This is a genomic window from Acidobacteriota bacterium (genome assembly GCA_016208495.1).
GTDB lineage: Bacteria > Acidobacteriota > Blastocatellia > Chloracidobacteriales > Chloracidobacteriaceae > JACQXX01.
The window spans coordinates 1-57,065 of the sequence record JACQXX010000057.1 but is presented as its reverse complement, the minus strand read 5'-3'; the positions used below and the strand labels follow the sequence as shown (position 1 = coordinate 57,065).

The following is a 57,065-nucleotide window of genomic DNA, read 5'->3' as shown; positions in this document are numbered from 1 at the left end:
TTTCGGCCCTCCTCACCCCTACTTTCCCGCTTGCTCTTTTTTCCCCTTCCTCCCTCTTTTCTCTTTTCTCTTCTCAGCGCGGAAACTCTTTTTCCTTTTTCCTTTCTTTTCTTCATTTACAGACTCACCGGGAATTGCTGACGAACTACTGACCACTGACTGCAACCTGGTATGCGCAAGCTAAAGCTTGAACTCTGAACTTTTTCAGAGAGATTTGTTTTTTCCACTGGGAACCCAAAAAGACAGAGAAAGCCCAGAACCTCAACGGTGGTCTGAGACTTTCTCTGTCTTTGTTTCAGAAATCCTCAGGTTTAGGTAAACCTTCTCTGGCTCAAGGTTTTACAGCATAGAGTTCCAGTTTTACCTCTGGAAATTCATTCGGCACATAAATACCAATTGATTTTGAACCACGAATCACATCCCAAAACCGACCAACTGTTTCCAATCCAAAATACACAAATCCCGGACGGGTAGGAATCGGGCCCGGTGGGGCCGCGGCGTAGTTGAGCGGGACACCAGGCATGGCCACTCCGATTACCCGGTCAATGTGATCAGAAGCCGCAACCTTAATCATGCGTGGAGCTTTGACAATTGCTTCGCGTTCCGGCATTTGTGACCGAATTGCCAGGAAGAAGCTGGCTTCCTGCAGCAATCGTTCGTCCTCAACCCGACCAACATAGACAGATTCCCGGACATTTGTCAGCGGGATGGCAACACATCGCGTCGAAATGACAATTTCAAGCAGATCTCGTAAATCGGCAAACAACCGGCTAAAGGTCTGTCGCAAATCAGTGTGGTCATAGGCCACAATGTCCTTGGGATGACGGAGTGGTGCAAAAGTCATAAGCTGGCCAATCACTCCTGCCAGTTCGGTGTAAAGCCGCTCTGGGTGGACAGCACGGGTGACATAGAGGTGTTTGAGCTTGGGAATGGCACCGTTGATTGTGTGCAGGAGCCAGAAAGCACTTGCTTCCAAAGCAGTAAAGTCAACCAGTGAGTTGGCGCCCTGCCGGCGTTGATCGCCCAGACTGGAACTTTTGGTAATCAGGATTTCAATGATTTTGCGAAACTCGGTTCTCAGCCAGTCAGAACTCTGACTGTCAATGAGCGGCGGAATAAACTGTTCGTCCAAAATAAATTGACCCGTTGCACTTCGGGTAATCACGCCAATTTTCAAGGCCGAAAACCCCTCCCGGATTTCAGGTCCGACCAGAATTTGATAATTCCCAAGCGCCTGCCCAAGCTGGATTTCGCCTTCGCCTCGGGTTTCATCCACCACGGTTCCCACCACTTGTCGGAACCGAACTGGCTGGCTTGAAAGCTGACCATTCAATTGAAAGTTTCTGGTTCCTGGCTGACGGTGTGGAATGGCCAGATACACATCCAGGTGGTCCTCAGTTGGAGGAAACACATCTTTAAAATTCCGAACCGGCGGACAAGGCTCGCTTTCAGGCAGTTGAATCCACATCCCATCAGGCAGCAGCCCCGTTAACCGTTCAATCACAATTTGTCCATTGGCAATTGCTTCCCGGTTGATCCTCAGGTCGCCAATTCCCCACCCATAGTGAGTCAGTGATTGAACCCGTGCCGTAATCTGGTCATCAACATAGTGATCCCACTGTTGGAAATGGTGGGGAGTAATCCGCATGCCTTCGGACCAAACAAGTTTTCGTGTATATCCCATCGGAATTGAACCTCTTCACAAGTAAATTTTTATTTAATTTCACTGTGATCAGTGCAAATCGAATGCCGGAAAGACAAAACGGGAGAAAAACCTTCTGGTTTTTCTCCCGTTCAAGGATCCTCAACGAATAAGAGCAATTAATTTTGAACCGGGCCGTTTGGAATAATGAGGACCTTTGATTGTGGTTTCGTGTTCTTTGGTTTTCCGATGGTAAGTGGGGCTGACCGTTTGCTAATAAAACTTGGGGCAAAGACTTCCGCTGTGCTCAATCCACCATCCAGAAATATTTCTTCTTCAGCGTCTGGAAGATTGGCATCCTGAGGTGGTGCGGGTTTGTTTTTGGTTTGAGGCGATTGAGCCTCAGGTTTGCGTCCTGATTGAGCAAGAGCAGGAACGCTTCCCATCAACCAGAACATAGCGACCAAACATACGATGCCTGTGAGAAGTTTTCCAAAGCTGACTTCCTTCAGGTTCCGCAGTGTGTTGTACATAGATTCTCCGTGAGTATGATGAAAGCTGTTAAGCCGCGTAAGCATACTTGGCCCAACTGAATTTGAAAAGCAGAATATGATTATCGTCTAACCTGTGCAAATTTTATGCCAGTTGTTGATGGACGATGGTGTGACCGGGCTCTCATTTCAAATAACAATCCACTCTTTGCACATAACCGCAGGAAACATCTTTTTTTTCAATAATTTGGACCATAAGGGCGATTCCGGTTGATTTGAATAAAAACTGGGCCACCCCTGTTTCCAGAGCCGGGGATCATCACACTCTATGGATAGTTGCTACACAGTGTTCACCAACTGAACACGGCCGTCAGTCGCTTTTTCACCGTTCCCAGAGTCCCCGATACCAGGCATTCAATGCGGATTGGGTGTAAGTCATGGCCGATACCCAGGCTTCGGCAAGCGCAGTCGGGGAGACTGTTCGGTGCCCACCTGATAAGGTGCGTTCGGTTGAGCATACAGTATTTGCCAGGTTCCTGAGCAAGATAGATGCCGTTGGGAGGAGCCGCCGCTCAAGCAAGGCAGTTTCGCGGTCAATGGTGGAAAGCATCTCGGGGGTCAGCGTCGCCTTGCCACCCAACACCATGCGTTCCAGGCGTCGCTGGAGTTGAAGCAGGGGATTTTCATCCTTGACTTGAAAAGCCTGATCGAAAAGATCAGTCAACAGGGATGAGGCACTCACTGGAGGTGGTAAGTAACTTCCCTGCAGCCGATCCAGGCCAAGGTTACAGTGGGCCATCCAGGCCGAAGGAAATCGGAGTCGTGGTTCAGTTTCAACATCAACACCAGCTCCAGCGGCTGCCGGTTGGGGTTCTTGTACTCCAACCGCAAGTAAAGCCACGGTTTTAGGTTGTTCCGGAATGAACCGACCAATAAAACAGGCAGTGACTCCGATACTTTGAGCCAGGAGTTTCAGATTGTCTCGAAAAACAAGGGCTGAGTGGTCAGAAGCCAGTACGCCACGAACCATCAGAGACGGCTGGTCAGCGGCTTCCAGGACAGAAATAAACAAGGCATCTTTATCAGCACCGACCAGGGTTCCTTTGAAAAAGAGCACGTCACTTCCGACAAAAGCCGTGTCCCTGGAAGTTGAAACGGTCTGGAATGCCCGTTCAAGCTGAAGGCGTAACGGGACATCCCACAGCGCCCGCACGGTTGGGTCACCCCAGGAAAGTGGGCCGGCTTTCACACCCCGAGTAGCAGAACCAGTTCCCAATCGTCCTTCAGGAGAAACAGTTGCTCCTTCAACAAAGACTCCCACCCGACTTAAATCCCGATGCGGGACCGCCAGGTCACCCAACCCAGCCGAAGCACCATAGGCTTGCGGGGATGATGTTTCGTCTCCCAGCAATATCGAGGCCAGGCTGTATATTTTTTGGCTCCGATCAACCAGGTATGTCACCACGCCTGCATACCCGGTTCGTGTCAGGATTGGTTCAGTCCAAATACCTGCCAGTTTGAGGTTCCCAGCTTCTTCATAGGCCCGACGAGCAGTTCCAATTTGCTCTGGCGTGGCGACTCTTGAATCTGAGGTTTCGGACCGTCCGCCGAGTTCCCACGTGACTTTTAATAGCTCGTAAATGTCTTTGCCCAAACCGGAAAGGTTAAATTCTGGCCGGTCTGATCGAAGATTTCGAATCCCTTGCACGACCCGAATCCCAGATGCCGCCATACGGTGCAGTCCCAGACTCCGGCAGGTATGCACGGCGCGAAGAAGTTCAGCCTGTAGAACCGCCCCAGCACCATTTCCGCCAACCATGAGCACCTGCGAGGCAGCTTTCCAGAGTGTCTGCGCGGCACATACCTGTTCAGATGATAAAAAGGAAAGTTCAGCTTTGGCTTCCATGGTCACGGAAGCTGGTTCAGGTTCGGTCTGGCTGTCGGGTTCCAACACACTGACGGCTGCCAAAATATGAAAACATTTCGGCGACAACAGACAACTGCACTGGATATGTTCAGCCATCCGTACCACACCATCAGCCGTTTGCAATGTAACGATTTCACCACTCTCAACGTTGACCACCCATTTATCACTCTTTTGGTCAAGTTCCGACCGTTTCCAGGCCCACTTTTCGGCAATGGTCGGTTGCGCGTCAAGTTTGGAAATCAATCGTTTTGGGACAGCGGATGTAATCGTAGCCACCAGTTCTGGATGGATTTTGGGGCGAGACATACCGAACTCCTTCCATGAGACTATTCACGAATTCCAAGGTACTGTTGAATGTGGAACAGGCTCAAACTACGTTCGATTCCCTGGCAATCTCAAAAAAAAGCCCCCCAGGGCGGGGGGCGTGTTGAGGATAAGCGTCTTACAGGGGGAGAGTTATTGCTTCATGACAACCGTCATGGTGGGGTTCACAATGCTTTCAACCTCACCACCGGGCAGCGTTCCCGAAACATAAATAATATAATCATTTGTTGACAGCAATTTGGCGGCGACTGGGAGCAGTAACACACTGCCTGACTTTGATTTAACCAGTTTCACGCTATTTTGGGTAACAACGTCAACACCTTCAACCGTTCGGATGACGGCAGAATAGGATTTATACTCGTCCAGGCCAGGTTCCAATTCAATCTTGAGTTGAATTTTTTCAACGCCAGGAGGCACCACGATCCGATTTTCATCCGAACCCGCATCCGTTGCCTCACCGGCGCCCCGGACATTTTCCGGTGTCAGGACAAATGACAGGGTGGTCGGCTGTTTTGGAGTACTGCCTTTTCCAGTCCCAGGCCGGGGCTGTTTTTTATTGGCGTCGGCTTGCAACCCAGTTTTTTTCGAATCTTTATTTTGATCGAGTTGTGGCGCAACCGCGTTGGCATCGCCTCCCAATGGAGGCAGGGAGGGCAGCATTCCCGGATCATTTCGGCCAGTTTGATCAGGGAGAACCGGCATTGGCTGTTCACGAATCAAAAATAACGTTGTGCCAACAGCCATCGCGAGCGCAAGTGTGGCAAACGATAACCGCCAGCCTAAGCCGGATGGTTGGAATAACGAACTTACCCAGTTCATAAAGGAACCTGAAACTCTGGCACTGTCGCCAACGGTCGCCGGATGGGCGCTCATTGATGAAATCGCCAGGGCGCGGGCAAATTCAAGGCGTTTTTGTCGTCGAGGAGAAACCAGAAAATGGGTTTCAAATTGTTTACGCTGGGTGGTGGAAAGCTCCCCACGAACATAGGCGTCCAGCAAATCGTCCTCCGCGGCCAGCAGTTCTTCAAACTCTGTATCATCAACCATATATTTCTGTTCGAGTTGCTGTTGCTCACGCTCAGGTAAGGCCCCCAACAAATATAAGTAAATTGTATTCTCCATAAATTTTCGATCTCCTTCATTGTTATATGCAGATTTCTGAAAAGTATTTCGCATATTTTTTAAGTTTTTTTCTGGAACTTTCCAGCAGGTCATTTTTGCTGGGTTCCAGGTCGCGGAGACGGGGTCATCTCGTTTGATTTTTGATGTTCTTGCCTGGTCATATCCTCACGTTTTTTGAGAACCTGCTCACGAATGCGGGCTTCGTACCCTTGATCAGAAGGCTGGTAATAAAATTGTCCCTGTAACTTATCCGGCAGGTATTGTTGTTTTACCCAATGGTCACGGTAGGCATGAGGATAGAGATATCCTTCCCCATGTCCAAATCCTTTCCGATCACGGTTTGGGTCTTTGAGATGGGTTGGCACTTCATCTTCCATTTCACGCTCAACTGCGGCCAGCGCATCAAAAAAACCCATTGAACTGTTTGATTTCGGGGCGGTTGCCAGATAGAGCGCGGCGTGGGCAAGATGATACCGGCCTTCAGGCAATCCAACCCGGTCAAAGGCATCGGCACAGGCTGTTATGACCCCCAGTGCCTGTGGATCTGCCATGCCGACGTCTTCACAGGCCAGAATCAGCATTCGCCGGAGTAAAAATCGGGGATCCTCACCGGCATACACCATTTTGGCCAGCCAGTAGAGAGCGGCATCAGGGTCAGAACCACGCAAACTCTTAATAAAAGCGCTGATGGTGTCAAAATGGGCGTCCCCTTCTTTGTCATAGAGCACTGCCCGCTGTTGAATGGATTCTTCGGCCACTGCCAGCGTGATGTGAATGATCCCCTCAACATCTGGTTGAGTCGTTTCAACCGCCAGTTCCAGTGCATTGTATAAGGCTCTGGCGTCCCCGTTAGCAACATTGACCAGGTGCTCAAGTGCCGCTTCAGCAAGCTGGACATTCACCTTTCCATACCCGTGATCAGAGTCCTGAAGTGCCCTCAGTGCGATTTTTCGCAGGTCATCTTCAGTTAAAGATCGCAATTGAAAAATTCGGGACCGACTCACAAGTGCTTTGTTTACTTCAAAATAAGGGTTCTCAGTGGTTGCCCCGATAAAAATCACGGTCCCGTTTTCGACCCAGGGAAGTAAGGCATCCTGCTGGGCTTTATTAAATCGGTGGACTTCATCCACAAACAAAATGGTGCGCTGGCCTTGATAGGCCCGGCGTTCCTGGGCAGCGGACACCGCATCCCGAATTTCTTTTACTCCGGCCAAAACGGCATTGATTGAGGTAAAAGCCGCCCGGGTGGAATTAGCGATAATCCGCGCCAGCGTGGTTTTTCCAGTTCCAGGCGGCCCAGAAAAAATTAACGAGGAAAGCTGGTCGGCCTGGATGGCCCGCCGGAGTAATTTTCCTTCTCCCAAAATATGTTCCTGGCCAATGAATTCTTCGAGGGTGCGGGGCCGCATGCGGGCAGCCAGTGGAGATTCAGCTTCAATATCTTTGGCGCGTTGAGCCTGAAAAAGGTCCATAAGTTTTGGTCCAAATAACTTTGGAGTGTGGCGACTTGACGCCGCTTTGAGCAGCAGTTGTCAGGAAATCAAGCATCCGAAAGCCGCCGTACTCCAAAGGTGAGGACTGCTATACCATTTTTAGCTGAGGGTACCGGGCTAAGGGTTAAGGAAGAGAGTAATTTATCAATAACTTAGCCTTTTGATCATACAAACACTTCATTGCAAAATGGTGTTATTTATTGACCGCCAGTTCTTTATCCGGATCACTCTCAGATTTTGCCACACGATCAGGAGTTTTTGACCATTCAGGTCGGCGGCGGTGGAATTTGGCTTCGAGTTCATCCCACTCAATACACATTTCCCCACCAGTTGACTCGTGCTGTTTTTCCCAATCCATCAACAGGTCGAGACAGGCATGGTCAATGTAATCAAGCGACTCGAAATGAACCTGCAGCTCAGCACCAGGGGGAACCTGGTCAAGCAAGGCGGCCAGTTTCGGAAGCATGATAAAAGTGGCGCTCCCCCGCATGGTCAACCGGGCGTGTTTGCCACCATCAGTCACCTCAAGTCGTGAATCGAGATGGGTAAAGACATAGATGAGCTTGGCAATTGACATCCCCAACCCAATCAGGACGCCTTCCAACAAATTGGTTGCCACAATCGCGATCACAGTCACCAGATAGATGGCAAACTCGCTTCGCCCATAGGTCAATATCTCTTTCATTTTCGTGGGGTTGACCAGTTTATACCCGGTAAACACCAGAATCGCGGCTAAACTGGCGGTTGGGATTTTCTCAAGCAACCACGGAAAACACAGGACAAACACCAGCAACCAGATGCCGTGTAAAATCGTGGACAATCGAGTTTTGGCACCGGCTTCCACATTCGCGGCACTTCGAACAATCACCCCGGTCATGGGTAACGCCCCCAACATCCCACAGATTGCATTTCCAATTCCCTGGGCAAAAAGCTCCCGATCATAGTTGGTTCTCACGCCTGAGTGCATTTTATCAACCGCCGAGGCACTCAACAGGGTTTCCGCACTGGCAATAAACGCCACTGAAACGCTGGCCAGAAAAATAGGAAAGTGGGTAATGCTTTTGACCGATTCCAATGAGGGCACGTTGAGGATGTCGAGAAAACTCCCTGGAATTTGAACATATTTCACATCCAGCTTCATCACCGCGGCGACAATCACGGCTGTAATCACCGCCACCAGCGGGGCTGGAACCATTTTGATTTTTTTCGCGAAGGTGTTCCAAAACAAAATGACGATGATGGTCAGCACGCCGATGGCGGCAGCCAGGTGATGTGTCGAGCCATCCAGGGGGGAAATCCCCTTCCATACCGATTCAGGAATGGAGATCAGGTTTGCAATTCCGCTGGATCGGGGCTTGTCATCAACCATCACGTGAAATTGACTGGAAAAAATCAAAATCCCAATTCCCGCCAGCATCCCGTTGATCACCGCCGGGGACACGGCCCGAAACCACTGGCCAAACCGCAGCAAACCCGCGCCCGCCTGGATGATACCAGCCAGCAATATAATAATGCCAAAGGTATCAAGCCCGTGTTCCTGAACAATTTCATAGACAATGACGGCTAAACCAGCCGCCGGTCCGCTCACCTGTAATGGCGAGCCAGCAATTGATCCGACCAGTACGCCACCAATAATTCCAGTTACCAACCCAAGTGCCGGGGGAAGCCCAGAAGCGATGGCAATTCCCATACACAAGGGTAAGGCCACCAGCACCACGACAATAGATGCCAGCATATCGGCGCCAAAAGTTGACGGTGCCAAGCTTCGTTTGGCTACACTTTCAGTCATCAGAAGTCCTCCATTTGCAGTTTTAACTATCAATCGAAAATCAATAAAACCATCCCGCCTGTGGTGTTCCTGACCTGGGTCAGTGGTCGTTGGTCCCTGGAACGACAACAATCCCTTCCCCGCACAGGTGGGAACCAAGATAAAGCAAGCGATCAGTTCATGTAATGTAAGGGGTGTTCCGAGGTTGGGGAAAGAAATCGGAACAATTGCATACTGCCCTTAGAAACCATTGTTAGGCAAGAAAAAATCTCAAATCAAACCTGAAATGAAAGCCTCAACCCGCGCCAGGCCGAAAGCGAGTTTCCATTTCTTCAGATTTCTTTTACAAAAACAAAAAGTTTCCGGCGAGTTTAAAGAAGCAACCGCCGGAAACTTTATGAAGTGTTGATCAAATCAAACAGAGTAGCCAGTCAGGCCATAAGCGCCCAATGGTGTTATTTAATAACCAGCGTTGGCGGAGTAAAACTAAAACCAACGTTCCCGCCAGCATCCCTGGCTTCAATCAAGACTGAGCCGGTTTTGGTTTTGGCCACTGATGATGGAATCGTCCAGGTGAATTTCTGGACAGTGCCTGCCAGCCCCGAAACCACGACGGTTGAAAAATCCTGTCCGTCGGTTGAGTAGCTGATATCGTGGCGAGCAACGCCAACGTTGTCCCGTGAAGTCCAGTTGATTTCGATACTTGCATCCTTTGAGCGAACCACTTTTTTCTTGGAAAGGGTGATTTGCGAAACAACTGGTTTTTCAGTATCAACCACTTTTGGCGGCACCACCGAAAATTCTCCCGAGGTGGCTTCGCCCACATTTCCAGCTTCATCTTCAGCCTGAATGGTCACAGTGGCTTTGGCAATTGAAGTATTGAGCGGGATATTCCAGATAAAACTTTGTGCCGCACCAGGTAATCCTGAGGCCAGGGATTCCAGTCGGCCATCTCGATTTAAAGTCACTTGATGCTCGACCACATCCACATTGTCGGTTGAGACCCAAACAATCAAAGCTTCGGCGCCGAGTTTTGATTCATATTCAGTGCCTCCAGTCGGTGCCAAAATGCTGACCTCCGGTTTTTCGGTTTCGGGTGGAGGTGGCAACACAACTGAAAAGATCCCCGATTCACCACGCCCGATGTTCCCCGACGGGTCAATCGCCTCCACCGTGACCAGCCCATTGTTAAACACGTCATCCCGAACGACTTCAATTGAAAAGGTGGAAATGTTTCCAGGCAAGCCGGTGGCCACTGTTTGATTAAAGGGAACTTCGTTGCGGATTCCAGAGAGTTTGATGGTGTGGCTGGCAATTGTTTTGTTGTCGGTTGAAAACCACTCAACCTCAATGGTGGCATTGCGCCTGGATTGAATCGTCTGTTCCTGTGTGGGTGAACTCACCTCAACCACTGGTTCTTCAGTATCTGGTCGCGGAGGGGCACCGGCAATGTTGATGGTGCGCGAAAATTCAGACGTTTCCAGATTCGCGGTAAATGTGGCCGTCAAGGCATAGACGTTGGCAGCCCGTGATGCAGGAATGATCATGGTGAACATGCCACGATCAGTTCGCTTGATGGGAATGGATTGGAGGAACGTTCCAACTCCGTATGCTTTGCCATCCAGGGGCGGTGCGTCAGGAAGTTCATCCCGCCCTGAAGCAAAAACCTCAATTGTCCCATCCGCGGCAACCGTCACCCGGCCTTTGACTTCGATTGACCCATCGGTGCGCAAAGTCGCTGATTCAATATGGGGAGAGGGTTGGTAGGAATTCGGCCCCAGTGCTGGTCCAGTCAACAAGTTGGGCGAATAATTCCCAATAAACAAATCAACCGGTGAAACCATAAACCCGATACCCGGCCCCTGGACCCGAACGAAGTTGTTCTGGGTGATATTGACTCGGGTGGTCACGAGCCCAAACGGATTAATCGGCGGAATGTCAAAGACATCAGCCGCCGTAAAAACCTTGGCACAAACCGCGATACCGCCTCGACTACAACGGGTAAAGGTGTTTTTTGATATTTGAACGTTGTCAACTTGCGCCACCTGCATACCAACCGGGATGTTGATGATCTGGTTTTCCAGAATGCGAGTCTGCTGGGTGGCATCGAGTCCCTTATGGTTGCGGACATAGATTCCGACAAATGGGAAAAAGCCGATGACGTTCTTGGAAACAAAATCGCCCGGAATGGCAAAGATTCCAATCGCATAGGCACCACGGTCCTCGCCACGACTGGGGGCAATATTTTCGCCGTTTGGTCCAATCCCAATTCGATTTTCCCGAATGGTATTAAAAAGCGAGGTGGTGTTCACAAACTGATTGATGGGTCCAACACCTCCTGACCGGGTCCCGGAAATAATATTGCGCTCAATCAAATTTTCACTGGCCCGATCCTTTATATATATGGTTGGCGGGGGAAGCGCCGAATTCACCGGTCCGCGAACAAACGGAGTTAGTCGCTTGGTGCCGCTTGAATTCGTGCCAATTCGATTATTTCGAATTGTGGTCTTGACGGTTCGCAAGGATTCAAGCTCTTCTTCCCCTTGACCAGTGATTGAAATATCAATTCCTGGACTGACAATCACATTGTTTTCAATCAGGGTTTCTTGAACGCCAGCCTCCACAATAATGCCGTTCCAGGTGCCCACTGGAATGGTCTCTCCATCTGGATTGATCCCAATAAAGCAGTCGGTAATCCGATTTTTGGTAATCGGTGGCGCGGTTGGGGAAGATTTCGAGAGAATGATGGCGCTGATTGCTCCACTGAAGAAATCCAGATTTCGTGGAATGACAATATCAAGCCCGCGAATCCAATTTTTACTCCCACCAAAAACCAAAAACAGCGACGTCACATACACACTGGTTTCACCCACATCCACAATTTGGGGTTTTACGTCCGAGCCATCAATCACCACCTCAGGTCCACTTGAATTGGTATCACCCCCATATTCCGTTTGTGAAAGCCCATCAATAAAAATCATGTCTTTGGTCAACACAAAGGGGATTTTGGCTTTGACCCGCCAAACACCAGTTTGAGGGTCATAGTTTGGATCAGATGGTTCCAGATGAAACACGATGCGGCGGCTCACTCCATCTTCCTGGATTTTGGCAAAGGCTTCACGGAGTGTTCCAGCACCACGATCATTGGCACTGGTGACCGTAAATACTGGGAGCTGCTCATATTCTTCATCTGGATCCTGGCGTGGCGCCGGGGTTTTCAGCCCAGGGTGAGGGGCTGCCAAAGCAGTGCTTGCCACGACTGGTTGAGCCGATAGCAGAGATGAAAGGACTGACCTGCCTGGCACTAAGATTGCCAGCAGACCTGTGAATACAACGGTGTAAAGAAAAACTGTTCTCAACATTCCATTTCCTACTTCTTTCTTCAATCGGAGCGTGCAGTTGTCGGTCAGCCAGGACCACAGAGTGCTGGCGGATTCGGGTTCTGACCATCAACCGCTCTCCAACTGGTGGCCTTGATTGCACGTTAGAACAATCTAACGTGCGAAAGGGTGGTCACTCATTGAGTTGACCGAGCTTGAGGAAAGCTCTTTGGTTTTGGTAACTATTTGAAATTGAATTATTTGCAAAAATCGAGCGCCAGGAACTGGTTGGGGAATTTCAACTGGGAGTGCGTATCCGCCACACAATACTAGGCTTTGGTCACAGTGACCAGCGTGTTTTTGTAGGCTGGCGTTCCGCTTTTTGAGTCCACCTGAGTTTTCACCAACACATTGGATTCGGGGTAATACATGGCGGCGGATCCTCGGCTGATCTCAAAGGCAACCGCTCGAATGTCAGCCATTTCTCCAATTTCAGACCGAATTGTCACCCGATCCCCTTCCTGGATTCCCAAATCGCGCATGTCTTGTGGGTTGAGCAAAATCACATCGCGGGTTGGCTGGTTTCGATAGCGATCATGTTCTTCATACACCACCGTGTTGAACTGGCCCTCAGACCGAATAGTCATCAAGCGAAGCCACCCGGCAGGTAATTCAGCACCTGGGGTTGGGAAGGTCGTAAAATGGGCTTTGCCATCCGAGGTCGGAAACACTGGTTCGTGGCGCACCCGGCCCTCAACGTGAAATTCAGCCTTTGTTGTCCTAATGTCGCTCACTTTTGCATACCCAGGGACCACTTTGCCAATCAGAGTCCGAATATGATCGTGATTTTTCAACGTTTCAAAATTAATTGGGCCATCTTTTGGAAGAAGCCTGGCCCCAATTGAGGTCACAATCTCAACTTCCGATTTCAATTCTCGTGAAGGTTGGGGCATGCCACCCTCCGAAAGCCGCACAAAGCTGAACATGCTTTCCTGAGTGGTGGGTTGTAATTCTTCATCGCGGACACAGGTGGGCAAAATGATCACCGCTCCGCCTGGAACTTGAGGTGACACACAGACATGCCCCTGGTTGAGCTTGGTGCTGACGTGAACCGCCAGCTTAATACGACTTAGCGCTTCACGGGCAAAAGTCAGATCGGGGTTTGCCGCATAAAAATTTCCACCCATCAACAAGGCAAAATCAACCTTGCCATGGTATGAAGCCTGCAGCGACTGCATCGAATCCATCCCTGGCCCTTGAGGCATGGGAAGTCCATACAGCTCTTCCATCTTTTTCAAAAACCCAGCCTTTAACTGCGGAGCAAACCCGACCGAGCCAATCCCCTGGACATTTGAATGTCCCCGAATCGGCATCAATCCGGCGTTGGGACGTGCAATCATTCCACGAGCCAGCGCCAGATTTGAAATGGCCAGCACATTGTCCACCCCATGTTCATGATGGGTAATCCCCATGGCCCACATAAAAATGGCGTTTTTCGAAGCCATGTACAGTTTGGCGACCTGCTTGATTTGATCCAGGCTGACACCGGCGTTGGCGGCCAGTCCTTCGAGCGATTCACGGTCAAGTTCTTCGCGAACGGCTTGAAACCCGGTGGTGTATTTTTGAATAAAAGTGTCATCAGTAGCTTTTTCGGCAATGACGATCTTTAAAACAGCCTTTAAAAAAGCAATATCGCCGCCAATGCGCGGCATCACGTACAGATCGCTGATTTTTGACCCAAACAGCAAAGAAAACGGCTGGGAAGGAATGTTAAACCGGACCAGTCCGGTTTCGAGGAGCGGGTTGACCACCACCACTTTTCCACCCCGCTTTCGCATATCTGACAACTGGGTGATCAGTCGCGGATGGTTGCTGGCTGGGTTGGCCCCGAGCAACATCACGAAATCGCACTGTTCCACGTCTTCAAGCGTCACGGTTGCCGTTCCCGAACCAACCGCGTCCACCAAACCGACGCCACTCGCCTGATGACAATAAAAAGAACAATTATTGACGTTGTTGGTGCCGTAAACCCTTGCCAGCCATTGCAATAGGAAAGCGGCTTCATTGCTGCTCCGTCCAGAGGAATAGAAAAAAGTCCGATCCGGGGTGGTGGCCTTCATGGCGGCGGCAATCCGGTCCAGAGCTTCATTCCATTCAATCCGCTTGTAATTTTTTTTCCCGGTTTCCCGAATCACCGGGTACGCCAGCCGACCCAAATTTTCAAGTTGCCGTGGGCTGTACCTGGCGAGTTCGTCAACCGGATGTGACAGAAAGAAATTCACATCAATCGGTGGCTGCATATCGTGAGCCATGGCCTGAACCGACTTTTTGCAAAATTCTGGAAAATGTCCCGATTCATTGCGCATGCCACCCGCCTGGCCGCCCATTCCGACCGCGCAGGTTTTGCAGCTATTGCGTGAAAGCATGCGTTGCCAGAACTGGCGAGGTCCACCAAACGCACGAAACGACTTTTCCAGGGTATAGCCGATTGCGGCCCATCCACCACCTGACCGAACTTTCACAGCAATGCTCCTTCGCTTTTGGTCTTTTGATTTTCAGAATGAGAAACCACGGAATACACGGAATATCACTCCTTCGCTATTTCGCTATTTGGCTTTGTTCTCAAATACCACTTCACCACCCACCACCGTCATCAGGCACTGTGTTTTGAGGATTTCAGGGTCCGGGATTTTCATAATGTCGGCGGAAAGCACCACAAAATCAGCGAGTTTCCCTGGTTCAAGCGAGCCTTTGAGTTTTTCTTCAAAGGCGGCATAGGCCGGCCAAAGGGTCAACATTTTGAGGGCTTCTTCGCGAGTGACGGCTTCCTCCGGATGCCAGCCCTCACCTGAAAATCCTTTTTGGTCTTTTCGGGCGACGGCGGCATAAAATTCAATCATCGGTTCGCCTCGTTCAACCGGCGCGTCGGAACCTCCGGCAATCACAACACCCGTTTTGAGCAAGCTTTTCCAGGCATAGGCGCCCGCCAGTCGCTTGATTCCAATTCGGCTTGGCGCAAAATGAAGGTCTCCGATGGCGTGGGACGGTTGCATTGATGGAATGACACCGAGCTTTTGAAACCGTGGAAGATCAGCCAGATTGAGAATTTGCGCATGTTCGACCCGCCACCGGGGGTCACGGATTTTTCGTTCCTTCGGTGGCACGGCCTGAAACGCTTTTTCATACCAGTCCAGGATGGTTCGATTGGCCCGGTCACCAATGGCATGCGTTTCGATCTGGATGCCTTGTCGAAGTGCTTCTTTCAACAGCGGCATCACGTCTTTTTCTTCTAAAATTAAGAGTCCAGTCGTGTTGTAGTCGGCATAGGGCTCAAGCAACGCCGCTCCTTTTGATCCGAGCGCCCCATCAAGTACCAGCTTGATTCCCCGCAAGGTGAAGCGATTGCCGTATTCGCCAATTTTCGGCCCGGCTTTGATCAGTTCTTCGGCTTCCGGTCCAGGTCCAGCAATGGCGTTATAGATGCGAAGTTTGACCTTTCCGTCCTGGTACAACCTGTTGAGCAAATCAATTTCAGCCCGCGAGTTCCCGGCAATCTGGATTTGGCACCATCCGAGTGACAGACTTCGTTCAATTCCAAGCAACAGAGCTTTTGTGGAATCTTCCGCTGTCGGATGGGGTAAGTAGGGCACGACCAGAAAATTCGCTTTATCAAGCAACATCCCGTTGGCTTCGCCAGTTTTCGGATCGCGCATTATTTCGCCGCCAGCCGGGTTTGGAGTTTCTTTGGAAATGCCCGCCATTTTTAAAACCAGGCTGTTGACGACAGCTCCGTGTCCGTCGGCACGCTGCAAAAACACCGGGTTTTTGGGTGAAACCCGGTCCAAATCCAGGCAGGTCGGAAAAACTGGCGGCGTCCAAAAGGTTTCGATCCACCCGCGCCCGATGATCCATTCTCCAGGTTTGGCTTGATCCACCCGCTGCTTGATTTTGGTAAGCAAGTCGTCGAGACTGGTTGTTCCCTCAAGATTGAGCTGCAATTCACGTTGCCCAATTCCAGCCAGGTGACAGTGGGCATCCGTGAATCCTGGCACCACGGTTTTCCCTTGCAAATCAACCACTTTGGTCGCTTTCCCGATATGGCGTCGCGCTTCTTTGGTTGAACCAACAAACATCAGTTTGCCATTTCGAATGGCCATCGCCTCTGCCCGTGGATGAGCATCAGACACGGTATAAACATTCCCGTTGAGAAATACGGTGTCCGCAGGTTTTTCCGTCCCCAGAAGGGTTTGGGTTCCAATGAAAAGAACAACTAAAAAAAAGGAAATAAGCCTCATAAAATGAACTGGCCACAACCACATTGTTTTGGGTGTGTAAGGAGTTTGAACTGATTGGATTGATTGAATAAAGGATGTGTGTTGCTGACTTTATTGGACTGGACGACGAATGGCAAGCCGATCAGATGACAGGGGACAAGTGACAGGGGGACAGGGGGACAAGGGAGGGGGGACAGGGGGACAAGGTGATTATCTGGTATCTTTTTTATTGTGAATAGTTAGCAGATAGAAAAAGAAATGATCAGTTCGTTCCCAGATGGATTTGGCTCTGGAACAATCAATTTTGGACAGCCTTGTCACCTTGTCATTTCTGTCACCCTGTCCCCTTGTCACCCTTGTCCCCTTGTCACCCCGTCCCTTGTCATCCGGTTATTTCTGTCACCTGGTCACCTCTTTGCGTTGAAGCTCATTCATACAAGACATAAACTGGCTTTGGAGGTCACGGGCCCGGCTCACCAATGCGGTAAACCGTGGATGGGCATGAAGGTCGGTAAATGCTGGATCGTGTTCATACCCTTCGACATTGCAGTATCCACGATCAATCGCTTTCTCAAGCAAATCAAGCACAATCTCAGGCTGGTTGAGCGTGGTGTAATGATGTGCCAGGTAGAAGCAACTATCACCACTCGTCACCGTGGTCCGGATTTGCTCCAAAATGGTAAGACTGCCGGCAAGATCACCATCCAGGTTGAGGTGCATGGCCAGACTGAGTCGCCCCCAGAGGCTGCGAGGACTCCATTGTTCAGCCGATTTAAACTGGCGCACGGCTTCATCCTTTTCCCCCTTGCGCATCGCCAGGATTCCAAGTAAATAGGCTTTGACCTCACACATGACTTCCTTGCAATCACGGGTGGTCAGAAATTCATAGGCCAGATCATATCGTCCACGCTGGCTCAAAACGGCGGCAATCTGGGTGTAGGGAGCACTTAATTTGGGGTTGATTTGCATGGACCGGGTATAAGCCCGCAATGCCTGGTCCAGAAGACCAGAATACTCATAGGCATGCCCCAACCCCAGATAAGTCAATTCATTATTCGGGGCAATTTCCAACAATCGGTAGCAAATTCGGACGGCTTCCGAGACATCACCCATTTCCGCGCTGACCCCCATCAAAGCAGAAAGCGCCTCGGGGAGGTCGGGGTTGATTTCAAGCGCCCGATTGGCCGCTTTTCGGGCTTCGACCACGTGCGAAATCCCGCCTAATCCCTTCAATGCAATGTGAAGGTGGCGCATCGCCAGTTCGGCCCAGGCCGGGGCATAATTCGGATCGGCTTCAAGCGAACTCTTCAGCAGGTCGAGTGCAGTCTGATTCTGATGCATATCGTGGCTATAGTTTTTGGCTTTCAAAAATAACTCGTACGCCACCGCATTCCTGGCCACATCCCGGTGGATAAGTTCCAACTCAGCCGAAGAAATCGTCAGTTTCAGTCCTTCGACGATTTTTTCAGCGATTCGATCCTGCAAAACCAGAATATCGCCAAACGGCAAATCAAACTGTTCCCGCCAGATAATCTCGTTGAGTGGAATATCAACCAGTTGCACGCTGACGCGAAAGGTGTCGCCAGCCTTTAAGAAGTTTCCGGTCAAAACGGTATCCACATCCAGGGCTCGGGCGACTTGTTCGACTTCCACCTGATCGCGAAAGCGTTCAATGGCGCTCGAAGGCCGTACAATCAAGGATTTGACATAGGCCAGTTGTGAAATCACCGCATCAGCCAGTGAAAAACTTAAGAACTCAATATCGGCCATCCGGGCCAAATTGCGGAGTGGCAGAACCGCCAGCCGGCGTTTGGCAAAGCCAATATCAATCGGAAAGGTGGAATTGAGCCTTGGGTTTGAGGGTGAGGACAGGTTGAGCTTTTCACGCAATTCACCCGAAGAAATTGGAGTTGCATCCGACTGACAGACGATGGTTGATTGAACCAGAGTTGGAGGGTCAACCTCGGGGATTCGGACAGGAAGTGGAACGGTTTCGGTTTTTTCAGTCGTCTCAGCTTTTAAATTGATGGATGTGGTTAAAAACCTGGATTCATCCTGTAATGCCGATTTGACCATGATCGCGAAATCACGGGCTGAGGCTGGCCGGTCACTCCGATTTTTTTCCAATGCCCGCAACACAACTCGTTCCAGGGCCAGTGGAAGCGATGGGCGGAATTCACGCAGCGTTTTGGGATGTCCGTTGACATGCTGGATCAAGATAGCGCCTGAACTGTTTCCATCAAATGGAAGGTGACCCGTCAGCATTTGAAACAGCATAATCCCCAGGCTGTAAAGATCTGACCGGTGATCGAGCGGTTCACCCAGACATTGTTCAGGCGAGCAATAATGTGGCGTCCCCAGCAGCATTGATCCCGTCAGATCAATCAGCTGTTCCTCATTTGAACTTTCCAGCATTTTGGCAATCCCGAAATCAAGCACCTTGGCCAAAACCTGTCCGTTGGTAAATTCTTCGAGAAAAATGTTTTGTGGTTTCAAATCCCGATGAATGATGCTCAAATCGTGGGCAGCCTGAACACCAAAACAAATCTGATCAAAGATACCAATCGCTTTTTCCACCGGAAGCCCGGTCGGAAATCTCCGAATTTCTTCCCGCAGGGTACGACCGATCAGGTATTCCATGGCGATAAAGGCACAGATTTCCGGAAGCATGCCGAAATCATAGACCGCAACCACGTTGGGATGATGGAGTTTGGCCGCCGCCCGTGCTTCACGGCGAAATCGCTCAATCGCCACCACATCACACACAACATCTGGCCGTAACACCTTGATGGCCACCGGACGGTCCAGGTCAAGTTGGGTGGCGTGATAGACAGCCCCAGCCCCTCCCTGCCCGAGAAGCCGATGGATCCGGTATTTGTCTCCCAACATCTGCCCAATTAAATCCGTGGTGCGAATGCCGGTGCTGGACTGGTTCAACTGGTGCTGGGTTGGGAGGGTGCTGCTTTCCAAATGGTAAGAGTCAATTACTGTTGAACTGCCCAATGATATGTTTTCCCCGTGCCCCGGTGGTGGTTCTTTCAGATCTCCCATAAATTCCCTTTGCTCAAAACCCTTCGGATAAGGACGGCCTGGTTGACGGACCAGTGGTTGAAGATCGGTTCAAATGACGGATGGAGATTGGGGAACGTGTACCTTGCCGACACAACCAAAATCAAAATGAGGGGCTGGCGGCAAAGGAGTGGACTTCCCCAAATAAGCAAACGATCAAACAAGCTCTCATCATACTCCAGACCCGGCCACCCGAAAACCTGAATCCACGCCCCAGGGAGACAGCCCATCAAATTAAATCCGAATTGAATTTAATCTTTATTCATCCTCATAATTCAATTCATTGATGGCATTTCGCGACATATCTTCCCGGTGGGCATCATAGCGTTGAACCGTGAGCAGGGTCTTATGTCCAGTCATCATCTGAACATCACGGTAACTCAATCCCATATCCAGTGCCCGGGTGATGGCTGTATGGCGAAATGAATGTGGATGAACCTGATCGAGCCCCACATATTCGGCATACTTATTGACAATATTCCAAAGTGCGCGAGTGGTCAGCGCCTTTCCTCCAAGTGTTCGTCCCATCCCGGTCCGCTGGATCAACGCGGCGTCCGGATTGAGCCCCTTGGTCAATCGTCGCATTTCATCGTCCAGCTTTAAATACTCTTCAATCGCAGATTTCACATCATCTGGAAGTGGGAGTTTTCGTTCTCGCCCTCCTTTTACCCGGACGCGGATAACCCAGTTGATTGAGCGCCCTCGAATATCACGGGCAGAGACCCGCATCACATCCTGGTTCCGAAGGCTGCACACCTCAGCGGCCCGCAACGCCAGCCTCGCCAGCAGGAGTAACACCACATAATCACGGGCACCGGTTACCTCCTTGCGGTCGGGGCTACCGAGCAACATGCGGACTTCTTTGGGGGACAAAGCATTGGTGGTGGCCATCTCGGGCGGCGGTGGCGGCGTTACCAGCCGGGTATCAGCCGGATTGATCGGCACCAAACCCGCCAGGTGGAGATACTTATAAAAGCTCCGCAATGCCGCCAGCCTCAAGGTGACCGAAGCCGGTTTCAAGGGTTTGGGACCCTGGATCAGCCCATCTCGAAAGGCCAGTACATCACCGGGTGTGGCCTGAACAATATTTTTGCCCCGGTTGCGAAGGAAAATCTGGAATTGTTCCATAGTGACCCGGTAGGCTCGGCGGGTCGCTTCAGAATTCGATTTGTTCACAAAGTCGCGCAGGCGCTCTAAGACCAGCGGCATCAATGATTTCGAATCATTCACCGGGATGAGTGCCGATTCCTTTCCCGCCGGGGTTGACACCGTCAGGTCCGTTATCTGGTCAAATTCCCCTGGGATCGAGAGGGTTGGGTTGGGTTTTTGTTTTGCCATAGTCGAATCCAGTCGGTTTTTCACAGCCATAGCGAATCGCAGTCAGTGCGGATTCACCAAAAAATACTTCTGATAAGCTTCATTATCGGAAGTAGCTTACCGGGCTTCCCTATGACTTGTCTACCTCAAATCCAGATTTAAAAAGAAATTTAAAATTGAATGGAACGCCAGTTGCTCTACAGAATCACATTCAACCGCAATTTAATTTTTGACTGGAGAGCCTATGCGTTACATTCAGGTGCTCGGAATTTTTATCCTTAGTTGCTTTTTCTTTCTGTCAGGATCACACCGTGCCGCTGCTCAATCTAAACCCAAAAATTCGAAAAAAACCGTGGCGGGTCGAACCAATACCCGACAACAGGCAGTGCCACCGCCCGCGAACCAGTCGGTACCTGAGTCATCTCCCCTGACCAATCTGACCCTGATTCAGGCGCCGACCGACGAAGTAACCATTCAGGATGGAAAGATCTATCATCTCCGGGTCCGGCCTAATTTTGTGTGCCTGGTTGAATTGCCAGTCCTGCCCGAGGCAATTTTAGTGGGTAACCCAGCCCGATTTCTGGTTGAGCCACTGCCGGAAACATCAGCCCAACCGGTAAAAAATGTTCAGCCGTCCTCACGCTTATTGCTGATCAAACCCCTTAAAGTCAATGATCCAGCCGGAGACCGGATTGTCACCAACCTGACTATCAAGCTGGCAAACGGTCGAGTACTGTCAATTCTATTAGATAATACCGAAAGTGAAACGCTGACGGTCTATCGGTGCCGGTTTGTGGACCCTGATGGTCCAGCCAATCCACCACTTTTGGCAAACTCACAGACCGGACAAGCCCCCGAATCACAATTTCCAACCGTGAGTCTCGACGAAGCCAAAGCTCGGCTGCGTGCCTTAACCAACCAGTCTCTTCAGGAACGCCCAGCGAGTGTGGTAACCAACCAGTTTGGGACAACTTCATTTTGGGTTCGTCGGGAAGGTCAGTATTTGCTGGCAGTTTTGCGGATTGCTCCGGCCTCGAAATCCAAAAAGGTGGTGTTGACCACACCAAGCTGGACCCTTAGGGAAACCACCATTCTGCCGAAGTTTACCCATCAAACGCTCCCTGAAGCCATCAAGAAAACACCGGTTGCAGGCAGTTTTCTATTTGATCTAACTGAGTCATCCGAAGTGAATCAGATGAACGCACCCGGCTCATCACAGCCAGTTCTCGGAGTTCAGGTTGGGGTTCAAACCGCACTCGTTTCGCTGCAGGCATCACCAGTTCCGGTGGCTGACCAAACCGGACCAGCCGCACCCGATGCGAAAGCCTTTCCGATCCTTTCTTCACCCAACATCGAGTCCCAAGTGAAACCATCCGTGGGCATTCCACCTATCAATGATTCCCCGTTGACCCCCGCCCAACAAGATCAAGTGCACCGCTTGAATCAAATCACCGGCGGTACCTCAGGCTCGATGGCTTCGGTTGTCTACCGGACAGGTGAGCCCACTTCTGCTGGACGCCAGCCCTTATCGGTTGCCCAGGATCGCCTTGATTATTTGACTCAAACACTGGGTGTTCGCTCTGCCCAGGTCAAGCAGGTGACGGCTGGTGAAATTTTGGCTGGCATTTACATAGAGGAATTCCAGGGATTGACCCTGGCCATTGTGTGCTTGGAGCGCTTCCGGGGAAGTACACCCCGCGAAATCTCGCCGTTACAATGGGATACCAATGGTCAACCCGTCACGGCTCGCGCCATCTTAAAACCATTTCCACGGACATTGATAACCACACCGCTGGTTTCAGGGTTTATCTTTGACTCGGGGACGATTTCCGTTGACCGTCTCAAGTGTGTGTTTAAGGTTGGCAATGAACACCTGAGAATCCAGGCTAAATCAGAGTTGACGCAAACGGGCACTGAAGGCAAGGAACAAGTATTTCAGGCTGGCACCGTTGAATTTTCGGTGACTCGACTTCGTCAGGAAAATTCGGGCCAGATCATCCGGGTAAAAGCCCGAAATCTTGGAACACAACCTGTTGGTAAAATTGAACTTATGGCAGTCAGTACGGGAAGTTCCTCAACTGGCCCCCAACTCGCACAGATTACTCAACTTGAACCAGTTCAGATTCAATTTGAACCGATCAATCCGCTTGCGACTGATTCAATTGACTTTCGGTTTCCTGAAACCATCCGACCTGACCAAATTGAAATCCGTTGGGCTCAGGAAGGGGCCTGGACCTCGGTCAGAGTTCCCTTTCGTTCCAGATAGGCTTTGTGGCACCTCAGTCATTTCCTCATTGAGCGAGTTCAAGGTTCGAAGGGTTTCTTTCAAAATGGGGCAGGGATATGAAACGCGTCGGGAAATATGAATTGCTGGAACAAATTGGCACTGGCGGAATGGGGACCGTGTGGAAAGCATTCCATCCGCGATTTGAAAAGTATGTTGCCGTCAAAGAAATTTTGGCTCATGGAACGAACGACCAGGGAATTCGCAAGCGATTTGAGCATGAACGGCAGGTTTTAAAGCAACTGCCGGAACACCACAATCTGGTTTCGTTGCTTGATGCTTTTGAGTGGCAGGGCCGGTACTTTGTGGTGATGGATTATATTGAAGGCCACACCCTCCGAGATATTATCCGGTCGGGGCCGACACCCGCTGACAAAGTGGTTGATTTATTAATACCTGTCTTAACCGGAGTGAATGCGCTTCATCAAGCAGGATTTGTCCATCGCGATTTAAAAGCTGAAAACGTCGTGCTCGGTCTGGATGGAAGCGTGGTGATTATTGATTTTGGGCTGGCGGAGTCAATTTCAAGCCCCCCACAAAATCAACTCGGCACTGCCAAATACACCGCACCGGAGTTGATTGACCCTCAGAAAAACCGTGGGGCAGATCGGGTTCAAGCAGACTTATATGCTGTTGGTATTCTGGCTTATGAGCTGGTGGTTGGTGAAAAACGGTTTCGAGATACATTTCGACATATTTATCGCGGGAGCTCCAATAGCCTGAACCAACGGTGGTTGGAATGGCACTGTAATTTCAATGCGGAAGCTCCGGTCTTACACGAATTTGATCCACATATTCCATTATTTCTTTCCAGAACGGTTGAGAGTCTTATGGCGAAACACACCAATAATCGTTTTCGATCAACTGAGGATGCCCTCCGGGCACTTGGCCGGCGTTCAGGACGGGACCGAAGCCCGGTCTCCCCTTCAAGATCCGCCCGAAGTGAGCCTTCTGAACGACGAACCCTGGTTGATCGAAATGCTTCAGCTTATTCATCCCGATCAACAACATATCAATCTGCCGGGCAGGTCGTACCACACCGGGCCCGAACTGGGTTCTTTGCCAATCGAATCGGCTCCGCTCCACAATGGTTTCTGTGGGCAGCCGGTGCAGTTTGGGCAACACTCGTCACACTTTGTGTCGGGTTCATGTTCTTGACTGATCAGGCTGGCTTTACAATGACGGTTCAGGGAGCGCCCCAAGGGAGTATCATTCTGGTTGATAATGCTCCGCGAGGTATCACAGCTCATACTGGAAATGTAGTCGTGACCGGGGTGAAAGCAGGAAGCCGCGCCCTCCGGGTCGTGTGTGAAGGGTACGGTGAATTTACCACCACCGTGGTCGGCCAGAATGGCCAAAACCAGGTTGTGGACGCCAAACTTCAGGCCCAACAAATCAGTCCAGCTAATGAAATCGAGTACCAGGGCCCAATGATTTATATTCCGGAAGGGGAATTTCAGTTGGGAAGTAATGATCACCAACCCAATGAAAAGCCAGCCCAGGCGGTGACGCTTCCAGCGTATTATATTGACAAATTTGAGGTTACCAATGATCAGTACCGTCGTTTTTGTGAGGCAACTGGTCGTGCGATTCCGACCAACCCCTGGTGGAATGAAAAATACTTTCTTGGCAGTCCAACGCTCCCCGTTGTGGGAGTTACCTGGGATGATGCCCGGGCGTATGCACAGTGGGCTGGGAAACGGTTGCCAAATGAAATCGAGTGGGAAAAGGCAGCTTCCTGGGGACGCGGCGCCAAATTGAAAAATATCTGGCCCTGGGGCGCTTCATTTGACCCGAGCCGGGCCAATGCAACTTCAACCAGCCCGGTTCAGCCAGGTGTGATTTCAGGAAATACCAGTGCCTATGGAGTATTTGATTTAGCTGGAAATGTGGCTGAATGGACCGATTCTGATTATCAACCCTATCCCGGAAACACCCAGCCGGACCCAAATTTCGGAAGCAAAAATAAAGTGGTGCGGGGTGGCAGTTTTCGTGGTGGACCAGAAGACACCCGGACTTCGCGACGACTGTTTCATACCCCTCAGTTTGAAAAAAGTGACCAGGAAGAACGAAGCTGGTTGATTGGTTTCCGATGTGCGATTTCAGCCGATGATCCACGGTTGACGGAAGTGCTGAAAAAAACTCGATAAGGCAAATGATTGGCTGAAGCTCAAAAAGCTGATTGATTTTGATTTCAATAAATTGATGAGGTGTGTATGCAATTTCGCGCTGGTAATTCTATTCAAATCACTCTATTCACTTTGGTTTGGGGAGTCGTTGTCTTGCTGGCCGGGGCACCTCCCTGTCAGGCACAGTCTAACTCAGACACACTGGTGTGGAGTAAAGCCAATGCCAAAAAATCAGCACCTCAACCTCGACCCGTTCGCGCTCGTCCAAAAGTCAAAAGCGCCCCCCTGGGTTTGGAATTGCAGCTTTTGAAAAAATCACCGACTGGACGTGCTGAAGCGGTCAATCCATTATCCACGTTTTTTACTGACGACCAGTTACGGATTTGGGTCCGGCCCAACTATGACGGGTACCTGTATGTATTCAACCACAGCGAAACACCTGATGGCCGCCCGTTGAATCAGCCCCAACTGATTTACCCTGACTCCAGGATTGGAAATGGAAGAAATTTTTTGCGTCAGGGTCAGGAATACATCCTTCCCGGTGAGTGCCTGGATGGAACCAACCCCGATGAATGCTGGTATACCATCACCCCGCCAGTTGGAAACGAAGTGTTTACCATCGTTTACAGCCGTGAACTCCTGCTTAGCCTGGTTGACCGACAGAGTGGAATCAACCAGCAGCAAGTACTCGAAGAACTGGTTCAAACAACTGCCCCTTTTGTGCGTCGAACCAGTGGTGGCACGAACGGAAGAAATTTTGAACGACTTTTTTCCATCTTCATCACCTCAACCAACCCAAATAAGCGGGCTGAGTTGATCGAACGATTTTTGATCAAACATGAATGAAGGGTGACAAGGTGACCAATGACAAGGTGACAAATGACAGAGTGACAAGGTGACAGGATGACAAGGTGACGGGTGAAAAAAACTTATGAGCCAAAAGAAAAGAATCCAGACTCATAACGATCTTGAGGTGTATCAACTCTCTCTTGATGCAGCTATGAAAATCTTTGAACTTACCAAATTGTTTCCGAAGGAAGAAACTTACTCCCTTGTGGATCAAATTCGGAGGTCCTCACGATCTGTTTGTGCCAACCTGGCTGAAGCCTGGAGAAAAAGGAGATATCAGGCAGCATTCATCAGTAAGCTTTGTGAGTGTGAAAGCGAGTCGGCTGAAACTCAGGTTTGGATTGAATTTTCATCCCGATGCGAATACATAAACCGGGAAGTTGTACTTGAGTTATTTGAAACCTATTCAAGGATCATTCGAACCCTTGTTGGCATGGCAACCCATTCAGAAACGTGGATTTTAACCAACACTCAGCAGAAAAAGTGAAACAAGCCAGGGCTTCCTCTTATCACCTTGTCACCCTGTCACCCTGTCACCCTGTCATCCTGTCACCTTGTCACCCTGTCACCCTGTCATCCTGTCACTTGTCACCTTGTCATCTCAGAAGGCAACCTGACCCAAAACGACCGCCCGAAGAACAGTGAAATCAATCCCAGAGAATTTTCCATCCCCACGACTACCATTCAGATTTAAAGGGAAGACATCCCCAGCAAGTGCTTGACGAGCGTCTAATTGTTTCTGCCCCAAAACAGCGGCTTGCAATTCATTCACGTCGCGTTGATCAACAATCCCATCCCCAGTGATATCGCCTAACACCACAAATTCAGGGAAAGTTGAGGCTGGATTGTTGGGATCACTCGAATTTTGTAAAAACCCTCGGGTGTTGGCATCAGGTTGGCCAGGAACTCGGACGGTAATAAACCCATTGACATTGCCTGAGCCTCCTCCTGAATCCGGGACCGTCACTTCGGCTTGAGTTGGTGAAAAGACAGCTACCAGAGGAGACCGAATTTGCGCATCGCCTCCGAAATAGACTTCCGTAGCACCAGGAATAAACCCAAATCCATGAATGATAATTTTCCCTCCGGGCGCAGCGGCCAGTGGGAAAAACTGGGAGACCCCAAGGTTGGTTGGGATTGGGGGTATGGCACTTGCCACGTTGGTATAGTCTGAGTCGCCAACCCCATTGGTGGCTTTGACTCGATACCCATATTCAACCCCTGGGGTCAGACCACTGTTGCTAAACCGAACAACATCAGCGTTGGTGGTGGCCAGTATAGCAAACTGACCAGTGGCAGTCCGACGCTCAATGACAAAACCAGCTTCATTGTCACTGTTGTCACTCCAGGAAAGATCAATCTGGACTGAAGTCGCCGCACCTGCCGCCAACCCGGTCGGAGCTGCGGGTCGGGTTTGGGGTTTATTCACAAGGAGCTGGAAGCCCGCGCTTGTTTCGTTACATGGATCTGCCACGACCACGCGAACCGGGTAGGTACCAGGTTGTGTCGCCGAAACAGTCGTAATCCGGACGGCGCCGCTGGCCGGGTCAACCGAAACGCTGCCACCACCCGGCAATGAAGTTGGGGTCACAGTGACTCGTGAAATATTGTTATTTCGATCAGATGGCGGAGCGCTCGGAGATTGAGTTGCTGAACCTCCCTGGACCAGGGTCACATTGGAATAACTGCCGATAGTCGGAGTTGAATTTCCGGTAACTGTTACATTAAAAGTTGTTGAGGTCGTCAATGGCGGTGCGACTGGAATCCCAGTGTCACTGACTGTCAATGAAATTGGATAAATGTTTGGTGCGACTGAGCAGGCAGCCTGGGCAAACGCCTGAATGGTTCCGCCAGAATTGACAACTCGCACTGAAATCCCCGCTGGAATATCCGAAAGTGAAACCTGGAGTGCCCCAGCCTCTTCCTGCTCATCGGTGGTGGTGGCCACATCGGCGGAAACTTCAGCGCCTCCCTGGGAAACAGTCACACTGCCCGTGGCAGTCAATAATGGTGCTGTGTTTACCAGGGTTTGGGTCACTGTTAATTTAAAGGACTGAGTTGTTTTCGAGTTACAGGCATCGGTTACCATGACCGAAATTTGATATTCTCCAGCGGTGGTTCCGACATCGGTTGTTATCGTCACCACTCCGGTTGCAGGGTTCACAACGGCAGTTCCGCCACCGGGTAAATCTTGAGGACTCACGATCACTTCACGGATGTCATTGCTGGCATCAGCCGGGGGTGTTGTCGGGGTAACAGTGACGGTTGAGCTGGCGCCGGTTGTAACGTCGGTGTAAGTGCCTAAAGTAGGAACTGGATTGGCGATAACCCGCACCGAAATCACAGCATTGGCACTGAGTTGCGGCCCACCTGGGCTCAGACACATCGGTGGGGTTTTAGCATCATCAATCACTGAAATCTGCCCAACCGGGTATACCCCTGGAGACAAACCACATACGGCGGAAATCGTCGCTGTCACACTTCCCAGATTTCCGGAAAATGAATCGTTCACCCCACTGACCGTAATCCCCGCCGCAGGATCAGGGCTGAATCCAAATTCAGAAATGCCACAATCATCCGAAGCACCACCAATATTGCCGGTGGTTGTTTTTCCCGCCATAACCGTCAGTCCAGTTTGAGTAATGACAGGTGCGGCATTGGGGGCTCTCAAAACGGGTGGATCAAACGTTGTATCCCCTTCTGACCCCTTAGGCCCGGTCATCAAGGTTAATCCCAGAACAACCCCAACCAGCACCCGAGTTTTCCAGCCTTTCCAGGTGGAAGAAGGAGTCTTTTTGGTTGGTGCCAGAGAGGCAAAACGGCTCACCGCGTTTGGTGAAGAAGCATTATGACGGGTCACACCTGATGACATAGCGTTCCTCAAATCAATTTAGGGTTCAGAGTTCAAAGTCAGGAAAACCTGCTATTTCCAATCATTTTGCCCATTGCTGGCCCAGAGTGATTCGGTGAATCGAAGCGCTGGTCCACAAGCCTGAAGGCAATGGCCAGTTCTATTCCATTCCCCTTATCTGACCACCGTAATCATTGTGGCTTGACTGACAAACGGTACTGGTTGCCCACCGTTGATAAGCGGCTGATTTAACTGAGTGCCAAATGGAAGCGTCGCCGAAGCATCAATCGGGAAGTCTCCGAAAGGCGCCGTCGCCAAAATCGGAAGCGTGAGCTTACAAAATTCATCCAGACCACTGTTTAATTTGGCATTCAACGGATCTTTCGAGCTGGAAAGAACAATGCGGATTCCATCGTTATATGGCGCCACAAAGAGGCTGTCTGCCGGGTAACTTTCTGCTGGGATTAACTTTCCAGCCTCTATGGTAATCCGATTCAGATCAAAGACCCGTGGATCAAGCGGAATATCAAGTGTCACGGTTCCAGGTTCCGCACCTTCTTCATCACTAATTTTGAAGTTGATACCAAGCGTCAGGCTTCCTTCAGGAACCACCAGGGTGGTTGAAGGGGTGAACGTAATTTCAACTGGGGTTGAAGGAACCGCAATCGCCTCGTTGGAATTGGGTGATTCGCCAAAATCACTAACGGCACGAACTCGATATCCATACAGGGTTCCAGCTTTGAGGCCGGTATTACTAAAGGAGGTGATGTCCGGCCCGGTGGTGAAAATCGGCACAAAAACGGGAACGTCCCCATCGCGGCGTTCAATGACAAATCCGGTCTCGTTTGTGCTGTTATCGGTCCAGGAAAGATCAACTTGTTTGCCTGAAATTGCTCGGGCACTTAAATTTGACGGTGCGGCGGGCGGGCCAACCACATTGATTGTGGTTTGCGCGCTTCCCCCTCGGGTCAACACCCTCAGGCCCAGGCTTCCCCCCAATGTCTGCGCGGGGAGAATAAACCGAAGTTGCGAAGCACTCTCCACAATGGCTGAAACAAGTTGTCCGTTGACCTGAACTTGAGTTCCTGGCAGGAAATTCGTCCCCTTCAGTGTGACTTCAACTGATTGGTTGATGGTCACTTCAACAGGTGAAGCCGACTGAATCGTTGGTGCCCCAATTCCAACTTGCAGCACCTGCCCCTTACCGGAGTCAAGTACAAACACAGCATTATTCGAAATCGAGACTCCAATCGCTTTTTGAAAAGTCCCAGGTTGAGCCAGATCATTTACCTCAGCGGATCCGCCTTGAAATGAAACCACCCGCACGGTTGTGCCATCAGCCACATAAACATTTCCAGCAGGATCAAGATCAACACCAAACGGATCAGAAAAAGCAAAGTTGGTTTGCTGTGGTTCAAACTGGCCACGCTGTGGGGCAGCCAATCTACTGGCATTTGACCGAATAGTGGAAACCAGCCCTGATGGCAACGCCACAAGTCGAACAACTTTGTTCAGGCGATCAGAAACCGCCAGTACATTCGCCGAACCAAACTCAAGTTCCTGTGGTCCATTAAACCGGGCGGCTTGTCCAAGTTCATCGCGTAAGCCAGATTCGCCAATCGTGCCAGCAAAAACGTTGATTGAAACCTGGGCGCCACTTAACCGCGCCCGCCATAACACATGGTTTAACTGGTCGGTGATATAAATGCTGCCGTCTGCGGTTTGAACAACGCCCCGTGGCCCCCAATCGGCGACGGTTGAGACATTGGCTCGCACGTCAGCCAGGGTAATGATGGTGTCTACCTGTCGAGTGTTGAGATTCAATCGTCGAACCGCTCGATTGGCTGTATCAGCTAAAAGCAACACATTATTTCCAAATCCAATGCCCAGCGGACCATTAAATCGGCTGGCGGCAAAACCTCCATTGGCATCTCCGGGGGTACCGCTTGATCCGGCCAGATTTCCAAGTGGACTTCCAATCGCAGCCGATTTCATCAAATGATTGCGCAAATCAGAGGCATAGACGGTGCCAGCATTGACCTTAATGTCACCATCTCCAAAAATTCCTGAGGGGACGGTATTGATCACCTGACTCACCGCCACCACCACACGTCGAGTGGTATCGCTCGAACTCAGGAGCAAGGTTGCCGCCCCGCTCACTTTCCCGGTAACAGTTCCCGTGCTATCAACGGTTGCAACCTCTGGAGTTTCACTTTGAAAAGCCACCTGAGCATTCGGCACCGGATTTCCCGCCAGATCAACGACGCTGGCTCGAATCCGAATGGTCCCCCCGGTATTGACCGCCAGACTGGCCGGTTCATTGATCACAATCGAGTTCTGGCTTCCGACCACCAGTTGGACCGTGTTTGACTCCTGCCCCCCAGGTAAAATTACTTTTACCGCAATAACCCCGCTATTCTGGAAAAAGGATTGAGGAGATTGCTTGACCACAATTTTGCGACCACTGGGCTTGACAATGGCCGCCACCTCGGTGTTGTTAAACAACACCCTGGTGCCGGTGACAAATCCGGTTCCCTTGATCACGATTTTGGGTGGAGACTGGCCTAATCCGGTTTGATTCGGCTTGATTGAGGTGATCGTAACTGCCTGAGCTGAAACCCGCGGCAATACTCCCAGAAGAAGGAACATGACGCCGATGCTGAAGAAAAATATCCGCATCCCAGGCAGTAAGAGTCCGACAAACGACTGGCGTGAGGGCATAGCTCACCTCGGTGATTATGAGGATGTTTGGGATTTCCTTGGATGAAGCAGCTTCTACTCTACCAGAACAACCCCAAAATGCTCCAGCCTGGAATTTTAAAGTCTTCTGGAATTTGAATATTTTTCGTCTGGAAGTTCGATAAGTTGAACCCAATAACCCAAAAGCCGGGAGTATTCCGTGTGGAATACGAACCCGGCCTTTGGCTTAGGACTCCTGATCCCTATCGAATTCACTCTCATTCAACCGTGACGAACACCGCCGAGAGTGGTCCCCAGTTCCCATCCCGATCCTGTCCTCGAACATAAATCGTGTGTTTGCCAGGGCTTAGACTGGCCGAAAATTCAACCGAAACAGATTCCGTGGACCGGTTGAATTTTCCATCAGCGGCTTGAAGTTGACGTGGCATCCCACCTTTCCAGGGCGGTGTGTCAATATAGTATTCAGCCGCCTGTATTTTTTGAGCTTTCGGACGCCGAACACCAAAAGTTCCAAACTGTTTATCATCCACTGTCGCGGTAATGGTGACGGACTGGCCGGCTTTCACGGTTGCTGGTGTCGCCTGGAGACTGGTGGTGGTTGGACCCAAAGCACATTCATAGGGGTTGCGGGCTGCTTTTGCGGCATAAACCAGCGCTCCACGGTTTTTTGGCCAGAACACTGTATCCTGACAGGAGTAGTCAGGAGCAAACCCGGCACAGGGCCCAGATTCCGGTCCCACCTCAAATGTAAAACTGGCAATCCCTAATTCTCCATAGGTCCAGTCATCGGTTGAACCGCTCGCCGCATAGAGAATTTCCGATCCCTGCCCTGTGGTGTACTCATTAAAAGAACTCAATCGGAACGCCAGGGTCCGCAGACCTTCGTCATTTGGTGCCCGGAACCGACCCGGACAGGGCTGGCCGTTACACTCATTCCATCCCCACGGGAGCAATACCAGATCGCTAAAGCTATGCAGGGTAATAAAAACACCCGACGTGTCACTGGGCGACGCATCTGTCAACTGCGGGCCACGCCGGTCGGCAAAGAGTTGCTGCAAAAAGGCTTCGAGGAAATACTCCTCAGGTTCGGATGCCGGTGCCGAGCCTCTGTAAACCAGGCTGCAGGGATTGCTGCTGGTCCCTGCCCCGCCATATTGAAAACTGGCGTTCCGATTGAGATCCACGCCTGATTGATTGCCTCCTGATGGAGGGATGTCACAGTTTCCAAGGCTATCGTTGGCATTTTTTCGTTGGGAAAAAGGAAAATCAACGCCTTCCTCAACAATGGACCGTCCATCTGGATTTACCACCGGAACAACCCACAATTCATTGTAATCCAGCAACATGGTTACGTCTGGATCAACACCATAACTCTCAACCAGATAATCCATCCACCGCCAGGCCAGTTCCGATGTCGAGAGTTCACGGGCATGGATGGCCGCCATGAGGAAAAATCGGGGTTTAGGAGCAGTTGGGCTCAAAACTGGATCGCCCGGCCCTAATTTGGTGATACAGACGGCCTTTAAATCATGTCCGCCTGGACGACCATTGAGTTTGCGCCAGGAATCACCATAATCCACCACTGCCACCAGATCCGGATGGGCTGCGGCCAGTGCGTCAAGGTGAGCATACTGCTCCTCAACGGTGCGATACCCTTTGAAAAAAGTCTGCGGGCTAAACCCAGACCGTTGAGTTAGTTCAGGATCCACTTCCGTCTGAAAGCCACTTTCGGCTAACTGATTTTTGGTGTGTTCATCTCCCAGGACCAGAACGTACCCGTGACCACGCACTTCGAGGACGTCCATTCCCAAATGGATAAGCTGCTGAACCGCCTTGCTATCCTTCACTGAAACCCGATACATCACCGGGGCTCGATCAGGCTGCGAATTCAGCTCTGAATTTGATTGGAATAAAGCACTGGCCTTGGAAAATGAGACTGAAAATAAATGACCGCTGGACAGACACACCACCAGAAAAAAAAGGGTTAACAGCAGCCGTGAAACCCGCCGCTTTGCCAAAACACGCATTCGATCACCTCAGGTCAAATAATATGGAGTGCGGCGGCTTGACGCCGCTTTAATCAGGAACAAAAGGATGAAGTTGAATCAGCTTGATGTTGGGCCAGCAAACCCTCCATATGCTGACGGGCTTTCCAGGCGCCAGTCTCAGTTGCAACCAGTACACCTCGCTCCCAAATCTGGCGGGCTTCTGGGGTATTTCCCAAATTTGCCAGCGCCGAGCCTAACATTTGATAGGCGGCAGTATACGAAGGGTTGAATTCCACTACTTTTTGGAGTGCCTCCACTGCTTTTGCCCAGTCGCTGATTTTGAAATACTCATTCGCCAGCCCGTACCAGATCATCGGGTCAGTGGGTTGTTTCTCAAGCAACGTGGTAAAAACTTCAATCCGTGACTTTGACATGCTAAAAGCTCCAATGTGAATGGGGAAAAATTGAATCAGGTGGGGATTTTTTCACAGTTTCTCCTTGATGCGCAACAAACTGGGACCGGACACAATCGTGGAATTTTGGGTGGCAACGATGCAATTGCCTGCTTATACTTGGTTGCTGATTCTAAGAGGTACACCAACCAGCATCCACTGACATAGTCCTTTTCAAGCCATTGATCTCATTGAATCTACCTGAATAAACCCTTCAATCTTTTCGTTTGGTGATCCCCATTTCACAGCCATCACGTTTCAGTCTCTGAGACGGCCTCCTGAATTTGAACCAGTTCCCCCACTGACAGTTCATCAAATGAACATTCTGATCGAAACCTGACTTATGGTATCTCCAAAAAATCCTCAACCATCACGGATTGGTGTTTTGCTGATCAATTTGGGCGGCCCTGACACGTTAGATGACGTTAAACCCTTTTTATACAATCTATTCTCTGACCCTGAGATCATTCAATTACCCATCCCGGCGTTGCAAAAACCGGTGGCCTGGCTTATTTCAACCACCCGACATAAGAAATCAGCCGGGTACTATCGTCAGATTGGCGGAGGGTCTCCGCAACGCCGGATTACCGAAGAACAGGCTCAAGCACTTGAAAAAGAACTTATCCAGCGTGGAGTTCAAGCCAAAACCTATGTTGGTATGGCGTGCTGGCACCCTCTGGTGGAAGACACATTTGAACAAATCAAGAAGGATCAAATCACTCATTTAATTATTCTTCCGCTCTTCCCTCAGTTCTCAGTCACCACCACCGGTTCAGCCGCTAAAAAATTGATTCGACTCATCAATTCCCAAGGGGGAGTTCGGCATATTCGTCGCAGCTACATCACGCGGTATGAAACCCATCCGGCCTATATTGAAGCACTGGCTCAAATGACGGTTGCTGAATTCCAGAAACTTCCGGACCCAAACCCTGCCTCCACAACGCTGTTGTTTAGTGCCCACAGCATTCCCGAAAAATATGTCCATCGAGGCGATCCTTATTTAAAACAAACCCAGGCCACCGTGGCAGCGGTTATGGATCGTATTCGGCATCATCTTGGTGCTGAACCTCAGCATTTTCTATCATTTCAAAGCAAGATTGGTCCCGTCAAGTGGCTCGAACCTTCAACGGAAGTCACCCTCCGGCAATTTGCCCAGGAACGGCGCCAACAGGTTCTGGCGATTCCAATCAGCTTTGTTTCTGAACATATCGAAACCCTGTATGAAATGGATATCCTGTACAAGGAAATGGCGGAAAAAATCCAGTTGCCTTTCTTCAGGGTACCCACGCTGAATTGTCATCCATTATTCATCCAATCTCTGGCAGATCTGGTCGAGACCCGTTTGCGCCCACAGCCAAAACGGGTTGTCAAACAGGCTGGTCAGCGATAGGCGTTGAGATTCCCCCCTTGAAGCAATTTTCCCGAGCTTGAAGTACCGGTCAAATTGATTTTTTATTGCTTCCAGGGTAAATTTAAGTCATTCAAAAACAACAAAGTTGCGGGCTGGCATCAAAATCGCGAGGGGTCACCTCTATCATCACTTGCGATACCATATCGTTCCGAGATCCTGACGGAGTTGATATGTTTTCAAAAATTCTGGCTCGTTTCTTGCTCCCAACACAAATTTTAGCCGGTTCGGCTTGGATGAGGTCCTAAGCCAATATCCTAAAAGACTTCTTTATTCCAGATGGGGGAATCTCTCATGCAAGACGTAATCGTGGTTGGTGGTGGTATCTCGGGACTGGTTTGTGCATATCAACTCAAGCAGCTTGGGCGCAACGTCTTGCTCATTGACGGAAGCAACCGTGTTGGCGGGGTCATGAAATCCGAATCGGTTGACGGGTTTCTGTTTGAGCGTGGTCCAAACAGTTTTTACATCACCCCTGAAATTTCCGAATTACTTGATAGTATTGGGATTTCCCCGTACCTGGTGACAGCCGACAGTTCAGCACCACGATTTGTCTACTATAAGGGAAAGCTCCGACCCGTTCCGGTTCCAACCTCTCCACTCAAGTTTCTGTCTTCTTTCTTAACCACCCGGCTGCTTTCCCCACTTGCCAAACTTCGGCTCTTTGCCGAGCCCTTCATCGCCCCGAGCACATCTGGCCAGGAACAAACGATTGAGGAATTTATTACCCGCCGATTTGGCAAACAATTCCACGATGTCCTGGTAAGCTCATTTGTATCTGGTGTTTACGCTGGAGACACGTCTGAACTCAGCGCCATGGCCTCACCCCCATTTTCCAAGCTTGCTGACCTTGAAGCCGAACACGGCAGTGTCATTCGGGGTGCCTTCCGCTCGAAAAAAACCGTTTCGGCCAAAACGGGTGAACCACCCCGCCGGTCCCATCAGAGTTGTTCGTTTTTGAATGGGTTGGAAACCCTGCCGAAAGCCCTGCACAAAGCTTTAGTTAACGAGTTGCTCTTAAACTGCAAGATTCACGGCATCGAATTTCACAATCACGCGCCACAAGCTCATTATACGCTTGAAGTTGAATTTTGTGGTGACCGCCAGCCAATTCATACGGCATCTCTTGTGGTCGCCACACCCGCCTATACAGCCGCCCGATTGCTGAACCCGCTTTCAGACAAACTGGCTGATACGTTGGACAAGATTCCATATCCCCCGCTGGCCTCAGTGGCGCTGGCGTTTAAAGAATCCCAATTAAAGCTTCAACCGGGGACATCACTCCAGGGCTTTGGGTTCTTAATTCCTCGTTCAGAGGGAGTTCGAACGCTTGGGTGTATCTGGAACTCGTCACTTTTTCCAGAGCGTGCCCCACAAGGCTATGTGACCCTCACCTGTTTTATCGGCGGCAGCACTGACCCAGAAGTCTTAACCCTGAGCGATGAGGACATTATTCGGACCGTTCACAAAGATTTGCAGCAAACCCTTGGGGTGACAGGTGCCCCTCGCGTGCTGGGCGTTACTCGCTGGGAACGGGCCATTCCCCAATACACACTCGGCCATCCATCCCGGCGGACTGAAATTGAAGAGCAAGTTGGCCGGTACCCGGGTTTGTATCTCACGGGGAATTACATGTATGGAGTCTCAATTGGCGATTGCATCGGGCAAGCCCAACGAATTGCCGAACAGGTTGAAGAATTTCTGGAGCGCACGATTCCACCGTCAACCGGTGTGAATCAGTATCCACGAACAGGCTCGGATCTCCTTCTTTAAAGTGTTCGCGGCCTTGTTCCTGGAAGGTTTAACCCTTTTGTAAACCACGAAAAACACTTGCACTCCCAACATCTGGTGTTTTTCGTGGTTTTCCCGTTTGGTTTCCTCAATGCCACACCCACTGAAAGATCAAACCATGTCCACCCTCGATAGTCTGATTGGGCAACCGCTTGACGGTAAGTACCAGATTGTCAAACAACTTGGCCAGGGAGGAATGGGCGCTGTCTTTCAAGCAATCCACCTCGGCACCCAGCGTCCAGTGGCCGTCAAAGTGATTGCCCCAGACTTTATGGCCAACACTGAGTTTGTTGAGCGGTTTAAACGTGAAGCCGTTGCCGCCGGGCGGCTTCGCCATCCCAATGTGGTCAACGTCACCGATTTTGGATTTTCACTCGTTGGGTCAACCACCCTGGCCTTCCTGGTTATGGAGTTTCTGGATGGGTGCAATCTGGGCGAGTTGCTGGCTCAAAAAGGGCAACTTCCACTGAATCTGGTGATTGATATTGTTGAACAAACGGCGCTTGCCATTGATGAAGCCCATAAACAGGGCATCATTCACCGGGACCTGAAACCTGACAATATCTGGCTGGAACCGAATCGGCGCGGCGGCTACAACATCAAAGTGCTTGATTTTGGAATTGCCAAACTGCGTGATACCTGCAGCGAAGGATCTGATACCGATGTGAGCCTGACTCCCTCTGGCCGACTCCACCCAGTTGATACCGAAGGCTCAACCTTAATTCATCGCGGCACACTTCCGTTTAGTCCTCAGCGATCCAACACCCCAATCTTTGAAAATACCGAGGGAGCCACCCAAATCCACCCTTCAAATCCTCAGGTTTCACCATCACCAGTTGTGGTGTCGGTCGCAGTTGACTCAGAGTCTGGCACTCAGATTCATCCGACGACCCGGTTTGATGACCCAGAAATCCCTCGCACTGACGGTGGACGGGCAACCAGTTTGCTCAGTCAGAGCACGGCACTCAGTCTGGTTACCCAGGTTGGGACGGTCATGGGAACCCCCGCTTATATGTCGCCCGAACAATGCAAAGGGGGTGCAACCGATGGAAAATCAGATATTTACAGTCTTGGGGTGATTGTCTACCAGATGCTGGCTGGTGAACAACCATTTCAGGGAGATACCTTCCAACTGATTACCAAACACACCGAAGAGCCACCTCCCTCGCTGTTTGAAAAACGAATTGAAATTTCGAAAGACGTTGAAGCGGTTGTGTTTTCGGCGCTGGCAAAAGACCCACGGGACCGCCCTGTCAATGCTCGGGCGTTTGCCGCGGCAATCCGATCAACCATCGAAGGTGAAACCGGGGTCCTGAAAACAGCTAAATTTATGTTTTCCACCTGCCAGCGGCTATTCTTTACGCTGGGGTTCATTGCCTACCTTCCAACGGTTATCCTGGCAGCCGCTCTGATTTACCTTGAGTATTCATCGGGTGCCTTAAACTCCGCTTATGGTCCAGTTGCGTTTATCGGCATGCTGGTTGGGCTCTATGGGCTGGCACTGCTTGGGAACCGATACAATGTCGCCGCCGCCACCATTATTGTGGAAAAACTGGTAACCAACCCGGAATCAGAGCTTTCATTCAAGCCAATCGCCCTCACCTACTGCCGAAATTTCTGGCCGCTGACCAAAACCATTCTCTTAAGCTGTGGGTCGGTTCTTGCCCGGTCTATTCCGCTGGTGGTTCCAGGGGTAAAAGCCGCCATGTACCAGGCACTGGCCCCAGCCGCAGTGATTGTGGAGGGCAAAACTGGGCGGGACGCTATTGAGCGATCAACTGAATTGATGAAATTTCATCGGCCAGTTGGGTATGCATTTTTGGTGAGAGACATCAGTGCAGCAACGTTTGGCGTGTTGTATCCCCACCTATCGATGCTTGGCTTTTTGGTTTATGGTGGTGACGACATTTTGGGAGATTTAATCCAGAAAATTTTCAGCGTGTGGGTCGGACTGGCGATTGCGGGTTTGTTTATTTCCACCATGTTTCATTCGGTCAATTGTGCCATTCCAACCGCCCTGTTTTATTTCCAGGCCCTGCGCTCAGCCGGAATTATTCCCTGTGCTGACTCTTGTGCGGTCGAAGCCCAAATTACAACCAAACCCAAGCGCCCGAGTGCATTAAAACTGGGGACGCTTTCCTGGTTGATTATGCCCGCGATTTTTCTGGTGCTGCTGGTGTTTATCAGCCAGCAGAACCCACAACGGGCTGAATTGATCCGGGCGGTGCGCGATGGAAAAAGCGAGAAGGTCAAACAGGTACTCAGTCGTCGGCCTTTTGCCAATGCAACCGTCAAGAACGGAATGACGGTTCTGATCCTTTCCGCCAGCAACGGTCACACCGAAATTGTGAAAACATTGCTTGAGGCCGGCGCCACGCTCAATGCCAAAGACAATGACGGCTACACGGCTCTGATGATGGCCGCGCGCACAGGCTATGTGGACACGGTCCAGCTTTTGTTGGAAAAAGGAGCTGCGGTTGATGACCAAAATAACAACCAGGAAACGGCTCTCTGGCAGGCAGCCCGATATGGCCGAACCGAGGTGGTGAAAGTTCTGCTTGCCGCCGGGGCAAATCCCTCGATCAAAGATAAAACTGGAAAAACCCCACTGGAAAAAGCCAGAGAAGAAAATCGAACTGAAGTGGTTAAACTCCTGACGACTGACCACTGACTACTGATTAAAAATAATAGACCAATGAATCGAAGCGCAATCTTATCGGTTTTTGACCAGAAGCCTTTTATTCCACATCCTCTACTCAAGAGTGGACACGCTCAAACGATTGCATCGGCAGTGCTTTCCCGCCGGAAACACTGGTTGGAGCGGTACTCTGAACCACGGATGTTTCACCTGCCACATCATATTCAGATTTTGGGGCATTGCTCCTGGCAATCGGACAAGAAAAAAACGCCTTGCCTGGTCCTCATTCATGGCATGGAAGGCTCAACCGAGTCTCCGTATATGATTGGAACGGCTGAAAAAGCGCTGGCGGCTGGGTTCAATGTCGTCAGACTCAATATCCGCAATTGTGGTGGCGTTAAACCAAACCAGGCATTTTATCATGCTGGTCTGACTGAGGATCTGCGGCAGATATTTCATCAGTTGCGCGAAGTTGATGGTGTCGAGGAATGTTATCTGGCTGGATTTTCACTTGGCGGAAATCAATCCCTCAAATTTGCCGGAGAAGAAAAATCCAATGGAAAGAATATTTTGCGTGGACTAGTCGCGATTTCCCCTTCCGTATACCTTCCCACCTGCATTGATGCCCTCGAACGCCACACCAATTACCTTTACCACATGAATTTCCTGCGCAGTATCAAGCGCAAAGTGGTTGCCTACAACCAGACCTATCCAGGGTGGGTTGACGAGTCACTTCTACCCAAAATCCAGACCTTGCGAAAATTTGATGATGTCTACACGGCGCCCTATTCCGGATTTCGAGATGCGGCTGATTATTATGAACGGGCCAGCTCTCGCAACTACCTGGCTGATATTCAAATCCCAACCCTGATCCTGCATTCAGAGGATGATCCCTTTATCCCGGCAGATCCCCTTCATAATAAAACAGTTACCGCCAATCCAAATCTGGTCGCCATCATTACCCGCCACGGCGGGCACGTTGCATTTATCTCAGCCATCCGAGAAAACAATTGCCGCCGTTGGGCAGAATCCAGAGTAGTGGACTTCATTCAAATTCTCAGAAAAAAATAACCCTACATCAAATCTCGCCAGATTTTTCCCAGCTCAATGAAAAATAGATGAAGGTTTATTTACATCTTTTTTCCAGTTAGAGTGGTAGGGTTGCACCACGCTAATTTCCCCGCACTCTCTCAAAAAACAATCAAATTTTTCTGACTGCCCAAACAAACTGTGCATCGGCTAATTGTTCAACAAGCCTGAGTGCCAGATCGGAACCTGTGTTTTGGGATTGTTGATCTGACAATTTCCCCTTGTAAATATTTATTTTTCAAATATTTACGAAACACCAAAGATCGCAATGGATTTCGAGATTTCAGTACCGGGGCAGATGGAGGAGATAGTTCCGAATTTTATTATAATTTATAAAATCGGTTTCACCTGGCGGAGCGGTCTGTCACGACTGATGAACGACTTCTCGCCAGCCATTCCACTACGGGGAACGGTGGGTGATGGGCCGTAGGAGAAGCTGATGGTATTCCAAAAACGCTCCAGCAGCAGGTCTCCCGTGCGCGGGACTGAAAGCTGATTGAGCTGGTGATCCCCAAAACGTTTGGCGATCACGTCGCTCGCATTGCAGTCCGCGTTGATTTGAAAGTGACAATGTTGACAGTGAAACTCAGCCTGGGTTTCAACCACGATGACCACCGAATCCGGCGAGGGCAGCCAAAACAGGAGTTGATTGAGGGCATATCCGATCAGGTTGCGAATCCAGGCCGTGGTGGCGGGATTGGTGAGGGATACCGGTGTCCGGCCCTTCTTTTCCAAACAGACATTGAGTTTTTGTTTCCGGCTCATCCGTTCGGCGTCTCGTTCGACCCGGTTGGAGAGTTGGTCGGGGATGCCGCCAAAGGACTGGTGAAACGGACGCTGGTCGGTTTCAGGCAGCGATTCTCCAGAGTCTACGTCATGAGTCGGTGACACAGTGGCGAAATTGACGATTCCGACATCAATCCCAACCACGGCTGGGGCCGAGGCAGTAACCGGTTCGGGGGCCTGATGCTCAACCACGATTTGGAGCTGCCACTCACCCCGGCGGCGGGTCAGCAAGACACTGCTTGCGGTTCGCGATGCGCTTTTGAGAAGTTTCGCGGCTCGCGGATACAGTTGCACCGGGAGATAGATCGGTTCCCCGGCGCGCAACGTCGCCACTTTGAGCCAGTATTCAAACTGCCGCCCACCCTTCGGATCCGGGAGCGTCTTTGGAATCCGCACCACTTTGCCTTCCGCTTCCCCTTTGGTTTTCAAGCGTTTGATCTGTTCCAACCGGGCTCGTTGCGGCGCGCCTTGCATTTCCAGTTTCACCACATTCGCATTCGCCTGGATGCAGATGTCCTCGACATTGAGGCAGGGTGGATTGGTTCGCTCATTGGCATACCACGATTTGACGATGCCACAGGCTTGTTGCCACGCACATCGCCGCCATCGCTCCGAGAGCTGATTTTCCGGTGATGGTGGCCCGATCAGGTTCGCCTCATCACCTGGGATTTCCCCATATTTATTTGGCACTCGCTGCCCCGTCGCAATCAAAATGTTGACCAGCCGCTGGACCGCCAGGATATACACCGAGGCCACTTCATCGAGCCGCTTCAGCTTCCCGACATTCGCCGCTTCCAATTTGAGGTTATTGATCGCCCGGTTCATCGGTTTCTTCCCGTTTGAGTTCCGCGATAATCCGCTCCGTCTTCCGTTTTGATCGCCTCTGTCCATACAGCCGGGCACAAAATGAAGTCACACTGCTCACGAAATCATCCATCAAATCTTCGTTCTCGTTTTCCGCCAGATTGATTACCTCCACTTCTCGCCCTTGGATTTTGAGCAACTCTTCCACAAAATGAAACCCACTCCGTGCCAGCCGGTCTTTGTGTTCGCACACAATACACTTCACCGTCGTATCCGTCAGCAGTTTCAGCAATTTGGGTCGCGTATCGTTGACCCCTGACCCCACTTCTTTGACCACTTGCCCAATTTGATATCCTCGGGCCGTGCAGTAATCCATCACTCGTTGTGCCTGTGCTTCCAGATTCTCTTTGTTTTCCGCCGCCGAAACCCGTGCGTAGATCGCCACCTTTCGGGTTTGTGTCTTGACTATCGGACGGCTGACTGGTTCGGTCACAATGATTGTGCCAGTCTCCATTTGATACCCTTGAATCCGTCCAGCTTTGAACCAGTTGTACGCCGTCAGATAGCACACTCCCATGTGTTTTGCGTAGGTCGAAAGTTTCATATTCAGAATATAATATAAATTTTATTAAAATACTATGATTTTATATAAAATGAATGATTGATTTCGATACCTACGCAACAGCAGGCACCTACACGGCAACACTGACGGTTACCGATAATGGCGGGAAAACAGCTTCAACGAGTTTGACGATTACAGCTACGGGAACTGACCCCAACTTCATCAATGCCCCGTCGAATTTGACGGCAACGGTTGCTTCACGGAAAGTGACGCTTCGGTGGACAGATCGGTCAACCAATGAAACCGGGTTTTATGTGGAACGAGCACTGAAAAGCAACGGCACATTCAGTCGAGTCGCAACCCTCAAATCAAATGTGACGACCTACAGTCAAACCGTAAGTCGCAATACCTATCTCTAATTCGAATCAGGTGGAAGTCCTTGTCAAATAAAACGAGAATGAAAAATTGAGAATGAAGAAAGTGGTTAGTGATGCCAGTTAAGGGAGTCGGATGGAAATATCATACCACCAGGGTTCAGGGTTCAGGGCCAGATACTCCACGTTGAGTGGTACCCGCCAGTTCCCCAGTCTTCATCTTGAGTGGGATCAGTCAACTCATCGCTGAAACCCTGAACCCTGAACCCTGAACCCGATTTCAGTGGGATTTTATTTTCTTCTGGGTCCCTTGGTCCCTGGTATTTGGTGGTTGAGCCTTGGTCCTTCTTCGAAAGTATTGATTTCTAACCACTAACCACTAACCACTAAAAAGGTTCTTCATTCGATTGGCAATCAATCACATTCAATTTTTCGCTTGAGAGAAGGTTTGTTTTTCTCTTCGAGTTTTGTCTGCTCCAGCAAAGTTTTGAGGCGAATTTTGATCGCCTGAAACTCGCTGGAGTCAATTTTTTGAACTTCCATTTCCGGTAAATAAGCAATTTCACTGAACGTACTCACGATTCGTTCAAAGAATGGCGGATGCGTTCGGAAAAAGCTTGAGGATTTGACATAGCCTTTTTCACTGGCCATGTAGTCAAAAAAGGTAACAAATCCGCGTGGGTCATAGCCCGCGCGCCACGCATACTGAACACCGAGTTGATCCGCTTCGGCCTCAAAATCGCGGCAAACGCCCAATAACGCCAGATTCAACATCAGTCCCAACCCAAAGAATCCATATTGCAGAGCATAGTATGTTCCGATGCCTGCAATGCCGCCGGTAAAAATGATGGCGGCAACCTGGGCAGCTTCAAAAATGATGCTGGCAATTGTCACTCGCTTCATCAATCGGGCACCGTGACGACCAGTGATGTGGGCGATTTCATGCGAAATCACTCCGGCTAACTCTGCTTCAGTGCGAACATGCTGGATCAACCCCGTGTTGATAAAGAGGTAACCACCCGGCAAGGCAAAGGCATTGATTTCATCGCTTTCCAGGATTGTGACCTTGAGTGGCACTTTCAAGTCAGAATTGATTGCGATATTTTCAGCCACCACCCGCACAAAATCATTGACTTCCTTGTCGTCAAATTCCTTTGGAAGCAGGCCATACAGCTTGAGTTCTTGAACTGCACGTTCACCAAGCTTGATGTCTTTTTCCTGGTCTTTGACAATGACCCGGATGCCAATATCTTCGACATTTCCATACCGACGTTGACGGGCGGTTCCCGAAGCGATGGTATTTTTGATTTCCTGCTCTTTGGCTGGCCAGTCCACTAATAAATCGAGCTTGGCCAGCTTATTTTCAAAGGCGACCGGAACACCATGTTTACGGGCCAGTGTTTTTTCACGCTTTTCACGTTCGAGCTTCAAAATTTGGCAATGGGCGTCTTTACGCTGCTTTGCCATTGTCTCAGAGTCTTTCGAAGCACTCCGGTTCAGCACTTCAAGTTGTTTTTGCCATTGTTCAATGGTGCGGGCCAGCAATTTTTCCTGTGATTCAAACCGCTTTTGTTCCAGCTCCTTCTGGCGTTTGAGTTCAGCCCGAAAATCGGCAACTTCAGAACGTGAAAGTTCAAGCTGCGGGGCAAGAATCAACACCTGGAGGTAGGGTTGCTCAACCAGTTCAGAAAGAGGTGGCTGGGGCGATGGAACTTCCTGCCCACGAACTGGTAAACACAGTATCGTAAGCAAAACTGCACTGATCCCAATGGAAAGGAATTGTTGGAAACGCAACGGAAAGTGAGATTTTAAGCGAGAGGTCACCATACAACTTACCTCCCTTCGACACCTGAACAAAACAGGTCTGGGTGATTTTCCTCAATGCCTAACACCGAGCAAATCACGGGCCAGGAAGCATAAATTCTCAGGAAAAGATTCCTCGTGGGAGCGCCGGCATCTTGCTGGCACAAAGCGGTTGGTTTTCAATCAGATGCCGGCGCTCCCAGGAAATAGTCAAGCTATTCAGCGAAATCAACTGAGCGAACGACTGACCACTGCCACTGACGACGGACTGGTATTATTTCGATTTATTGTCCACCACTTCAAATCCAACTGAAGCCGCAAATTTGCGCGTCCCCTGCGTCGTCATCCAGGCTTCGGCGATATAGTGGCCGGCGGGCAAAATCCAGGCATCTGACGTGATCAACGGCACACCGATGACAAAATGTCGCTCGCCGGAGACTGATTCTTCAGTGATGACTTCAGGAAATCCCTTCCCATCTGACCAGGTATAAAAGACTTCGCCTTTCTCATCCCGAATCGAGAAATCAAACAGTTGCCCGGTGGGAAAGGTCAGTTTCAATGGTGCCGGATGGGTGCTTCGAAGTGTAATCTTTGCTGTCAAATGTGGAATATACCCGGCGGTTGTACCCGGCGGGCGTGTCAAATAGGTTGACTGATCAAGCGTGATGAAAAAACCGATCTCCGGCTGGGTCAAGACGGTATTTTTTCCAAGCCGCACATACATCAAATCGTAGACAAACTGTGCCGGACCACGCACTTCGGTCCACTGAACCAGCCCAATGGTCGGAACAAAAATTTCCTGAGCATTGCCGCATTGAAAAACACCAGGGTACGTGAGTTGCAGGGCATTGGAATAGGTGCCAATCAACCCTCGATACGTGTATGTCCTTGATGTCATTACTGCTTTCGGCGCACAGACGTGAGGTGGCGATATAAAATCATCATCCTTTTTCGTCTTAAAGTCATACCACAGATTTTCGGTTTTCGATTCTTCATCAAAAATCACCAGGGTCCCTTTTTTGGACTCACGGACCAGTATGTCGCGCCCTCGGACCAATCCTCTCACCACAAAGTAAGATTTGCCCTGGACTTCACGGATTTCAACGACTTCGATCACGATGCCTTCAAGGGTGGTGCTGCGATAGATCCACTGATTCCCGACTTCAAGCGGAAAATACAAAAGAGCACCATCCCGAATGGTTTGGGCGGTGCTCAAAGTGTTGATATTCATTGGTTTCGCCTGAATCGGAGAACTTGAAACTCCAATCCATGCCAGCATCAAAACGGCTGCCGAGACAAGACCGAAACTTCGCATATCGTTGGCCTTTCACTGCAAATTCCAGGTGAACTGACGAGCGAATCTGTTACAACGGCAGATGCGGCAGGTTGTAAAAGGCAATCCCGAGTATCAGATACACCGCCAGTAATTGCACACCTTCCATCCAGTTGGATTCGCCATCCTGTGAAACCAGTGAGGTTGTGGTGACGGCAATCACAATCGAAACGACTTCAAGTGTGGTAAAAAGCAAATCCATTGGCCCTTTGCCGCCAAATGGATAGCTCAGAAAAACCAGCATCGGGGCCACAAACAAGGCAATCTGAAGCGAAGACCCAACCGCAATGTTCATCGCCAGGTCCATCTTGTTTTTAAGCGCCATCAGCACGGCGGTTGAATGCTCCGCCGCGTTCCCAATAATCGCCACCAGAATCACGCCGACGAAAACTTCAGTCATTCCAAGCGTTTTGGCGGCGGCTTCAACTGACCCAACCAGGAATTCACTAATCAGCGCAACCATAGCCGTGGCACCGACCAGGACGCCGACTGATTTCCCTTGCGACCAGCCGTGGGTCCCGATGGCTTCTTCTTCAGCATCACCTAACTCACCAACGTACAGATGTTTATGGGTTTTGAGCGTAAAAATCAGACTCAGGATATAGGTAATAAAGAGCACGATTGAAATTTCCAGGCTCAATTCGCGCTCGTGGGTGGCTGGTGCTTTGCCAAACACAATGGCGTGAAACACGGCTGGTATCAGCAGTGCAAACGCGCTCAAAGCGAGCATGGTGGTGCCGAGATTGGCTGCCGTCCGGTTAAACGTTTGATTTGGAAATTTCAATCCACCAACCAGAGCACTTAACCCAAAGACCAGTAACAGGTTACCGATAATCGAGCCCGTGATCGAGGCTTTGACCACATCATAGAGCCCTTCGCGGAGCGCCATAAACGCGATAATCAATTCCGCGGCGTTGCCAAAGGTGGCATTGAGCAACCCGCCAATCCCTTCCCCTAATTTTTCCGAAAGGTGCTCGGTGGCCTTTCCCATCAAGCCAGCCAGTGGAATAATCGCCAGACACGATACCACAAAAATCCAGATGGGTTGGGCGTGGATCACCCATTCCAAAATCATTGCCACCGGCACAAAGACCAGCAGCAGATTCATAATGTTTTCAGCCGCAAAGAGTTTTTTCATAGTTTTTGGGTGAGGCTCCGCTTGAGGTTTGAAAATCGTTGGTTCCGTGACTTCAGTGGTGTCAATCCAAAATTCAGTCAAAGGAGAAAAACAACCAATCTATGCGTGCATTTGTGACTGGAGGCACGGGATTTATCGGCGGAAATCTCATCCCGGAACTCCTGGCCTCAGGCAGTGAAGTCCGGGCGCTGGTACGACCCGGAAGTGACCAAAAAAATCTGGAAGGGTTGACAATTGATTGTGTTGAGGGAGATTTAAACGACGAACACTTTTTACACCGGGCTCTCGATGGGTGCCAACTGGTTTTTCACGTGGCGGCTCATTACAGCCTGCTTCGGCGTGACAGTGCGGCCATTTATCGAAGCAACGTTGATGGCACCAAGAATCTGCTTCGAGCCGCTCGGAAAACCAATATTCGACGGTTTGTCCACACCAGTTCAGTGGCCGCTATCGGCGTGCCACCTCACGGTCAGGAAGCGGATGAAACCACCTGCACAACAGTTGATGAACTGGTCAGTGCCTATAAAAAATCAAAGTTCCTGGCCGAAGAAGCCGCCGTCGCGGCTGCCCGCGAAGGACTCCCCGTGGTAATCGTCAATCCAAGTACCCCAATTGGCCCGCGTGACGTCAAGCCCACCCCAACTGGAAATATTGTTCTTCGGTTTTTGAAGCGTGAAATGCCGCTGTATGTCCACACTGGACTCAACCTGGTGGATGTTCGCGACGTCGTCAAAGGACATCTGCTGGCGGCTGAAAAAGGCCGGATTGGTGAACGCTACATTTTGGGGAACCGCAACGTGACGCTCAAGGAACTGGTGGACATGCTCGAAGTCATCACGGGCCTCCCCGCACCGACAAAAGCGATTCCACATTGGATTCCAATTGCGGTCGGCTACATTGACGAACTTTTCATCAGTCGGCTCACTGGCCGTCCCCCAACTGTTGAAATTGACAGCGCCAAAATGGCCAAACACGCCATGTACTATCGAAGCGATAAAGCCATCCGCGAACTTGGCCTGCCCCAAACCCCGATTGAAACCGCGCTCCGTGATGCTGTGGAGTGGTTTCGCGCCAATGAGTATGTGTGAGAAAGACACGGGTTCGGGGTTCGGGGTTCGGGGTTCGGGGTTCGGGGTTCGGGGTTCGGGGTTCGGGGTTTTCGAACTTTTGGTCCCTTATGTCCTTTTTGTCCCTTTCGTCCTTTTTGTTCTTTTTTTGAGGAGCATCAATTTATGGTTACAACCCAGGCAATTGTCATCAAAGCCTATCAGGCACAATACCTTGACCCAATTTCATTCCAGGCCGGCGAACCAATCCAGGTTGGCCAGGAAGACACCGAGTTTCCAGGCTGGATCTGGTGCACGGACCAGCGGGGAAAAAGCGGCTGGGTGCCCAAACATACCTTTGAAGCCAACGGGCAATCCGAGCAAACAGTGATGGATTACACTGCCCGTGAGCTGACGGCTCATGAGGGACACCACCTGGTTGTTCACAAGATTGAATTCGGCTGGGCGTGGTGTACCAATAGCGCCGGAGAATCAGGCTGGATTCCGGTTTCCTGTCTTGAAATTTCAGACGCCAATCCCTCTTTGGACCAGATTACATCCGCCTAATTCAACAAATATCTCCGAACCAGATAATACTCATTAAACGGACGATCATCCGTAATGCGCTGGTTGGGATTGGTCGGTAATGTTTGCTGCACAGGTATTTCTTTTGAGAGAACAAAGTTTAAAAAAGTAGGAAAGTCTTTGGGCTCAGACCATTGAGGAACCCATTCGACCAGATCATTGTGAGCAGATTCTGGGAACTTAGCCGAAAACACTGCCGGGTCCGGATTCATAATCGGCCTGGATGAAGCCAGGAAGTGATATCCCCAACCTTCAACAGAATGAAACACACGGACATAAGGAAATACTTTACAAAGGGACTGGGCTATAGCTTTAGGGCACTGGTCATCACCTTCGCCAAACCATTGCTGAAAAACCCCATCTGGATGGAGGCGGAGTTTTACCAGTTGATAAAATTCTTCAGAATACAACAAACTTGAACCCGCTGACTCTGCTGGAGGTGGGGGGTCAATGGTGATGACATCAAAGGTTTGATTTGTTCGTTGCAAGAACCGCCGGCCATCATCAACCACAATTTTGCCCTTTGGGTTGCGCAAAATTTGTTCTGCATCTTTAAAAAAGAACCCAAATGAAGCTGTAACACTTGGGGATAACTCAACGGCTGTGGCCTGACCGCCCCAACTTAACAAAGACCGGTATGTCGTCCCCATTCCAAAGCAGATGACCAGTGAAGATTCCGGCTTATGTGGGCAAAAAACCATTGGAAGGTGTGCCATAAATTTTGTGATAGTACTTTTTTTTGTAATCCCGACACCGTTTACCAACAACGTGCCTCCCGTTGCCGAATCCCCCGTCCGGTAAGCCATCACAGTCGCAACATGATCCCGACGTAGTTCAAAATTCTTCCCCTGTACCTGGGCATTTCCACCTTCATAACTTCGGGCAACAGCTCCTGATACAATCAAGGCGGCAACAGTCAGTGCTCCAATTCCCCATCCAAAAAATGGCCTGTACTCTCTGAATTTAAGCACAAACAGCCCAGCGATGGGTAAGGTCATAATGACGATTGAAGTTTGAGCCCCAAAAGAAGGCAGAAAAATATAACAGGTCAATAGCGGCCCCAGAATGCAACCCAGAATATTAAAAGCATAGGCAATACCAGCTTCCTTGGGGTTACCAAGTGACACCTGATCAATTAAACCCGGAGTTAAATAACCCAGAATACCGCAGAACGGGCCGATGCTTGCCAATGCCCAAAACCATCTCAAATCCATTTTGAACAAGTTGGAAAGTGTCGTTTGCAACCGAGGGTCATTGAGCAAAATAGGTAACAATGCCGCCAAAACCAACCAGGCAATCAAACTTGAAAGAGAATGTTCTTTTTTTCGGTCAAAATCATGCCGGTAAATAAGCGCCCCAATCCAGGTTGTCAGCAAATAAACAAACAGTACAGAGGCAAACGAGTAAACCTGAGTGCCTAAAACAGAATTAAATGCCCGGGTCCAAACAACTTCAAAAGCCATCGAAGTCAAACCTGTGGTAAATAAAATGACCAGGGCCACTCGAAATCGAGCATCTTTCCAAAATGTGTTTGTCGGCAAAGAGGAGGAAACCGGATCAGGCAATTCAAGCTGTGGTTCCCGGTGTCTGCGCCCCAACTCGAAACTGATTCCAGCAATCAGAAAATTTGATACCCCTGCAACCCATAAGGTCCTGGAAAACCCTAGCAATTCAATTAAAAAAACTGAGGTTATTAATGTTCCACACATTGCTCCAATTACATTTGCTAAATATAAGTAACTAAAGCTTGTTGTGTTTTCCGTTTCCCTGGCTTTCACATAAGCCATCATCAATGGAAAGGTGGCTCCCATACACAAACAAAACGGGAAAATTGATATCGCAATAACCACAGCCGTGAGTGCGAGGTGAAGAACTGAATTTGATTCTCCGGTGTTAAGCAGCAATCGCTCACCAAATCGAAACAAGTAAGGAACCACAACCGCCCCAATACCAATCAGGCATTCTGAAACTGAATACAGAGTAACGACAGACCAGTTGAGGGTTCGACTCAGACTCCTGACATATCTTCCGGCGCCCCAGGATCCAACAGCCAGCCCAGCCATAAAAACCGAAACAATGACCGAAAGTACTGGAGTAATCACCCCAAACGACGCAAACGCCAGCCGAATCCATACAACCTGATACAACAAACCGCAAAATCCAGATAGGAAAAACAAAAAGAAGAGCAGTTGTTTCTGCTTGTAAGTTATTGACATTAAAGTCTCCCCACTCAGTTAACGGGCTACCGGGTTCAGCTATTCCAAGGCAGCTACGGAATGCTCATCTGAGTCTGACAACCTTTGCCTGGACGGCGAAACCCGACTTTTTCCGCACCGCTGTTAGAATCATCAAACACTCGAAGCCATTGATACCAACCAGTTTGAATTTCCAGGGACTGGTCTTTTGCTTTCAATCCCGCTCGCAAAGCACATTGACCAGAACGTGCCGCCGCTCCTGCCGGGAAATATGAAATGCTTGCTTGAGGGCTTCGATCACATCTCCGGGTTCAGAAACCGTCAATCCAACGCCGCCACACGACTCAGCCAGTTTTTCAAAATGGATTTGCACGTCAAAATTGCACAGCGGGAAAGTGTTATTTTTGACACCCCAGGGCTCAGGTGTGGTGCCTAAATAGGATTTCTTGATCGTGGTCCAGGCACTGTCATTAAACACCACAATGATAATCGGCAGATTGTAAGCTGCGGCCACATAGTGTGCCGAAAGCGGAGTGTTGAATAAATAGCTCCCATCGCCCAGGGTGACGACCATCGTGAGTTCAGGTCTGGCCAGTTGAGCCCCGAGTGCGGCCCCAAGCGACCAGCCCAGACCGCTGGCCACTGAATTTTCAAACCAGCTATCGGTCAACCGGCGTGAAACAAGCTGTGGATCCAGGTTGTACTCGTTAAAGATGACCGTCTCATCATCCACCACCTGCCCAATACACCACGACAGAAACCGCTTGGTAATCACCGATTTCGAACTATCGCCAGCCGCTGCCGTCCGACAGGCTGACACCATCCGGTTGTGTTCCACGGCAATGGTTTCACGACGTTGGGCGCGATGTTCCAAATTCTCACACTGGTTGAGCAACCGGGTCAGTTTCTGCAAGGTTGCGGCTGGATCTCCGGCCAGAGCCACATCGGCTGGGAAACTGCGCATGGGAATGGCTTGAAAGAGCGGATCCACCCCAATTTGGATTAAAGTTGGCGGCTGTTTGACCTGGGACAGGGCCGGAATCCAGGGGACAGGGCATTCGAGCGCAATGACCAGGTCGGCCTGCTCAACATACGGTGAGGGTGAAAAGCCAAGGTGCAACGGATGCTCAGTTGGAAAATTAAAGAAATTGCGTTTGCCGTGCTCAATCACCGGAATGGCGCACGTTTCTGAAAACTGAATTAAGGCTTCAACCGCACCGCGAAACCGTCCAGCATCAGCCGTCACAATCAAAGGAGATTTGGCGTTCTGAATCAGGTTAACTGCCACAGAAAGCGCATCGGCGGTTGGTTCCTGAGTTCCGGCTGGTTGCTGACGCGGGGTTTGATGAATCTGAAACGGCGTTTCGAGCTTCTGGCACAGAGCTTCTTTGGGAAGTGTGAGATAGACCGGACCGGCAGGTTCACTGGCGGCAATTGCCAGGGCCCGATCAACAATTGTTTCCAGGTTGAAGGCGCCCTTTAACTCATAATCCCATTTGGTGAATTCACGAAAATAGGCGCCCTGGTCAAAGGTATCCTGTCCCCACTGCACAAAATTGGTACGGCATCCATCAACCTCTGATTCATACCAGGGCGTTTTCCCGGCCAGGACCAGCATTGGAATCCGTGACCGGGCCGCGTTGATGATTCCCAGTCCCATATTTGCCGTTCCAACATTGACGTGAGCCATCACGACCTGTGGACGACCAGACAGCAGGTAATGACCGTGCGCCATGGCAATAGCGGTGTTTTCGTGGGGAATCGCAATCGTCTTGAGCTTGAATTCAGCATTGTTCTGGTACCGCGCCAGGGCATCAATAATCGGGGTGAAATCCGTCCCGGAATTTGAAAAGAAACACTCCACACCACGCTGCGAAAGCATGGCCATCAACCCTTGAGCCACGGTGTCAGCCTCAAGTTTGATATTTGGATTGGCTTGAAATTGGGTTTTGGCGCCGCTTCGACTTCGGGAACGCCCCAAATGGACGCCCAGGGCCCGATTAAATTCCGCTGGATGGTCAAGGTTTGAGAAATGCCCGGCGCCGTCAATGTTTACCAGTTGCGAAGTTGGAACAGTTGCAAAGATTTCAGTCAGGAGCGGGTCAGTTGGGGTGACTTTGTCTTCGGTGCCGCCAAGAAGCAAGACCGGAACGTTGATGGATGGCAGTAAATCGCGAAAATCAACGCCGAACATGGATTGCCACGAGGCCAGAAAAACATCTGGATCTTTGGCGGCTTCAACTCGAATGGCCCGTTCAATAATTTCCGGAGCCGTTTTTGGTGCAAACAATCCCGGAATAAGCATTTCCGAGCTTTTCGAAAGGCTCATTTCTTCCAACTGATGCTGCATAAAGACAATTCGGCCTTCGGCTTCAGGATGAAACGCCCAGGTATTGGCCAGTGTCAGGGATTGAACCAGGTGTGGAAACCGGCGAAAAACCTTTAGTGCCACCACGCCACCCATCGAAAGCCCAACCAGATGCGCCCGACGAAAGCCGAAATGGGCAATTACAGCGGCGGCGTCTTCGGCAAAGGTCATCACATTGATATGCTCCAGGAGCATCTCCGGAATCTCAGACCGGCTGTGGCCACGTTGATCGAAGGAAATGCAGGTATAGCGATCTTGAAATGCCTCGATCTGGGGCATCCAGGACGAATGGTCTCCGCCCACAGCATGGAGAAACAAAATCAGTTCCGGCCCCGTGCCAGCTTTGGCAACATACAATTTAGCGCCGGTTGAGACTTCAATCAGTTGAGTTTCCACAAACACATTTTCCTTTCTCAAATGACAAGGCCGCCTGATGGCGGAACTCTGGACTTTTTTATTCACCGATTTCAATTGATAAGCTTTTGTTGATGCTGGCTTTGTACCTGGCCTGCTCGGTCGCTGGAATCATCCAACGGGCATCAAGCGGCACCGTTGTTGGGCGATATCTGGCATCTGGCTTCGGGGATTTCTCCCACCAGGTCACAAACGAGGCAATGACGGCTTCACGATCTTTGGAATCAGCCAGATAGAAGAATTTCAGGTTGTCGTCCTGAGTCAGTTGCTTGAGCGAATCATAGGCAAAGTACCGAACCGCCGGGTACGGGTCGCGCAACGCTTCGATCAAAAACGGAATTGCCCATTTGGCGGCGTCACTGTTTTCATTTGCCCCTGGCTGGCCAAGCGCCCAGGCCGCCACGCACCGGGCTGACGGATCAACGCTAAACAGCTCCCGAACCATTTCTGACTGGCTGGCGTCAGGGCGGGTTTGGTTTTCAGCCGTCAGAGCATGTTCCGGACCATACCACTCGGTCAGGTATTTCGAAGTCCAGGCGGTGCTTTCCTTCTGGTGGCACATATTGCACCCATTGGGCATATCCGTCGTCAGGCTTTTGTCGGGGTTGGGATTCAGCACGCGATGGGTACGCTTGGCAGTCAGCAGCCCAAAGATGATCCGTGGGCGATGACATTCATTGCACGAACTCCCGTTACTGTCGGCTTTATGATGAGTGTGTTCGGTCAGTCGAGCCTTGATGTCCTGATGGCACTGGACACACCCGGTATTGCCCCGCATGTCGTCAGTCAGGAGCGACTGCTGACGGCCTTTGTGAACATCATGACAACTGTTGCAGGTCATTTCCCCGGCCTGATAACACTTGCTCATCAACACACCCTGGTATTCATAAGCGGTCAGACGAGGTGTGCCATCCGGGTAAAACCGCTGGGCAAAACTGTAGGTTCCGACTTTGGACGTGATATTGAGTGGCGTGAAATATTTTGAGAGGTTTTCACCTGCCGTATAAGGGTCGCCCTTTTCCATCACGTCGCGAATGGCATTTTCCTGAGCCGGAATTCGCTGGCCGTGGCAATGCCCGCACACCTGAAGTTCGGTCGTTTTCTCAAGTTTCTTCGGCTCGACAATGGTTGGATCGTCGGCACGCACCTTTTTGCGCAACCAGGCCCAGCCGGGTATCTGGTTTTTCTCAATGTGCAGTTTTCCAGGTCCGTGGCACGCTTCACAGCCAATGCCCAGTTCTTTGACATTGGTGTTGACAAACTGCCGGGTGTCAAAGTCCATTCCCGGATTGCCCTTCACGTTGTGGCAGAAAATACAGTTTTGGTTCCAAATGGCCGTGTGTTGACTAAAATTGGGATTGTCGGCGTGGAGAAATAATCCCTGTAAGTTGAACCAGTACCCCTTTTCAATATTCCAGGCAATCGGCAACCGCCAGAACGTCGGGCCGACCTGGGTCACATACTGCTGGAACCGACGTGACCCGATGGTTCGAACAATTTTCGCGGTTGCCATTTGGCCGCTGGGGTCAAGCGTCTCCATGAAAAACTCATCTCCCTGCCGAAACATCCGCGACGTAACGCCATTGAAGGTATAAGTGGCATTGTTGAAATCTCCAACCACCGATTGCGGCGACGCCACCTGGGTCATCTTGTGATGGTGCGACTCGCTCCAATGATCAAATTCCGCTTGATGACACTGACGACAGCTTTCTGACCCGGCATAGTCAACCGTGGCTAAATCGGGCTTGAGTTCACGCATCGCCTTTGTTTGATACGTCGTTACGGCGACCACCAGGCCGACACCAGTCAGAAAACAACCAGCAATGAGAACCTTCATGCGAGAACTGCGAAACACACAACACCTCAAAAACGACTCAAATTATGAACTATGAATTATGACTTATGAAAACCTGGACAGTCGGGAATTCAAAATTCATTCTTCATAGCTGGCAAACGGGGCTTGATGGAAAGTTCAGGGAGATATGACAGGGTTGGAAAACTGAGCCTTTTAGAACGCCGCAGTCTAATCCATTCATTGAAGGTTTGAAACCCCGTCTGTTTCACAGCCAGGATGAACTTCGTTTTTTTCTTCAGGTTGAATAAACTGGCTATTTGTTGTTTGAAGGGTAATAAACAATAGCCAGTGGTCGTGCTGCTTTGAGCACGACCACTGGCTACCTATCCAAACCAATTCGCACGAAAGGTGCTTGAAAATTACTGTTTCTACCGGATTTTGTGTTGGACCAGGCCGGTGTTGAAAATAAAGGACTTGTCAGTACCACCTGCGTGAGCGGGTGGGATTGGAAGCTGGCTGACCCACCCGCTCACGCAGGTGGTACTGACTTCCTGGCGCTCTTGATTTGTCCCCAACACAAAATCCGGTAGAAGCAGGAAAATTAGTTTGATCATCAACGGCGGGTTCTGGAAACTTGAAGTTTTGACTCAACAAGTCAAGCCATTGAGAAAATTGTATTTGTCTGGATTACAAATCTTGAACACTAAAAGCCTTTCTCTTCACTATTGCTCAGGTGTGTCGTTATTCAAGACATCCACCAGCGTGGTGAGCTTTCGGCCTTCGACAATCACCATGTCAAAGTCCCGTTCACCGGCAAAGCTTCCGATTCTCAGTCGGGATTCGTCATTTCCGGCGGGCGATTCAAACCGGAAGAGTCCACCGTCTCCAAACCACACCACCCGTTCCGTTGGACTATTGGCTGGTTGCAGGAAAACA

35 protein-coding genes are annotated in these 57,065 nt (G+C 50.4%); 11 read left to right on the top strand and 24 right to left on the bottom strand.

Going from position 1 to position 57,065, the window contains the following annotated elements; genetic code table 11:
* Positions 1–331: 331 nt before the first annotated feature.
* The 11 genes from tssK to HY774_10630 all read right to left on the bottom strand — a co-directional run bounded on the left by tssK (position 332) and on the right by HY774_10630 (position 20,768).
* On the bottom strand, positions 332–1,684 hold the full coding sequence (gene tssK / locus HY774_10680) for a type VI secretion system baseplate subunit TssK (GenBank protein ID MBI4748944.1): 1,353 nt from the start codon (positions 1,682–1,684) through the stop codon (positions 332–334).
* Positions 1,685–1,821: 137 nt separating this feature from the next.
* Positions 1,822–2,175, bottom strand: a complete 354-nt coding sequence (locus HY774_10675; GenBank protein ID MBI4748943.1) for a hypothetical protein — start codon at positions 2,173–2,175, stop codon at positions 1,822–1,824.
* A 340-nt stretch (positions 2,176–2,515) separates the two neighbouring features.
* On the bottom strand, positions 2,516–4,366 hold the full coding sequence (locus HY774_10670; GenBank protein MBI4748942.1) for a hypothetical protein: 1,851 nt from the start codon (positions 4,364–4,366) through the stop codon (positions 2,516–2,518).
* 150 nt (positions 4,367–4,516) lie between these two features.
* Positions 4,517–5,506 (bottom strand): hypothetical protein, encoded by a 990-nt coding sequence (locus HY774_10665; GenBank protein MBI4748941.1) that lies wholly within the window; start codon positions 5,504–5,506, stop codon positions 4,517–4,519.
* An 89-nt stretch (positions 5,507–5,595) separates the two neighbouring features.
* Positions 5,596–6,978, bottom strand: a complete 1,383-nt coding sequence (locus HY774_10660; protein MBI4748940.1) for an AAA family ATPase — start codon at positions 6,976–6,978, stop codon at positions 5,596–5,598.
* Between the two features lie 214 nt (positions 6,979–7,192).
* Positions 7,193–8,788, bottom strand: coding sequence for a SulP family inorganic anion transporter (locus HY774_10655; protein ID MBI4748939.1), 1,596 nt, complete (start codon positions 8,786–8,788; stop codon positions 7,193–7,195).
* A gap of 434 nt (positions 8,789–9,222) precedes the next feature.
* Positions 9,223–12,009, bottom strand: a complete 2,787-nt coding sequence (locus HY774_10650; protein MBI4748938.1) for a right-handed parallel beta-helix repeat-containing protein — start codon at positions 12,007–12,009, stop codon at positions 9,223–9,225.
* Between the two features lie 407 nt (positions 12,010–12,416).
* A complete protein-coding gene (locus HY774_10645; protein ID MBI4748937.1) occupies positions 12,417–14,609 on the bottom strand; it encodes an FdhF/YdeP family oxidoreductase in 2,193 nt (730 codons plus the stop codon).
* Positions 14,610–14,693: 84 nt separating this feature from the next.
* Positions 14,694–16,406, bottom strand: coding sequence for an amidohydrolase (locus HY774_10640; GenBank protein ID MBI4748936.1), 1,713 nt, complete (start codon positions 16,404–16,406; stop codon positions 14,694–14,696).
* A 354-nt stretch (positions 16,407–16,760) separates the two neighbouring features.
* Complete coding sequence (locus HY774_10635; GenBank protein ID MBI4748935.1) at positions 16,761–19,331, bottom strand: protein kinase; 2,571 nt, start codon at positions 19,329–19,331, stop codon at positions 16,761–16,763.
* Between the two features lie 357 nt (positions 19,332–19,688).
* Positions 19,689–20,768, bottom strand: coding sequence for a tyrosine-type recombinase/integrase (locus tag HY774_10630; GenBank protein MBI4748934.1), 1,080 nt, complete (start codon positions 20,766–20,768; stop codon positions 19,689–19,691).
* 223 nt (positions 20,769–20,991) lie between these two features.
* Between HY774_10630 and HY774_10625 the strand changes: the two genes are divergently transcribed.
* The 4 genes from HY774_10625 (at position 20,992) to HY774_10610 (ending at position 26,496) form a co-directional block, all read left to right on the top strand.
* Complete coding sequence (locus tag HY774_10625) at positions 20,992–23,013, top strand: hypothetical protein (protein ID MBI4748933.1); 2,022 nt, start codon at positions 20,992–20,994, stop codon at positions 23,011–23,013.
* Between the two features lie 77 nt (positions 23,014–23,090).
* Complete coding sequence (locus HY774_10620; GenBank protein ID MBI4748932.1) at positions 23,091–25,181, top strand: SUMF1/EgtB/PvdO family nonheme iron enzyme; 2,091 nt, start codon at positions 23,091–23,093, stop codon at positions 25,179–25,181.
* Positions 25,182–25,247: 66 nt separating this feature from the next.
* Positions 25,248–26,006, top strand: a complete 759-nt coding sequence (locus HY774_10615; GenBank protein ID MBI4748931.1) for a DUF4384 domain-containing protein — start codon at positions 25,248–25,250, stop codon at positions 26,004–26,006.
* 85 nt (positions 26,007–26,091) lie between these two features.
* The gene (locus tag HY774_10610; protein ID MBI4748930.1) at positions 26,092–26,496 is read left to right on the top strand and encodes a four helix bundle protein; all 405 of its coding nucleotides are present in this window, start codon (positions 26,092–26,094) and stop codon (positions 26,494–26,496) included.
* A 114-nt stretch (positions 26,497–26,610) separates the two neighbouring features.
* Here HY774_10610 and HY774_10605 read toward each other — a convergent pair whose 3' ends face one another.
* The 4 genes from HY774_10605 to HY774_10590 form a co-directional block, all read right to left on the bottom strand.
* Positions 26,611–28,881, bottom strand: coding sequence for a hypothetical protein (locus HY774_10605; protein ID MBI4748929.1), 2,271 nt, complete (start codon positions 28,879–28,881; stop codon positions 26,611–26,613).
* A gap of 153 nt (positions 28,882–29,034) precedes the next feature.
* The gene (locus tag HY774_10600; protein ID MBI4748928.1) at positions 29,035–31,581 is read right to left on the bottom strand and encodes an IPT/TIG domain-containing protein; all 2,547 of its coding nucleotides are present in this window, start codon (positions 31,579–31,581) and stop codon (positions 29,035–29,037) included.
* Between the two features lie 236 nt (positions 31,582–31,817).
* Complete coding sequence (locus HY774_10595) at positions 31,818–33,587, bottom strand: carboxypeptidase (protein MBI4748927.1); 1,770 nt, start codon at positions 33,585–33,587, stop codon at positions 31,818–31,820.
* Positions 33,588–33,640: 53 nt separating this feature from the next.
* Positions 33,641–33,982, bottom strand: coding sequence for a tetratricopeptide repeat protein (locus HY774_10590; GenBank protein MBI4748926.1), 342 nt, complete (start codon positions 33,980–33,982; stop codon positions 33,641–33,643).
* Between the two features lie 361 nt (positions 33,983–34,343).
* Here HY774_10590 and hemH point away from each other — a divergent pair, with 361 nt between their 5' ends.
* The 4 genes from hemH to HY774_10570 all read left to right on the top strand — a co-directional run bounded on the left by hemH (position 34,344) and on the right by HY774_10570 (position 40,908).
* Positions 34,344–35,390 carry a ferrochelatase gene (hemH, locus tag HY774_10585; GenBank protein ID MBI4748925.1) on the top strand — a complete coding sequence of 349 codons (1,047 nt, stop codon included), beginning with the start codon at positions 34,344–34,346 and terminating at the stop codon, positions 35,388–35,390.
* Positions 35,391–35,702: 312 nt separating this feature from the next.
* The gene (gene hemG / locus HY774_10580; GenBank protein ID MBI4748924.1) at positions 35,703–37,181 is read left to right on the top strand and encodes a protoporphyrinogen oxidase; all 1,479 of its coding nucleotides are present in this window, start codon (positions 35,703–35,705) and stop codon (positions 37,179–37,181) included.
* A gap of 109 nt (positions 37,182–37,290) precedes the next feature.
* Positions 37,291–39,870, top strand: coding sequence for an ankyrin repeat domain-containing protein (locus HY774_10575; GenBank protein MBI4748923.1), 2,580 nt, complete (start codon positions 37,291–37,293; stop codon positions 39,868–39,870).
* A 24-nt stretch (positions 39,871–39,894) separates the two neighbouring features.
* Positions 39,895–40,908, top strand: coding sequence for an alpha/beta fold hydrolase (locus tag HY774_10570; protein ID MBI4748922.1), 1,014 nt, complete (start codon positions 39,895–39,897; stop codon positions 40,906–40,908).
* Positions 40,909–41,256: 348 nt separating this feature from the next.
* Here HY774_10570 and HY774_10565 read toward each other — a convergent pair whose 3' ends face one another.
* Positions 41,257–42,537: a hypothetical protein gene (locus HY774_10565; GenBank protein MBI4748921.1), complete on the bottom strand. Its 1,281-nt coding sequence runs from the start codon at positions 42,535–42,537 to the stop codon at positions 41,257–41,259.
* On the bottom strand, positions 42,518–43,126 hold the full coding sequence (locus tag HY774_10560; protein MBI4748920.1) for an IS607 family transposase: 609 nt from the start codon (positions 43,124–43,126) through the stop codon (positions 42,518–42,520). The genes HY774_10565 and HY774_10560 overlap by 20 nt, the downstream gene beginning before the upstream one ends.
* Before the next feature lie 47 nt (positions 43,127–43,173).
* On the opposite strand from HY774_10560, the gene HY774_10555 reads away from it, so the two are divergent.
* A complete protein-coding gene (locus HY774_10555; GenBank protein MBI4748919.1) occupies positions 43,174–43,497 on the top strand; it encodes a hypothetical protein in 324 nt (107 codons plus the stop codon).
* Positions 43,498–43,866: 369 nt separating this feature from the next.
* Here the strand turns inward: HY774_10555 and HY774_10550 are convergent, their stop codons facing one another.
* The 3 genes from HY774_10550 to cax form a co-directional block, all read right to left on the bottom strand.
* Entirely contained in the window at positions 43,867–45,279 is a 1,413-nt protein-coding gene (locus tag HY774_10550) for a M48 family metalloprotease (protein MBI4748918.1), read from the bottom strand.
* Between the two features lie 250 nt (positions 45,280–45,529).
* Positions 45,530–46,570: a hypothetical protein gene (locus HY774_10545; GenBank protein ID MBI4748917.1), complete on the bottom strand. Its 1,041-nt coding sequence runs from the start codon at positions 46,568–46,570 to the stop codon at positions 45,530–45,532.
* A gap of 49 nt (positions 46,571–46,619) precedes the next feature.
* Positions 46,620–47,726, bottom strand: a complete 1,107-nt coding sequence (gene cax, locus HY774_10540; GenBank protein MBI4748916.1) for a calcium/proton exchanger — start codon at positions 47,724–47,726, stop codon at positions 46,620–46,622.
* A gap of 101 nt (positions 47,727–47,827) precedes the next feature.
* On the opposite strand from cax, the gene HY774_10535 reads away from it, so the two are divergent.
* The gene (locus tag HY774_10535; GenBank protein MBI4748915.1) at positions 47,828–48,814 is read left to right on the top strand and encodes an NAD-dependent epimerase/dehydratase family protein; all 987 of its coding nucleotides are present in this window, start codon (positions 47,828–47,830) and stop codon (positions 48,812–48,814) included.
* A 144-nt stretch (positions 48,815–48,958) separates the two neighbouring features.
* Positions 48,959–49,339, top strand: a complete 381-nt coding sequence (locus tag HY774_10530; protein ID MBI4748914.1) for a ligand-binding protein SH3 — start codon at positions 48,959–48,961, stop codon at positions 49,337–49,339.
* Here HY774_10530 and HY774_10525 read toward each other — a convergent pair.
* The 4 genes from HY774_10525 to HY774_10510 all read right to left on the bottom strand — a co-directional run.
* Positions 49,336–51,168 carry a fused MFS/spermidine synthase gene (locus HY774_10525; protein ID MBI4748913.1) on the bottom strand — a complete coding sequence of 611 codons (1,833 nt, stop codon included), beginning with the start codon at positions 51,166–51,168 and terminating at the stop codon, positions 49,336–49,338. The genes HY774_10530 and HY774_10525 overlap by 4 nt on opposite strands.
* A gap of 598 nt (positions 51,169–51,766) precedes the next feature.
* A complete protein-coding gene (locus HY774_10520) occupies positions 51,767–54,316 on the bottom strand; it encodes a thiamine pyrophosphate-requiring protein (protein ID MBI4748912.1) in 2,550 nt (849 codons plus the stop codon).
* A 58-nt stretch (positions 54,317–54,374) separates the two neighbouring features.
* Positions 54,375–56,171 carry a hypothetical protein gene (locus tag HY774_10515; GenBank protein MBI4748911.1) on the bottom strand — a complete coding sequence of 599 codons (1,797 nt, stop codon included), beginning with the start codon at positions 56,169–56,171 and terminating at the stop codon, positions 54,375–54,377.
* A 680-nt stretch (positions 56,172–56,851) separates the two neighbouring features.
* Positions 56,852–57,065, bottom strand: a 214-nt coding sequence (locus HY774_10510) for a hypothetical protein (protein ID MBI4748910.1), incomplete at its 5' end; no start/stop codon positions are given.

What these genes read in the sequence shown, in the direction of transcription:
- HY774_10565 (MBI4748921.1), bottom strand. Translation starts at nt 42,537, where the DNA reads ATGAACCGGGCGATCAATAACCTCAAATTGGAAGCGGCGAATGTCGGG.
- HY774_10535 (MBI4748915.1), top strand. Translation starts at nt 47,828, where the DNA reads ATGCGTGCATTTGTGACTGGAGGCACGGGATTTATCGGCGGAAATCTC.
- HY774_10570 (MBI4748922.1), top strand. Translation starts at nt 39,895, where the DNA reads ATGAATCGAAGCGCAATCTTATCGGTTTTTGACCAGAAGCCTTTTATT.
- HY774_10555 (MBI4748919.1), top strand. Translation starts at nt 43,174, where the DNA reads ATGATTGATTTCGATACCTACGCAACAGCAGGCACCTACACGGCAACA.
- HY774_10620 (MBI4748932.1), top strand. Translation starts at nt 23,091, where the DNA reads ATGAAACGCGTCGGGAAATATGAATTGCTGGAACAAATTGGCACTGGC.
- hemH (MBI4748925.1), top strand. Translation starts at nt 34,344, where the DNA reads ATGGTATCTCCAAAAAATCCTCAACCATCACGGATTGGTGTTTTGCTG.
- cax (MBI4748916.1), bottom strand. Translation starts at nt 47,726, where the DNA reads ATGAAAAAACTCTTTGCGGCTGAAAACATTATGAATCTGCTGCTGGTC.
- HY774_10655 (MBI4748939.1), bottom strand. Translation starts at nt 8,788, where the DNA reads ATGACTGAAAGTGTAGCCAAACGAAGCTTGGCACCGTCAACTTTTGGC.
- HY774_10675 (MBI4748943.1), bottom strand. Translation starts at nt 2,175, where the DNA reads ATGTACAACACACTGCGGAACCTGAAGGAAGTCAGCTTTGGAAAACTT.
- HY774_10630 (MBI4748934.1), bottom strand. Translation starts at nt 20,768, where the DNA reads ATGGCAAAACAAAAACCCAACCCAACCCTCTCGATCCCAGGGGAATTT.
- HY774_10590 (MBI4748926.1), bottom strand. Translation starts at nt 33,982, where the DNA reads ATGTCAAAGTCACGGATTGAAGTTTTTACCACGTTGCTTGAGAAACAA.
- HY774_10605 (MBI4748929.1), bottom strand. Translation starts at nt 28,881, where the DNA reads ATGTCATCAGGTGTGACCCGTCATAATGCTTCTTCACCAAACGCGGTG.
- HY774_10575 (MBI4748923.1), top strand. Translation starts at nt 37,291, where the DNA reads ATGCCACACCCACTGAAAGATCAAACCATGTCCACCCTCGATAGTCTG.
- HY774_10550 (MBI4748918.1), bottom strand. Translation starts at nt 45,279, where the DNA reads ATGGTGACCTCTCGCTTAAAATCTCACTTTCCGTTGCGTTTCCAACAA.
- HY774_10600 (MBI4748928.1), bottom strand. Translation starts at nt 31,581, where the DNA reads ATGCCCTCACGCCAGTCGTTTGTCGGACTCTTACTGCCTGGGATGCGG.
- HY774_10640 (MBI4748936.1), bottom strand. Translation starts at nt 16,406, where the DNA reads ATGTGGTTGTGGCCAGTTCATTTTATGAGGCTTATTTCCTTTTTTTTA.
- HY774_10625 (MBI4748933.1), top strand. Translation starts at nt 20,992, where the DNA reads ATGCGTTACATTCAGGTGCTCGGAATTTTTATCCTTAGTTGCTTTTTC.
- HY774_10670 (MBI4748942.1), bottom strand. Translation starts at nt 4,366, where the DNA reads ATGTCTCGCCCCAAAATCCATCCAGAACTGGTGGCTACGATTACATCC.
- HY774_10615 (MBI4748931.1), top strand. Translation starts at nt 25,248, where the DNA reads ATGCAATTTCGCGCTGGTAATTCTATTCAAATCACTCTATTCACTTTG.
- HY774_10595 (MBI4748927.1), bottom strand. Translation starts at nt 33,587, where the DNA reads ATGCGTGTTTTGGCAAAGCGGCGGGTTTCACGGCTGCTGTTAACCCTT.
- HY774_10610 (MBI4748930.1), top strand. Translation starts at nt 26,092, where the DNA reads ATGAGCCAAAAGAAAAGAATCCAGACTCATAACGATCTTGAGGTGTAT.
- HY774_10515 (MBI4748911.1), bottom strand. Translation starts at nt 56,171, where the DNA reads ATGAAGGTTCTCATTGCTGGTTGTTTTCTGACTGGTGTCGGCCTGGTG.
- HY774_10660 (MBI4748940.1), bottom strand. Translation starts at nt 6,978, where the DNA reads ATGGACCTTTTTCAGGCTCAACGCGCCAAAGATATTGAAGCTGAATCT.
- HY774_10530 (MBI4748914.1), top strand. Translation starts at nt 48,959, where the DNA reads ATGGTTACAACCCAGGCAATTGTCATCAAAGCCTATCAGGCACAATAC.
- HY774_10545 (MBI4748917.1), bottom strand. Translation starts at nt 46,570, where the DNA reads ATGCGAAGTTTCGGTCTTGTCTCGGCAGCCGTTTTGATGCTGGCATGG.
- HY774_10665 (MBI4748941.1), bottom strand. Translation starts at nt 5,506, where the DNA reads ATGGAGAATACAATTTACTTATATTTGTTGGGGGCCTTACCTGAGCGT.
- hemG (MBI4748924.1), top strand. Translation starts at nt 35,703, where the DNA reads ATGCAAGACGTAATCGTGGTTGGTGGTGGTATCTCGGGACTGGTTTGT.
- HY774_10525 (MBI4748913.1), bottom strand. Translation starts at nt 51,168, where the DNA reads ATGGGAGCCACCTTTCCATTGATGATGGCTTATGTGAAAGCCAGGGAA.
- tssK (MBI4748944.1), bottom strand. Translation starts at nt 1,684, where the DNA reads ATGGGATATACACGAAAACTTGTTTGGTCCGAAGGCATGCGGATTACT.